The following is a 57,671-nucleotide window of genomic DNA, read 5'->3' as shown; positions in this document are numbered from 1 at the left end:
GCTTTCGCACAGATAGCGGATATTCGCTGCTGTGATGCCGGCCACGTTGATTCGGCCGGAGCGCACGGCGTAAATGGCGAATTCGTCTTTCAAGCGGTCAACCTGCTCGGGCGTGAGGCCGCTGAATGAAAACATGCCGTTTTGGTTGATGATAAAGCTGAAGTCTTGCTCGGCGCCGTATTCTTTCAGCAAATCCACAAATTGGCGGCGCATCTCTTTGATGCGGCTGCGCATTTCATCCAATTCGGCAACCCATTGCGCTTTGAGGGCTTCGTCTTGCAACACGATGGCCACGGCGCTGCCGCCATGCGAAGCGGGGTTGGAATAGAGGGTGCGGATAATGCTTTTTACTTGGCTGAATGCGCGCGCTGCGGTTTCTTCATCGGCGGCCACTAAGGTAAACGCGCCTACGCGCTCGTTGTAGAGGCCGAAGTTTTTAGAATAAGAGCTGGCCACCAGCATTTCCTGATGGTTGGCGGCGAAAGCGCGCAGGCCGGCGGCATCTTGCTCCAAGCCGTTGGCAAAGCCTTGATAGGCAAAGTCAAACAAGGGCAGCCAGCCTTTTTCAGCCGACATTTTAGCCAATGCCGCCCATTGTTCGGGCGTGGGGTCGATGCCGGTGGGATTGTGGCAGCAGCCGTGCAGCAACACCACATCGCCGGCTTGCGCTTGCTGCAAATCTTCAATCATGCCGTTCCAATCCAGGCTGTGGCTGGCTTTGTCGTAATAGCGGTAATCGCGGATATTGATGCCGACGGCATTGAAAATGGCGTTGTGGTTGGGCCAGGTCGGCGCGCTAATCCACACATTTTGGGCAGGCGTTTGGCGTTTGATAAATTCGGCGGCCACGCGCAATGCGCCGGTGCCGCCCAAGCTTTGCGCGGTTTTGGCGCGGCGGCTTTGCACGATTTCGCTCTCGGCGCCAAACAGCAGCTTTTGGGTTTCGGCGTTGAAGGCGGCCACGCCGTCGATGGTAAGGTAGTTTTTGGTGTTTTCTTTGTCGAGCAGGCGTTTTTCGGCTTCTTTGACGGCTTTTACAATCGGAGTTTGGCCGGCCGCATCTTTATACACGCCGATGCCGAGGTTGACTTTGCCCTCGCGCTGCTCTGCTTTAAATGCTTCGCCCAAACCTAAAATCGGGTCGGCTGGTGCTGCCTGGATTTTCTCAAACATGATAACGCCTCTCTGTGATGATGATCGGATAAAATAATATAAAGCAATAGTTAACAATATTACGCTTTTTCCCGGCAGATGAAAACCGCTGCCGCTGCGATATTTGGCCTGTGTCATAAAAAAATCATCAGGCCGTCTGAAAGCTTTTCAGACGGCCTGAATTTGAATGGATACTATTGATTCGGGTTAGAAGAAAAATTCCACTTGCGCACGCACCACATTCACATCTTGTTTGCTGTTGCCCGCGGTGGCGTTTACTTGCTTGCCGTGCAGGTAGAATGCATTGAATTTGATGTTTTTGTAGGGCACAAAATCAAAGCCCAGCTGCGCGCCCTGCACGTTTTTGGAATAATCGTTTACCGATGAAATGCCCGACATGGCACCCACACGGCGATAGTTGGCAAACACATCGTAGCTGTTGCGGGTTTTGATGTCGGCCAGCTTGTATTTCACTTCGGTAAACACGCCATCAGGCGACACTTTTTTGCCGGCGCTGTCGCGCACATCATCAATATTGGAGCGGCTATAGGCCGCCATCCAGCGCCAATCGTCGTTGAATTTCACATCCATGCCCACCTCGCCGAACACAGCGTTTTGCGTGCGGTTGTCGGGCTTTTTCAAATCGTTGAGGTAAACCAGTGTGGCGCCGACATTCACTTTATCGTTTACCGGCACCACGGTTTGCGCCGAGGCGATAAATTCGCGGCGCACTTCCACGCCCCACGGGTTGTCGTTCAAATGCTTGGTCATGCGCGCGGCGGCGATTTTGGTGGGGTATTTGTAGTCGAAAAAGAGCTCGGCACCGGTTATTTCATTATCGAGCACGCGGCCGTATGAAGAGAATGCGCCGAATTTACCCAAACGGGTTTTCACTTTGTCGTAAACCTTGCCTTCTGCATAAAGTTTGTTCATCGGCACATCATGGTCGCCGTTGAATTTGCCGTTTTCCAGGTTGATCTGCGGCTCCAGCTGGGTGGTAACACGCCAGTTTTCGGTCAGCTTGGCTGAAAGCCACAACTCCAAGTTGGCATGGCTTTGGCTGTCGGGGCGCTGGTTTTCATTGCCGGCATAAGAGGATTGGGTGTCGCCGCCGTCTATGCGGAAACGCAGCGTGCCGGCTGCGGTAAAGCGGTCTTCGAAAAAGCCTTTTTTCTCGTGTGCGCGATCATCAATGGCGTTGATATAATCATCGCCGGTAGCCAATGCGGCGGCTGTGTTTTCAGCCCATGCCGGCATTGTGCACAAGGTGGCGGCCAGCAAGGTTAAGGTGCGTTGAGCGTTCATGCGTAAATCTCCCATGTAGGAAAATGATGTTGAGGGCTGTGCCGCTTGCCAGCGGCGTAATTACAATACAAATATTGACATACTTTATTTTCCAACAAACGGAATACTCATTAAGCCGAAATAATATCTTATTGATATTCAATAATTTTAATTTTAAACCGGCTCATTTTTTTGCGTATGCAATTTATAATTTTTGTATATGTATGTAATCATATTTAATCTGTAATATTTGTGCAATAAATGCTGCTGTCAAACCCAGCTTATCTTGCTGCTGGTTTGATATTGGTCAACATGGCAACAGGCCGTCTGAAAGAATGTTTCAGACGGCCTGTGTTATCTTATTAAATTTAAATATAAAATCAATTGCCGGCAGGTGTTGCCGGTTTCAGCCCTTTTTGGCGCAGTGTTGCAATTGTACCATCAATGCCTTGCTGGCGGATTAAATCGTTAAACTGGTTGCGGTAAATCGTGACCATGCTGGCGCCGTCAACGCGGATATCGTAGATTTTGTAGGTTTGCCCCACTTGATACAAGCGGTAACTCACTTCATATTTATTGCCGGTGCCGCTGCGCACTTCAGTAAACACTTCCACGCGGTTGTTATTGCTCTCGATTATTTTCGGCAGCAAAGTCACTTTTGCATCTGCTGCGCCCATCAAGGCGGCGCGCGAATACATGGTAATCATCATGCTTTTAAAGGCGGCGATAAAATCGCTTTTTTGCTGCGCGTTGAATTGCCGCCACGGCAAGCCCACGGCCAGTGCCGAAATGCGTTGATAGTCTAAATATTGGTCGGCATAGCGGTCGATGCGCTGCACTTTTTGCGCTTCGCTCAATTGCGGGTTGCGCGCGACAGCGAGCACGGCATCCATATTTTGCTGGAATTGCACCTGCGCCGGATGTTGGGCGGCCGTGGCGGCTGCGGCATAAGGGGCAACAATGGCCACCGGTGCGGCCATTAAAACGGCCATTAATTTATTCATTGTTTGTCTCCTTTGTGTTGCTTGCGTTTTATAAAAGGCAATGCCCGCGTTTTCAGTGAAGGGGGTTTATCTTGCCCACGATAGTATAATTTTTCGGCTTTATCCAGCCTATTCGGATAAAACGCCCGTAAATCATGTAAATAATACCAAACTTAAAAAATAACCCAACGGCGTTGGCTCGCCTTGCCGCGTGCGGTGTACTGTCTTTGGCTTGCCGCCTTATAAGCTTACTTTTTTGAATGGGTATTATTTTTTAGGTCGGGTATAAATCACGAAAGGCCGTCTGAAACCTTTCAGACGGCCTTTCGATGATGCAACTGCTTTGATGATGCAACTGCTTTATTGGTTTTCAAACAAATCGCTGTCAAACAAATCCCGCTCTTGTACACGGACGCGGCAGTCGATTTCTATCGGCCCGCTCACGCGGCAGCAGCAAGGCAGCACTTCATTGGGGCCGACAAAAGCCAGCGGCAGCTCGTCGTAATCCACCTTGCCTGCGCGCAATTTCACGCGGCAGGCGCCGCAATAGCCGCTGCGGCATTGGTATTCCACTTCGTGGCCGGTGCGCTCCAAACCGTCGAGCAGGGTTTCGCCCGCTTGCAGCTCGAAGATTTTATCGTTGGTGGTGATTAAGGTCATGCTCGGGTTCAATCGTTGCAGCATTGCCTGCCACAGACGGTTGGGCAATACGGCGGCACGGGGATGGAAATGAATCTGCACGGTTTTTCCTTATGGTTTCAGACGGCCTGAGTTGAGGCCGTCTGAACAGCATAGAAAAAAACCGTGACCGTTTAATGAATGCCGGATTCATCAATATGAAAGACGGCCTGTTGTAATAGCCCTGGCTAGGGTCTGTTCACAATTCATCTCGTGGCAATCTTTTGGCTCAAAAACGCGCCTGCTGCGTTGAAAATGCTCGCAAGGTGTTCAACCTTGCTGTGCTTTTCGCCTTGCAGCCACGCTTTTGCGCTCAAAATCTTACTCGCGGATGAATTGTGAACAGACCCTAGGGTCTATTCACAAGCGCTATTACAACTCGAAATCGCCCAAATCTTCAGCCTTCACTTCCGCATCGATTTGGCCGATCAAATAAGAGCTGATTTCCACTTCTTGCGGGGCAACCTGCACATTATCGGATGAGAGCCAGGCATTAATCCACGGAATCGGGTTTTGCGTGGCGCTTTCAAAAGCCGGTTGCAGGCCGACGGCAGCCATGCGCAGATTGGTGATGTATTCCACATATTGGCCGAGGATTTCTTTATTCAGGCCGATCATGGAGCCGTCTTTAAACAAATATTCGGCCCATTCTTTTTCCTGCAAAGCAGCGGTTTTAAACAAATCAAAACATTGCTGCTCCAATTCGGCGGCGATTTCGGCCATTTCAGGATCGTCCACACCGCTGCGCATCAGGTTAAGCATGTGCTGGGTGCCGGTGAGGTGCAGCGCTTCGTCGCGGGCAATCAGCTTGATGATTTTGGCATTGCCTTCCATCAATTCGCGCTCGGCAAAGGCAAACGAGCAGGCAAACGACACATAAAAGCGGATGGCTTCGAGCACGTTGACACACATCAGGCAAAGATAAAGCTTTTGCTTCAGCTCGCGCAAATGGATGTGCACGATTTTGCCGTTTACTTCGTGCCGCCCTTCACCCAAAAGGTTGTAATACTGGGTGTATTCAATCAAATCATCGTAATAGCAGGCGATGTCTTCAGCGCGGGCAATGATGTAATCGTTGCTGACAATATCGTCAAACACGAGCGAAGGATCGTTCACGATATTGCGGATGATGTGGGTGTAGGAGCGCGAGTGGATGGTTTCGGAAAACGACCAGGTTTCCACCCAGGTTTCTAGCTCGGGAATCGACACCAAAGGCAGCAGGCCTACATTGGGGCTGCGGCCCTGAATCGAATCGAGCAGGGTTTGGTATTTCAAGTTGCTGATGAAAATGTGTTTTTCATGGTCGGGCAGATTTTGGTAATCGATGCGGTCGCGCGACACGTCGATTTCTTCCGGCCGCCAGAAAAACGACAATTGCTTTTCAATCAGCTTTTCGAAAATTTCGTATTTCTGTTGGTCGTAACGCGCCACATTCACCGGCTGACCGAAAAACATCGGCTCCAAAAGGGCGTTGTTTTTGGCTTTGCTGAAGGTGCTGTAAGACATCACTAAATGTTCGCAAGACATAATCGGGCTTTCGGATAATATATTCAGACGGCCTCACGCGGCCGCATAAGGCACAACAGGCGGAAGCTGTGTTCCGCCCTGCTCTGCTCGTTAACGCATCAAATTTTGCATGCACCGCCGGCGCAGCCGTCGTCTTGCAAATCGGCCTGGGTGTCGTCGGCACCATCGCGGGTGTTGTGGTAGTAAAGGGTTTTCAGGCCGAATTTATAGGCGGTGAGCAAGTCTTTTAAAAGCTGCTTCATCGGCACGCGGCCGCCTTCAAAACGCTGCGGGTCGTAACTTGTATTCGAAGAAATGGCCTGGTCGACAAATTTCTGCATCACGCCCACGAGCTTCAAATAGCCGTCGTTGTTCGGCATCTGCCACAGCAATTCGTATTGGTTTTTCAAGCGCTCGAATTCGGGCACTACTTGCTTCAAAATGCCGTCTTTCGAGGCTTTCACCGACACCAAGCCGCGCGGCGGCTCGATGCCGTTGGTGGCATTGGCGATTTGCGAGCTGGTTTCAGACGGCATCAGCGCGGTGAGGGTGGAATTGCGCAAACCGTGTTGCACGATTTCGGCGCGCAGGCCTTCCCAATCCAGATGCAGCGGCTCTTGGCAAACGGCATCCAAATCTCTTTTATAGGTGTCGATGGGCAGCTTGCCCTGCGCATAAGTGGTTTCGTGAAACAGCGGGCAGGCGCCGTATTCTTTGGCCAAATTCACCGAGGCTTTGAGCAGGTGATACTGAATCGCTTCAAAGGTGCGGTGGGTGAGGCCGAGCGCGGAATCATCGCTGTAGCGTACGCCGTTTTTAGCTAGGTAATAAGCATAGTTGATCACGCCTATACCCAGCGTGCGCCGGTTCATGGTGGCGATTTGGGCGGCTTTAATCGGGTAATCCTGATAATCGAGCAAGGCATCGAGCGCGCGCACGGCCAAATCGGCCAAGCCTTCCAACTCATCCAGGCTTTCGAGCGCGCCCAGATTGAATGCCGACAAAGTGCACAACGCGATTTCGCCGTTTTCATCATTGATGTCGTTTAAAGGCTTGGTCGGCAGCGCGATTTCCAAACACAAATTGGATTGGCGCACCGGTGCCACGCTCGGATCGAACGGGCTGTGGGTGTTGCAGTGATCGACGTTTTGGATATAGATGCGGCCGGTGCCGGCGCGCTCCTGCATCAGAATGGAAAACAATTCGGTGGCCGGCACAATGCGTTTGCGGATGGCAGGGTCTTGCTCGTATTGGGTGTAGAGACGCTCGAATTCGTCTTGATCGGCGAAAAATGCATCATATAAGCCCGGCACTTCGTGCGGGGAAAACAGCGCAATATCGCCACCTTTAATCAGGCGGGTGTAGAGCAGGCGGTTGATTTGCACGCCGTAATCGAGCTGGCGAACGCGGTTGTCTTCCACGCCGCGGTTGTTTTTCAGCACCAGCAGGCTTTCCACTTCGATATGCCAAAGCGGGTAAAACAAGGTGGCCGCGCCGCCGCGCACGCCGCCTTGCGAGCAGGATTTGACTGCTGCCTGAAACATTTTGAAAAACGGAATGCAGCCGGTGTGCTGCGCTTCGCCGCCGCGGATTTCGCTGCCCAAGCCGCGGATGCGGCCGGCGTTGATGCCGATGCCGGCCCGCTGCGACACATATTTCACAATCGCGCTGGTGGTGGCGTTGATGCTGTCGAGGCTGTCGTCGCACTCAATCAGCACGCAGCTGGAAAATTGGCGCGTGGGCGTACGCACGCCGCTCATAATCGGCGTGGGCAATGAAATTTTAAAAGTGGATACGGCATCGTAAAACTTTTTCACATAAGCCAAGCGCGTGGCTTGCGGATATTTGGCAAACAAACACATCGCCACCAGCATATACAGAAACTGCGGCGTTTCGTAGATTTGCCGGCTCACGCGGTTTTGCACCAGATATTTGCCCTCGAGCTGCTTGACGGCACCGTAAGAGAAGGTCATGTCGCGCTCGTGGTCGAGATAATCGTTGAGCTCGTCGAATTCGGCGCGGCTGTAGTCGGCCAAAAGATGGCGGTCGTATTTGCCCGCTTCGGTGAGTTTGCCCACATGGTCAAACAAATGCGGCGGCTCGAATTGGCCATAAGCAATTTTGCGCAAATGGAAAATCGCCAAACGCGCAGCCAGATATTGGTAATCGGGCGTTTCTTGAGAAATCAGGTCGGCCGCAGCTTTGATAATGGTTTCGTGAATATCGTCGGTGCGGATGCCGTTGTAAAACTGGATATGCGATTTGAGCTCAACCTGCGACACCGAAACATTGTCCAAACCGGCTGCTGCCCAGTTGATTACGCGGTGGATTTTATCCAGATTGATCGGCTCCAGCCGGCCGTCGCGTTTGGTTACTTTCAGATTGCTTGCTGCGTTCATCGCCAAATCCCATCCAGTTGAAAAACACAAGATACGGTAGTATCTTGCTGAGGAAACCACAATATAATGTATTTTCAGACGGCCTGCCAGTCTTGACAAACTGCCTGTTCGGGAGGCGCAAACGGCGCTGCGCCCACCCTGTCGGCATAGCGCCTTGAGTATTCAGCCATTGCTGAATTTCTTCATGCGGCCGCTGCCTAAAAATGATGCAAATAATTATTGTGTAATTTTGTACGCGCCATGCAACAGGGCTTGTCGGCCCTCTTAAAATAGCGCATAGAAAAATGCCTTACCGCAAAAAAACGGTAAGGCATTTGAGCAAAACTTATTCGGCGGAGTGGGTTTCCACTTGCACGGGCGCTGCGGCTTGCTGCTTCTCGTGCTGCAGGCTCACGGCGCGCGCCGGCACGATGGTGGAAATCGCATGTTTGTAAACCATTTGCGTTACCGATGTGTTGCGCAGCAACACCACATACTGGTCAAACGATTCTACCTGGCCTTGCAGCTTGATGCCGTTGACCAGATAAATTGAAACCGGCACATGCTCTTTACGCAAGGCATTCAAGAAAGGATCTTGTAACATTTGTCCTCTAGCGGTCATATTTTAAACTCCGTTATTATGGTTTTAAGGTTTCGGGAAAGTACGCGCCGATTGTAGCCCTGAATGCGGCACTTTTCCAATACTTTCTCAGTAAGAATGTGCAAACATAAAGAAGCGCTAAAGCCGGCGCACCGCGTTTAGATGGGCGGGCAGCCCGAAAGTTTCCGGTTTTTTCAGACGGCCTGATCACTATATCTGCACATGGCTTCTTTGCTGGGCTCAGGTATAAAAAGAGGCCGTCTGAAAGCAAAAAGCGTTCAGACGGCCTTGTTTGTTTTAATGTTATTTATTGTGCTGTTTTTTGACGCTTACTTTGGCTTTCTTTTTGAAGCGGCTTTTTTCTTCCTTGCGCCCTTCCCGCTTTTCAATGCGGTTGCTCAAAGCGGCGCGGCGCAGCGGCTTTTTCTTGGGCTTGTCGTCTGCTTCACTATAAGGGTTTTCCGACACATTGTATTGAATGCGCAGCGGTGTGCCTTGCAGGTTGAAAGCTTTGCGGAAGGTTTGGGTGAGGTAGCGGGTGTAGGCATCGGGAATATGCTGCAACGAATTGCCGTGTATCACAATCACCGGCGGATTCATGCCGCCTTGGTGGGCATAGCGCATTTTCGGGCGCACCAAGCCTGCGCGAGGCGGCTGCTGGCGCTCGATGGCGCTTTGCAGCACGCGGGTGATTTTCGGGGTAGGCATTTTAATCATTGCTGCATCATAGGCCGCTTGAATGGAATCGAACAAGCCGTCGATACCGCGCTCTTTCAATGCCGAAATATAATGGAATTTGGCAAATTCCAAAAAATACAGCTTGCGGGCGATGTCGCGCTTCACCTGCTCGCGCCGCTCCTCGCTGATGCCGTCCCATTTATTCACCGCCACCACCAAAGCCCTGCCTGCTTCCAGCGCAAAGCCGGCGATGGTGGCATCTTGGTCGGCAATGTCTTGCTGTGCATCAAGCACCAACACCGCCACATTGGCCGCCTCAATCGCCTGCATGGCTTTAATCACCGAAAATTTTTCCACCGCTTCATCCACTTTGCCGCGGCGGCGCACGCCGGCGGTGTCGATAATGGTGAAGGGCTTGCCTTCACGCTCGAAATCGATGTGGATGCTGTCGCGGGTGGTGCCGGCCATGTCGAAAGCAATCACACGCTCTTCGCCGAGAATGGCGTTTACCAAGGTGGATTTGCCCACGTTGGGGCGGCCGATAATGGCAAACACGGGGTGTTTGGGCGTTTCGGCTTCTTCTTCCGCTTCGGGAAAGTGTGCCAACACCTCTTCCATCAGGTGGTAAACGCCATCACCGTGAGCGCCGGAAATCACGGTGGGCTCACCCAGCGCCAGCTCGTAAAACTCTGCCGCCAGCACGGCACGGTTGCCGCCCTCGCCTTTGTTCACCGCCAAAAACACCGGCCGCGTGCTTTGTCGCAGGCGGTCGGCAATGATTTTATCTTGCGGGGTAACGCCGTTTCGGGCATCCACAAGAAACACCACCGCATCGGCTTCATCAATGGCTTGCAGGGTGTGTTTGGCCATTTCATGCAAAATGCCGCTGTCCACCACCGGTTCGAAACCGCCGGTGTCGATTACCAGATAAGGTTTACTGCCGATTTTGCCGTGGCCGTAATGGCGGTCGCGCGTGAGGCCGGGCATATCGGCCACCAAGGCATCTTTGCTGCGGGTGAGGCGGTTGAATAAGGTGGATTTGCCGACATTGGGGCGGCCGACCAGCGCGATGGTGGGTTTCATAGTTATTTTCTCGGTTGTTTTCAGACGGCCTCTGCGGCCGAATCATTTAAATAAATACGGTATGGCTCAAGCTTCATATTGTATTGCTGCGCCTGACAGTATTGCAGTATGGGCAGATATGGAAAATCGCTGCTTCACGGTCATATTCAAATGTTTCGGTTATCCATAAAAGCGTTTGAATAAAAAGCGCAAGGGCTTGCAAAAGAAAGGGTTTCTTTTGCAAGCCGCAGCGGGCAAGGAGTTGCCCCTGTGTGGTCGCTTTCAGACGGCCTGTGTTATTTCAGCTGGTCTGCTTTCAATTGCAGCAATTGGCGGTTGCCCGCCTCTTTGGGCAACTTGTTTAATGCCTGCTCGTAAGCAGCCACGGCCTCGCTATTTTTGCCCTCGGCCGCATACACATCGCCTTTGGTTTCCAGCAGCAGCGGCTCAAAATCGGCTTCTACCGGCGTGGCCAGAGTGGCCAGCGCTTCGGTGTATTTTTTCTGCTGCAATTGCACCACAGCCAAGCGTTGCGCTGCCAAAGCCTGCACCAGCGGCGCTTTTTGGTTTTTCAACACCCATGTCAGGTGGCCGGCGGCGGTATCGTATTGCCCTTGGTCAAACTCGGTGGCAGCCACCATCATGGTGGCTTGCGCTGCGGCCATGGTGCTCGGGTGGTTTTGCTGCAATTTCAGCAAATCGGCATTAATGGCTTTTGCATCGCCTTGATTTTGCGCTTTTTCCACCAATCCGGCCAGCACGCCGGCTGCTTCTTGGTCTTTACCGGCCTGATAATTTTGATACAGCACATAGCCCAAATAGGCCAATGCGGCAATCAGCAGCGCGGTAAACAGCCAGCGCCCCCAGCTTTTCCAAAAATATTTGAAATTTTCCAGCTCTTCTTGATCTTGAATATGTGAAGCCATTTATGCCTGTTTCCATTGTTGCAAAGTGGTTGATAAATCGGCAGCAGCCACCGTTTGCTGGCCTTGGCCGCCCTGCATGTCTTTCAAAGTGGCGCTGCCGGCAGCCAGCTCGTCCTGCGCCACAATCAGCGCAAAACGTGCGCCGCTGGCATCGGCTTTTTTCATTTGCGCTTTAAGACTCTGCTGCCCTGAATGCTGCAACACATCAAAGCCGGCTTCGCGCAAATTCTGTGCATATTGCATCACTTTCAGCGCCGCGCCCTCGCCCTGATGCATGGCATACACATCGGGGGCGGCGGGCACATTGAGCTTACCGTATTCGTGCACCAGCAACAGCAGGCGCTCAATGCCCATGGCAAAACCGATAGAGGCAGCAGGTTTGCCGCCCAGCTCTTCAATCAAACCGTCGTAGCGGCCGCCGCCGCACACCGTGGCTTGCGCGCCGAGTTTGTCGGTGGTCCACTCGAATACGGTTTGGTTGTAGTAATCCAGGCCGCGCACCAGCCGAGGGTTTTCCACATAGGCGATGCCCAGCCCGTCGAGCATGGTTTTAAACTGCGCATAATGCGCTTGCGAGGCTTCGCCGAGATATTCGGTCAAGCGCGGTGCAGCATTGCAAATGGCCTGCAAATCGGGATTTTTGCTGTCGAGCACGCGCAAAGGATTGGTGTGCAGGCGGCGGCGGCTGTCCTCATCCAGTTGAGCCTCGTAGCCACTCAGATAAGCCACTAAAGCTGCACGATGCGCGGCACGTTCTTCGCGGTTGCCCAAGCTGTTGATTTCCAAAACAAGTTGCTCGCTGATGCCTAATTCGCGCCATAAATCGGCCGACATGGCCACGATTTCCGCATCAATATCGGGTCCTTCAAAACCCAAGGCTTCCACGCCCACTTGATGGAACTGGCGGTAACGCCCTTTTTGCGGCCGCTCCCGGCGAAACATCGGCCCCATATACCAAAGCTTTTGCGGGCTGTTGTAGAGCAAGTTGTGCTCCACCACGGCCCGCAGGCAAGAAGCGGTGCCTTCGGGGCGCAGGCTCAGGCTCAGCGCATCGTTGGAATCGGAAAAAGTATACATTTCCTTGCCAACCACATCGGTTTCTTCACCGATAGAGCGCACAAACAAACCGGTTTGCTCCACAATCGGCGTGCGGATTTGCTGATAGCCGAAGCGGCGCGTCCAGCGCACCACAGCTTCTTCAAAAGCCTGCCAAAAGGCCGAAGTCAATTTGAAATCTTTTTGCTCGATTGGCAATAAATCGTTCATGCCTTTAACGGCCTGGATTTTTTTTCCCATGGATGTTTTATCTGCAATATCAATAAAGGCCGTCTGAAAAATACCTGCCTTTTCAGACGGCCTGATTCATCTTATGACAATTTAATTGGAATCACCCGGCTTTGGCTGCGCTTGATACCGCCTTCGCCATAGTTGGTTTCCACATATTCCTGCACAATGGCCAAAAATTCTGCGGCCATATTGTCGCCTTTGAGGGTGATTTTGCGCTCACCGTCCACATACACCGGTGCCACCGGCGTTTCGCCGGTGCCGGGCAGGCTGATGCCGATGTCGGCCAGCTTGCTCTCACCCGGGCCGTTGACCACACAGCCCATCACCGCCACATTCAGGCTTTCCACGCCCGGATATTGCAAACGCCACACCGGCATTTGTTCGCGCAGATAATGCTGGATATCGCGCGCCAATTCCTGAAACACGGTGCTGGTGGTGCGGCCGCAGCCCGGACAGGCAGTTACCAGCGGGGTGAACGAGCGCAAGCCCATGGTTTGCAGAATTTCCTGCCCCACCACCACTTCTTGCGTGCGCGAGGCACCCGGCTCGGGCGTGAGCGAAATGCGGATGGTGTCGCCGATGCCCTCTTGCAAGAGCACCGAGAGCGCTGCGGTTGAAGCCACAATGCCTTTGCTGCCCATGCCGGCTTCGGTCAGCCCCAAATGCAGCGGATAGCGGCAACGTGCACCTAAATCGCGGTAAACCTGAATCAAATCCTGCACCGCGCTGACTTTGCACGACAAAATAATTTTGTTTTCCGGCAAGCCCAAATCCACGGCTTTTTGCGCCGATTCGAGCGCCGACACAATCAGCGCTTCTTTCATCACTTCATCAGGGCTTTTGGGATCGGCCGAGGCCAGATTGGCATCCATCATGCGCTTGGCCAGGCTTTGATCAAGGCTGCCCCAGTTCACGCCGATGCGCACAGCTTTGCCGTATTCGGCGGCGGTGCGTATCATATAGGCAAATTTTTCATCGCCTTTTGCACCCTTGCCGACATTGCCCGGATTGATGCGGTATTTCGACAAAGCTTGCGCACAATCGGGAAACTCGGCCAACAGGCGCTCGCCGTTGAAATGAAAATCACCAATCAGCGGCGTGTTGCAACCCATGTCGTCCAGCCGTTGGCGGATTTCGGCCACTTTGGCCGCCGCTTCCGGGCTGTTGACAGTGATGCGCACCATTTCCGAGCCGGCATCGCTCAATTCTTTCACTTGCTGCGCGGTGCCGGCCGCATCGGCGGTGTCGGTGTTGGTCATCGACTGCACCACCACAGGCGCTTCTGCGCCCACTTGCACATGGTCAATCTGCACCAGATGGGTGTGGCGTCGTGTGATTGCTTGTGTGCTCATTATTGGCCCACTTTGAATGATGCGGTTTTTTTGCCTTTGAGGATATTTTGCGCTACTGCCACTTCTTGGCCGCCGTAATTGGCGCTTGCGCCGCTGGCATAGCCAATCCATACATCATATGGCGCACCGCCACTAAAGCGGTGTTCGCTTCCGGCCGGCACAATGCGGTTGATCACGAATTGGCCGCTTTTGTCTTTAATCACCAAATTGGAGCGGTAACGCACTTTCACCACCAGCTCGTCTGCAGCCACTGCAGCAGAAGTTTCGCTGGCCGCAACCGCTGCCGGAGCAGAGGCGGCAGTCGGCGTTGCTTCTGAAGCGGCCGTGGTGCTTGCAGCCACAGCCGGTGAGGCCGGCACATCGCTGGCCATGGCCACCACGGCAATATTGCTGGCGCTTAAATTGGGCGCAGCCACATTGCCCAAGCCGATATGAGTTTCATTGTTATCCGTCTGCCGCTCATTGTCCGCTTGAGATTTGCTCTGCCAGGCATAAACGCCGCCGGCGATTGCCGCCACAGCCAACAAGCCGAAAATCCATTTCGGAAACGGTTTTTTCACCTCGGTTTGCTGATAGCTCAGGCTGGAAGATTTTTCTTCGCGTTGCACGGCATACACATTATTGCGCGCCTGCGGCATGATGCGGTCGAGGTAGGCGGCCACTTCATTTTCGTCCAAGTCTAAGAAGCGGCCATATGTGCGCAAAAAGCCGCGCACAAACACCAATTCGGGCATGTTTTCATAATTACCGCTTTCCAGCCCCTCGATTTGGCGGGCCGGCAGCTTCAATCGCTCAGCCACTTCCCCGATAGAAAAACCGCGTTTTTCGCGCGCTTCACGCAGTTTCGCCCCCAGCTCTGCAGCAGCTGAAACGGCGGTGTTGTCATTTTGTGGTGATTGTTCACTCATTACAAACGTCCTGTTGTAATCATTTGGAGTTCTTCGGAATAAGGATAATTTGCCCTTAATTGTGCTTCATATTCATAAGCCGCCTGCGTTTGGCCGAGCGAGCGCGACAAGCGCCAGCCCAACAATAAATCATCAGGTGAAAGCATGTCTATTTGGCTTTGATATTGGCGGAAATAATAATCTGCATCCTTCAAATTGCCGGCCAGCATTTTGGTGCGCGCCAGCTCTTTGAGCGCCGGAAAAAATTGCGGCGATACCGCCAATGCGCGTTCCAAATAAGCTTCCGACAAGCCGAATTGGCCGCTGCGAGCGCTGCAAATGCCTTTATTCAGATAAGCCACCTGCGGATTCGGATAAGTCGGGTCGGAAAGGGCTTTGTCGAAATAAGCAATAGCTTCGGCGGGCTTATTTTGTGTATTGCACAAAAACCAGCCGTAGTTATTGTTGATTTCCGCACTGTTGGGTGAAATTGCCAATGCTTTCAAAAAGCTTTCTTGTGCTTTATCCGGTACTTTCAGATATTGGTAAATCTGCGCCCGCACCAACCAGGCATTTTCATTTTTGCTGTTGGAGGTCAGCGCTTCATCGATGCTGTTCACCGCTTGGCGGTAATCTTGTGCGCGCATATATTCAACAGCCAATTGGGCTTTGATGTTCGATACTTGAATAGCGCGCTCGCGTGCGCTCGGCTGCGATGAACCGCCGCCGGCGCAAGCGCTCAGCGCCAATGCCAGCAAAACAGCCGGCCAAATTTTCCGCATTGCTTTCATCCGCTATCCTTGTTGTTCCACCATAATCTGCTGCCATTTTTGCTGGCGGCGGGTTTTATCCTGCACCTGCCCGGCGAGCTGGCCGCAGGCGGCATCGATATCGTCTCCGCGCGTTTTGCGCACCGTTACCACAAAGCCGGCCTGCTGCAAAATATCGCGGAACACGCGGATATTTTCATTGCTGGAGCGCTCATAACCCGAATTGGGAAACGGATTGAACGGAATCAGATTGAATTTGCACGGCACATCTCGCACCAACTCAATCAATTCACGCGCGTGTTGTGCTTTATCGTTGATGCCATCAAGCATCACATATTCAAAAGTGATGAAATCGCGCGGTGCTTTCACCAAATAGCGTTGGCAGGCGGCCATCAATGATTTGAGCGGGTATTTTTTATTGAGCGGCACAATTTCATCGCGCACGGCATCATTGGAGGCATGCAGCGACACCGCCAAGGCCACCGGCATCACGTCTTTCAAGCGATCCATTTGCGGCACCATACCCGATGTAGACACGGTCACGCGGCGGCGCGACAGGCCGTAGCCGTGATCATCGAGCATAATACTCAGCGCGGCGACCACATTATCGAAATTGGCCAGCGGCTCGCCCATGCCCATCATCACCACATTGGAAATCACCCGTTCGTTTTTCGGGGTAACGCCCATGGCTTTATTGGCCCACCACAGCTGGCCAATGATTTCGGATGTGCTCAGATTGCGGTTGAAGCCCTGGCGGCCGGTGGAGCAGAATGTGCACTCAAGCGCGCAACCCACTTGCGAAGAAATGCACAAAGTGCCGCGCTCCGCTTCGGGGATAAACACGGTTTCCACACCGTTGCCGGTGCCGACATCCAGCAGCCATTTGCGGGTGCCGTCGAGCGATTGTTGCGACACCATTAAATCGGGCACGCCGATGCGGGCCTGCTCATTGAGCTTGGCCCGCAATGATTTTGCCAAATCGGTCATGTCATCAAAACTGGATGCGCCGGATTGGTGCATCCAGCGCATCACCTGTTTGGCACGGAAAGGTTTCTCGCCCATTTCGGCAAAATGCTGCGTCAGCGCGGCGAGATCGAAATTCAATAAATTGGTTTTCATGTGTTCTGTTACAAGCGTGAAAGACGCTTAAATGAAAGCTTTGGGTATTGTACTGAAATTATGCGGCCAACACCACGCCCAGCCCAAAATAACTTTAATTTAAAAGCCCTTAAAATAAATACCCAGGCCGTCTGAAAGCTTTCAGACGGCCTGGGCAGGATTTGCATCAGCGTGCGCAGATTTCGCTTTGGCTGAAAAAGTAAGCAATTTCAATGGCGGCATTTTCCAGGCTGTCGGAGCCGTGCACGGCATTGTTTTCAATCGAATCGGCAAAATCGGCACGGATGGTGCCTGCAGCCGCTTCTTTCGGATTGGTGGCGCCCATCAGCTCGCGGTTTTTGGCCACGGCATTTTCACCTTCCAACACCTGAATCATCACTGGGCCGCTGGTCATAAAAGCCACCAAATCGCCGAAAAAGGGGCGGGCTTTGTGCACCGCGTAAAAATCTTGTGCTTCTTTGGTGCTCAGATGTTTCATTTTGGCTGCAATAATGCGCAGGCCGTTGTTTTCAAAACGGCTGTAAATTTGGCCGACAACGTCTTTGGCTACGGCATCGGGTTTGATAATCGAAATGGTGCGTTCAATCGCCATTATGGGTTTCCTTAGAATAAATATTTTAGTATCGGTTAAAATCCGCGGCGTATTCTATCAAGTTTCCGCCAGATTGGGCGATTTGTTTGCAGCTTTTTTAGCAGGCTTGGTTAAAACCAGATGCGGCAGTGCCAAGTATTCTTCCGATTGCATTTCCACCATTCGGCTCACGGTGCGCACGAATTCATTGGCAAAATCGCCTTCTACATAAATTTCTGCAGCCGCCACTTGGCTGGTGGCGCAAAATTTCACCCGAAAATCATACAGCACATCGATCAACCAAGTGAGGCGGCGGGCTTCTGCACGCTGCGACTCATCCATTTTCTCGATGCCGGACACAAACACCATTTCATAATGCTCGGCTAAATAAAGATAATCGGCTTGCGAGCGCGGCCCGAAACACAGTGCGCGAAAGTCAAACCAAATGGCTTTATCGGCCCGCGCGTTACATTGCAGCTCGCGCCCGTGAATGGTGATGGCGTGCGGATTTTTTTGCGTGCCGTGTGTCATTTGCGCAAATAAAGCGGCCAGCTTGTTTTCATTCTCTTTGCTATCGGGCACATAAAACACTTCGGCAGGCTTTAAAGTGCGCAAGCGGTAATCTTCGCCGCCATCCACATTCAGCACGGTAAGTTTTTGCTCCAGCAAAGCAATGGTGGATAAAAAGCTGCTGCGGTTTTGCCCTTGGGGATAAAGCTCGGCCGGTGCATAGTTTGATGTGGCCACCAGCACCACACCGTCTTCAAACAGGTTTTCCAGCAAACGCCCCAAAATCATCGCATCGGCAATATCGCTGACGTGGAATTCGTCAAAGCACAACACGCGGGTTTCTTTGGCGATTTCGGCTGCCACCGCTTTAAGCGGATCGGGCTCGCCTCGGAGCGCTCTCATTCGTTTGTGCACTTCAGCCATAAAGGCATGAAAGTGCACACGGCGCTTGCGCTTATAAGGCAGGCAGCCGTAAAACACATCCATCAGAAAGCTTTTGCCGCGGCCGACACCGCCGTAAAAATACAAGCCTTTGGGCAGCTGCGGCGAGCGCAGACTGCGCCCCAGAAAGCGGTTGCGCTTGCGCTTGAACATCATCAGCTCGGTCCAGAGCTTGTCAAGATATTCTATCGCTTTGGCCTGGGCGGCATCCCGGATAAAAGCCGGCTGCTCTGAAGCAGCCTGATACCAGGTGAGCGGGCTGTGGTTGGTAAAAGCAGGGGCAACAAAACGGTTTTCGTTATTCTTCATAGCAACCATTATTTTGTACAAAATAGGCGAACAGGCATTATAAAGGATTTCAGACGGCCTGAAAGGATTATCGCGGGCAGAATGCTTTTTACGGGATTTTCACAATTAAGTGCCACATTGTTTGGCAAATTCAGCTAAAAACACACTGGAAAATCGAATGTTTGCACCTTAAAACAAAGCATACCGGTTCAACAAATCAAACCTACGCGCATACAAAAGCGCCGCATTGCTGCGGCGCTTCTTTGCTTCCGGATTACTTGTCGTTTGCTGACATGGCCTGATCCACGCGTTCGCGCAATTCTTTACCCGGCTTGAAATGCGGTACATGCTTTTCAGGCACATCCACTTTTTCACCGGTTTTCGGATTGCGGCCGATGCGGGCCGGGCGATGGTTCAAGTCGAAGCTGCCGAAACCGCGGATCTCAATACGTTGGCCTTTGGCCAGCGAGCGGGTCATGGTATCTACCAAAACCTTTACGCTGTATTCAATATCTTTGGCCACCAATTGATTACCGTTTTTCTCGGCAAACACTTCTGCCAAGCGAACCATTAACTCTGACTTGGTCATGTTGACGCCTTATTCCTGGTCGCCGGACAATTTTGCTTTCAGCAAGTCGCCCAAGCTGGTGGTGCCGGCGCTGGCTGTAGCAGTAGAATTTACCGAATTGAGCGCATCGCGGCTCTCTTTGGCGTCTTTGGCTTTTACAGACAGGCGGATGCTGCGGTTTTTGCGGTCAACGGTGGCCACAACGGCTTCCACTTCATCGCCTTCTTTGAGCACATTGCGCAAGTCTTCCACGCGCTCGCTCGACCATTCGGCAGCCGGCAGGTAAGCTTCCACTTCGTCAGACAAAGCAATCACCGCGCCTTTGGCGTCGATAGATTTCACTGAGCCTTTTACCAGCGAACCTTTGTCGTTTACGCTGATGAAGTTGCCGAAGGGGTCGCCTTCGAGCTGTTTGATGCCCAAAGAAATGCGCTCTTTGTCTACATCGATGGCCAACACAACGGCTTCAACTTCTTCGCCTTTTTTGTATTTGCGCACGGCTTCTTCGCCGGATTCGGTCCAAGAAAGGTCAGACAAATGCACCAAGCCGTCGATACCGCCCGGCAGGCCTACAAACACGCCGAAGTCGGTGATGGATTTCACGGCACCTGAGAGTTTGTCGCCTTTGTTGTGGTTGGCTTCAAAATCTTCCCACGGATTGGCTTGGCATTGTTTCATGCCCAAGCTGATGCGGCGGCGGTCTTCGTCGATTTCGAGGATCATTACTTCAACTTCGTCGCCCAGCTGCACCACTTTGCTCGGGTGTACGTTTTTGTTGGTCCAATCCATTTCGGATACGTGCACCAAGCCTTCGATGCCTTGCTCGATTTCCACAAATGCGCCGTAGTCGGTCAGGTTGGATACTTTACCGAACAGACGGGTGTTTTGCGGGTAGCGACGAGCCAGGCCGTGCCACGGATCTTCGCCCAATTGTTTCATGCCCAAAGACACGCGTTGTTTTTCTTGGTCGAATTTCAGCACTTTGGCTTCAACTTCTTGGCCTACTTCCAGCACTTCGCTCGGGTGTTTCACGCGGCGCCATGCCAAATCGGTGATGTGCAACAGGCCGTCGATGCCGCCCAAATCAACAAATGCACCGTAATCGGTGATGTTTTTCACGATGCCTTTAACCACGGCACCTTCTTGCAGGTTTTCCAGCAAGGCTTTGCGCTCTTCGCCCAAAGTGGCTTCCAGCACTGCACGGCGCGACACCACCACATTGTTGCGTTTTTTGTCGAGCTTGATCACTTTGAATTCGATTTCTTTGCCTTCAAAGTGTGAAGTGTCTTTCACCGGGCGCACGTCAACCAGCGAGCCGGGCAGGAAGGCGCGGATGCTGTTGATCATCACAGTGAGGCCGCCTTTAACTTTGCCGTTGATCACGCCGGAGAGGATGTCGCCGTTTTCCATGGCTTCTTCCAAGGTGATCCAGTCGGCAGCACGCTTGGCTTTTTCGCGTGACAGCTTGGTTTCGCCAAAGCCGTTTTCCACCGATTCGATGGTTACGGTAACGAAATCGCCTACTTTAACTTCAATCTCGCCCTGAGCGTTTTTGAATTCGTTTACATCAATCAGGGATTCAGATTTCAAACCGGCGTTTACGGTAACGAAGTTGTTGTCGATTGCCACAACTTCTGCGGTAATCACTTCACCGGGGTTCATCTCCTGAAGGGTAAAGCTCTCTTCCAATAACTGGGCAAAATTTTCCATGGTCATAATATCTCTTTTCGATACACCGCCAAGGGGTGCGGGTCTGGTTGGAATACGCTTGGCTGCCCTTGGCGCAACAAGCGGGTGCTGCAAAATATTTTTCAGACGGCCTTTTAGGTTAACAAGGCCGTCTGAAAGCTTAAACGTGGATTATACAGCAGATTTTATTTTTTGCGATACCAATCAAGCACTTTTTTTACGGTTTCTTCAATGCCCATGGCTGATGTGTCCAACAGCTCGGCATCGGGCAGCTGCACCAGCGGCGCAACGGCGCGGCGGCTGTCAACCTCATCGCGCGCTTCGATATCGGCAAGAATGCGCTCAAAGGCCACGCCTTCGCAAGGCAAGCCCAATTGTTTTGCACGCCGCTCGGCACGCACTTGCGCGCTGGCGGTGAGAAAGATTTTCAGCAGCGCATTCGGAAAAATCACCGAGCCCATATCGCGCCCGTCGCCCACCAAGCCTTTTTCGGTGAGGAAATCGCGTTGGCGTTGCAGCAAAGCCGCGCGCACGGCCGGCAATTGCGCCACGGTTGATGCGCCCATGCCGATGGCTTCGGTGCGGATGGCCTCGCTGACATCTTCGCCGGCCAAAAAAGTTTTTCCGCTCTCGAAAACCGCAGGCAAGGCTTGCGCCAGCGCGGCCACGCCGGCTTCATCGTCCCATTCCACGCCCTGCTTTTCCGCATAAAGCGCCGTGAGCCGGTAGAGTGCGCCCGAATCGAGATAATCAAAGCCCAATGCGGCGGCCACGCGTGAGGCAATGGTGCCTTTGCCGGATGCACTGGGGCCGTCGATGGCGATAACTTTTTGTGTTTGCTTGGATTCCATATTTTCTTTATCCGTGGGTGAGCGCCCGGTTTTTCTCGTGATGGCGGTTTGTAAACAATTTATCTATAATAACAAACCTGAGCTGTTTTCTCCACTTCTCCCATTCAACGAAACCTGCCGACATGACTGAATCTATCCGCCTGAGCGCCGCTGCCCTCAAACCTTCTGTTGTTGCCCTGCCCGGCTCGAAAAGCATCAGCAACCGCACGCTTTTGCTGGCGGCTTTATCTGACAATGCGTGCGAAATTCGCTCGCTGCTTTCATCTGACGACACCGCGCGCATGCTCGAAGCGCTTACTTCGCTGGGCGTGAAGCTGGAGCCCTTAGCGCCCGGCCGCATTAAAGTGCATGGCTGTGGCGGCCGTTTTCCCGAGCGCCGCGCCGATTTATTTCTCGGCAACGCCGGCACCGCTTTCCGCCCGCTCACAGCAGCGCTGGCGGTGCTCGGCGGCGATTACCGGCTGCACGGCGTGCCGCGCATGCACGAGCGCCCGATTGGCGACTTGGTGGATGCGCTGCACATTGCAGGCGCCGATGTGCAATATTTGGGCAAAGAAGGCTATCCGCCGCTGCAAATCAACGGGCGCAGCGATAAGGGTGCGCGCGTGATTCCGATTAAAGGCAATGTGTCGAGCCAGTTTCTCACCGCTTTGCTGATGGCCTTGCCGCTCACTGGTGAAGCTTTTGAAATCCGCATGGTGGGTGAATTGATTTCCAAGCCTTATATCGACATCACTTTGAAATTGATGGCGCAATTCGGTGTGCAGGTGGAAAACGAAAATTATCAAATATTCAGGCTGCCGGCCGGTGCGCACTACCATGCCCCCGAAGTGCTGCATGTGGAAGGCGATGCTTCGAGCGCCTCTTATTTTCTTGCCGCCGGCCTGCTCTCGGGTGCGCCCATCCGCGTAACCGGCATCGGCCGCCACAGTATTCAGGGTGATGTGGCCTTTGCACACGAATTGGAAAAAATCGGCGCGAACGTGATGTGGGGCGATGATTTTATCGAAGTGTCGCGTGAGGCGGGGCAAGCGGTGCGCCCGTTTGACCTAGACGCCAACCACATTCCCGATGCGGCAATGACGCTGGCGGTGGTGGCGCTGGCCACAGGCGCGCCCTGCTCTTTGCGCAATATCGGCTCTTGGCGCGTGAAAGAAACCGACCGCATTGCCGCGATGGCGGCAGAATTGCGCAAAGTGGGCGCTACGGTGGTGGAAGCGCCGGAAGCCATCCACATCACACCACCTGCCGTGCTCACGCCCGATGCGGTAATCGACACTTACGACGACCACCGCATGGCCATGTGTTTCTCGCTGGTTTCACTCTTGGGTGTGCCGGTGATCATCAACGACCCCAAATGCACACACAAAACCTTCCCCACTTATTTTGACGTGTTTGCCGACTTGCGCGCTTGAATGGGTTGCGCGGGCCATTGAGTGACCAATATACGAGAGGCCGTCTGAAAACGTTCAGACGGCCTTTGATTCATGTTTTTAATTCAATATTAAGCGCCTTTACCATGCCTTTGTATTACTTCGTGTCGAGCGGCAAGTGAGTTAAGCAGGCCGTCTGAAGCATGCGCTCAAGCATTTCACACAAACTTGGCTTGGAGCGTTATAATCCGCACCGTTTATTAAAATTTCTTAACGGTTATTCACATGCAACAACTCAAATTAGCCATTTCCGGCGCACAAATTCTGTTTGTCGCCTTTGGCGCGATGGTGCTGGTGCCGCTGCTCACCGGCCTGAATCCGGCCATGGCGCTTTTGGGCGCGGGCATCGGCACTTTGCTTTTCCAATTGGTAACCAAGCGCAAAGTGCCGATTTTTTTGGGCTCTTCGTTTGCCTTTATCGCACCGATTATTTATTCGATTGCCGAATGGGGGCTGCCCTCGACCATGTTCGGCCTTTTTGCGGCCGGTTTTATGTATTTTGTGTTTGCGCTGCTGATCAAATGGCGCGGGCTGGCGGCGGTAAACCGGCTGCTGCCGCCGGTGGTGATAGGCCCCGTGATTATGGTGATCGGCTTGTCGGTGGCGATGGTGGCCAGCCAGATGGCCATGGGCCAGGCCGGCGGCGTGCAAGTGGTGGACTATAGCCAGGCGCTGCTGCTTTCGGGCTTTACTTTTATCGTTACCGTGATGGTGGCGGTGTTTGGCAGCAAGATGATGCGGCTGGTACCGATTTTAATCGGCGTGGCGGCGGGCTACACGGCGGCTTTGTTTATGGGCTTGGTCGACATCACGCCGATTCTGAATGCGCCGTGGTTTGCGGTGCCGCATTTTGAAATCCCGCAAGTCAACTGGCATGCGGCGCTCTTTATGCTGCCGGTGGCGATTGCGCCGGCCATCGAGCACATCGGCGGCGTGATGGCCATCGGCAAGGTGACCGGCAAAGATTATGCCAAAGACCCTGGGCTCGATAAAACGCTCGCCGGCGACGGCATCGGCGTGTGCGTGGCCGGCCTCATCGGCGGCCCGCCCGTAACCACTTACGGCGAAGTGACCGGCGCAGTGATGCTGACCAAAAACAGCAACCCGAAAATCATGACATGGGCGGCCGTTTTCGCGATTTGCATGGCTTTTTTCGGCAAATTCAATGCTTTTTTGGCTTCGATTCCGCTGCCGGTGATGGGCGGCGTGATGATTCTGCTTTTCGGCACCATCGCTTCGCTGGGCTTGAAAACCGTGATTGATGCCAAAGTGGATTTGATGCAGCCGAAAAACCTGGTGATTGTGAGCGCCGTGCTCACCACCGGCGTGGGCGGCATGGTAATCAAATTCGGCAGCATGAGCTTTGCCGGCGTGGGCTTGTGCGCGATTTTGGCGATTGTGCTCAATATGGTGCTGCCCAAAGAAGCGCCCAATAAAATATTGAATGAAGAAGTGTGATATCGAAATCAAACAGGCCGTCTGAAAACATATTGTTTCAGACGGCCTGTTTGATTTATCTGTTTGTTTATCGGCGCTTTTTCAGCAACACGCCGCTTTCGATATGGTGGGTAAACGGAAATTGGTCAAACAAAGCCGTGCGCACGATGTCGTGGCTTTGCACCAAGATATCCAGATTGGCGCGCAAGGTTTCGGGGTTGCACGAAATATAGATCACATGCTCAAACTGCGCCACCAATTTTAAAGTTGCCTCATCAATGCCGGCGCGCGGCGGGTCGACAAAAATGGTGGAAAAATCATAATCCGCCAGCGCAATGCCCTGCTCCTGCAAGCGACGGAATTCGCGCCCGCCCAGATAAGCTTCGGTGAATTCTTCGGCAGACAAACGCGCGATTTGCACATTATGGCTTTGATTGGCTTCAATATTCCACAAAGCCGCGTTCACGGAAGTTTTCGACACTTCCGTGGCCAACACGCGCCGGAATTTGCGCGCCAGCGGCAAGGTGAAATTGCCGTTGCCGCAATAAAGCTCGAGCATGTCGCCGCCCAAACCTTCGGCGCAGGCGCAGGCCCAGGCCAGCATTTTTTCGCACACTTCGGCATTGGGCTGGGTGAAGCTGCCCTCGATTTGGCGGTAGCAAAAAGTTTCGCCGCCCACATTGAGCTTTTCGGTAACGAAATCTTGCGCCAACACCACTTTCTGGCCGCGGCTGCGCCCGATAATCCACACGCCCAATTGCGCCTGCAATGCTTCGGCGGCGGCGCGCCATTCGTCATCCAACTTTTTGTGGTAAATCATCGTCACCAACATCTCGCCGCTTAAAGTGGCCAGAAATTCCACCGCATACCAGCGGGTTTTCAGCACCGGCGCTTTATCGGCCGCAGCCAGCATGCGCGGCATCAAATCATTGATGGCCGCGCAAGCCGGGGCAAACTGATCGCAGCGGATTAGCGAGCCGCCGCCGGCTTTTTGCCCGCGTGTAAACATAGCGTAAAACATTTCCTCGCCCTCGTGCCACACGCGAAATTCAGCCCGCATGCGGTAGTGTTGCTCGGGCGATTCGAAAAGCGCCCATTCGGGCGTGGCAAGGCCGGCAAATAAAGTTTTAATATATTGCTTTTTTTCAATAAGTTGCTGTGTGTAAGCGGTGGCGGGCATTGTGTTTTCCGTATGTTTTACCGGCCGTAATTATACGCCAATATCGGCAGGCCGTCTGAAACGCATTCAGACGGCCTGCCGAGATGGCGGTTTTATTTAAATCAGGTTAAATATTTGACTTAAATCGGCTAGCGAATATCATATTCTTACAACAATAAATCAACCGAACACACAAATCGGCGTTTTCCTGTGTAGGCAGGCCTGCTTGCCGGCACAATTTTCTCAGCCTTGACCTTAATGAAGGAGTCATCATGCAAACCAACGTTGTTTTATTGTCTTTTGAAGAAAGCAGCAAAGCCTATCAAGCCTTGAGCGAACTGAAACAAGCTGCCGTGCAAGGCAAAATCGGCCTCAACACCGCCGCTGTGGTAGAGCGCAATCTTGATGGCTCACTGAAATTCGGCGACGGTGCCAGCGATGGCGCGGCCGGCGATGCGGCACTGGCCGGCACCGCCATCGGCGCATTGGTGGGCGTGTTGGGCGGCCCCTTGGGTGTGCTGATGCTGGGCGCTACCGGCGGCTTTTTGGGCTCGCTCTGTCGATCGACACCGTAGAAACCCGCACCAGCCTGCTGGAGCAAATGTCGCACGCCATTCCGCTAGGCGCGGTTGCTGTGTTGGCCGAAGTGGAAGAAAGCGATAACGCTGCCGTGGATGCTATTGTGCAAGGCTTGGGCAACGGCCTGCTGCTGCGCCGCCCGGTTGAGGCGTTGCTGGTTGAAATCGCTGCTGCGGAAGAAGCGCAAGAAGCCGCCGCCAAAGAAGCCCGCAAAGTATTGCGTGAAAAACAAAAAGCCGAATGGAAAGATAAGTTCGACAATTGGAAAGAAGAAGTGGGCGATAAGGTCACCAATCTGAAAAACGATATCAAAGCGCGTTTTGAAAAGAAATAAGCGGTTGATATAATCTCAAACAGGCCGTCTGAAAGTTTTCAGACGGCCTGTTGGTTTATTTGGGTTTATTTGGGTTTATTTGGGTTTATTTGGGTTTATTTGGGTTGATTGATTATTCTTTCAGCAAACGGCGCTCATGCACGGCTTGCGCCAGTGTGCCCGCATCCACATATTCCAGCTCACCGCCCAAAGGCATGCCGCGCGCCAAGCGGCTGATTTTATACGGCAGATTTTTCAATAATTCCGACAACACATAAGCAGTGGCATCGCCCTCGGCGGTGAAATTGGTGGCGATAATGATTTCTTCTACCTCGCTGCCTTGCAGGCGCGCCACCAATTGCTCGAGCGCAATGTGGCTCAAATCCATGCCTTGCGCCGGGCTCACCTGCCCCATCAGCACAAAATAAAGGCCGTCGTGGCAATGCGCCGCTTCTATACCGGCCACATCGGCGGGCATATGCACAATCATCAGCCGGCTGCCGTCGCGATCGGCATCGGCACAAATTTCACACAGGCTGTTTTCGCAAAAAGTGTTGCAGCGGCTGCAATGATGCACCTGGCTCAAGGCTTGTTGCAGCGCGGCCACGAGCTCGGCCGCGCCCTCGCGGTTGTGTTGCAGCAATTGATAAGCCATGCGCTGCGCCGATTTGGGGCCGACATTGGGCAGCACTTTCAAAGCATTGATCAGGCGGGTAAACGCATCGGTTTTTTTAGGCATGGGTTTCAGACGGCCTGTGGGCAAAAGCTTGATTATACGCTTTATGTCCATTCAAAAAAATAAGCTTGCAAGAGGCTGTTCATCATTCATCTCGTGGCAATCTTTTGGCTCAAAATCTTGTCACGAGATGAATGGTGAACAGACCCTAGGCAATGCCGTCTGTATGCCGTCTGAAAAAGAGGTTTCAGGGTTTCAGACGGCATCTGTGTGTCATGCGTAAGATGATGCTTCGTTTTAACAAAGCCAATCGCAGCTGCGCTTGCTGATCAAGCGGCCATTATCCGCCACTTGCCGCCCGTTTTCTGCACCGGTTTTATTTTCAGCGGCTTTTCGGTTATATTGGAGCGCTCAACCGATCTGGAGAACATCATGCCCGCCCCCACGCTTATCAGCCGCCATAAAATGTTTAACGGCCATCAAGAACGCTACACCCACCACTCGGAAAGCTGTGCCTGCGAAATGACGTTTGCCGTGTATTTGCCGCCGCAGGCGCTGCAAGGCTATCGCGTGCCGGCGCTTTATTGGCTCTCGGGCCTAACCTGCACCGATGAAAATTTCACCACCAAAGCCGGTGCGCAGCGTTTTGCGGCGCAATGGGGTGTGGCGTTGATCATGCCCGACACTTCTCCGCGCGGCGATGATGTGGCCGATGCGCCGCAATACGATTTAGGCCGGGGTGCGGGCTTTTATGTGAATGCCACGCAAGCGCCGTGGGCGGCACATTATCAGATGTATGACTATATTGTGCACGAATTGCCGGCCTTGATTGAGGCGCATTTTCCGGTGGATGAGCGCCGCAGCATTTTCGGCCACAGCATGGGCGGCCACGGCGCTTTGCAGATTGCGCTGAAAAACCCGGGCCGTTATGCGGCGGTGTCGGCGTTTGCACCCATCGTCAACCCGGCCGACACACCTTGGGGGCAGCAAGCTTTTGCTGCTTATTTGGGCAGCGACAAACAGGCCTGGCTGCCCTACGACAGCACCGCCCTGCTCGCCAATGCCGCAAAGCAGCCGGCCTTGCCGATTTTAATAGACCAAGGCGATGCAGACACTTTTTACCCCGCGCAATTACAACCCGAAAAATTTGTGGCCGCCGCCAAGCAACACGGTTTGAATGTTCAATTCAATATGCGCCCGGGCTACGACCACAGCTATTATTTTATCGCCAGCTTTATCGACAGCCATATTGAGTTTCATGCCGATGCCTTGGGCTTGTGAAAACGGCCGCGCGAAAGCACCATATCGGCGGGCTTGAGCTATTTGCAAAACGCCCGTTCTGTCGCTCCTGCGCAGGCAGGAGCCTAGTCTGAAGCACAGCCTCAGTTGCGGGATAGGCAATCATCACCAGATCTTGAATAAGTAAATATTTGATTGTATTAAATATTATATGGAGAATGGATTATTTTCAGAAATATGCGAGGCAGGCAAAGCGTTGCTTTGCACTGGGCACCTGCCATCGCAGATGCGACAGATATTCGGTTTTGCAAAGATTTCAGGCCGTCTGAAAGCAAGTTTCAGACGGCCTTTTTATTGATGGCGCTACCGATATCAATAAATGATGTTTTTGCCGTAGCCTTCCAAAATTTCTTTGATGTGCAACACGGTTTCTTTCGGCGGCGGGCGCACGCCGGTGAGCTTGTATGCATCGCCGCACAATTCCCATTTGTGTGCGCCTAATTCGTGATACGGCAAAAGCTCGACCGTGTCGATGTTTTCCATATCGCCGATGAATTCGCCGAGCAAATGGGCGGAGCGATCGTCATCGGTGTAGCCCGGCACAATCACATAGCGCACGCGCGCGGCCTGATTGCGCTCGGCCAGATAGCGGGCGAATTTGAGGGTTTTGGTGTTGGGGATGCCCACCAGCGCTTTGTGGATTTCGGGATCAACCTGCTTCAAATCAAGCATCACCAAATCGGTGTGATCGAGCAAATCATCGAGAATGTGATCATAGTGCAGCGCATAGCCGTTGGTGTCGAGGCAGGTGTGGATATCGTTGGCTTTGCAGGCTGTAAACCAATCGCGGATAAATTCGTATTGCAGCAAAGGCTCGCCGCCGGTAGCGGTTACGCCGCCGCCGGTGGCGCGCAGATAATGGCGGTAGGAAATCACCTGCTTCATCACTTCGTCAACACTCAATTCTTGCGCTTTGTCGGTGCGCATGTCCCAAGTGTCGCGGTTATGGCAATAAAGGCAGCGCATCAGGCAGCCTTGCATAAACAGCACAAAGCGCAGGCCGGGGCCGTCGACCGTGCCGCAGCTCTCGATGGAGTGCACAATGCCTTTGCCGTGGTAATGACGGTGGCCGTCTGAAGAAGCGGCCGGATGTATGGTGTGTGTTTGCATGGTGTGCGCAACTTGGATAATGGTGTTCAGACGGCCTTTATTATACACCTGATGTATCTTGGTATATGCCGTCTGAAAAAGTTAATCGGATGCTTTTTGCCAAACGCTAAAACGCGCCGGAATCGCTTCCGGCGCGTTGGCTTGTGCCGCTTTGGCTGCCGGATTACATGCTGGCAGTGAAGGTGCGGGTAATCACGTCTTGCTGCTGCTCTTTGGTGAGCGAGTTAAAGCGCACTGCATAGCCGGACACGCGGATGGTCAGCTGCGGGTAAAGCTCGGGATCGTTCATCGCTTCAATCAGCATTTCGCGGTTGAGCACGTTTACGTTCAGATGTTGGCCGCCTTCCACGCCGCTTTCGTGGTGGAAATAACCATCCATCAAGCCGGCGAGGTTTTTCTCGCGTGAGCCTTCATCTTTGCCCAAAGCGCCCGGCACGATGGAGAAGGTGTAGGAGATGCCGTCTTTGGCAAACTCAAACGGCAGTTTGGCCACAGAGCTCAAAGAGGCTACAGCACCGTTTACATCGCGGCCGTGCATCGGGTTGGCACCCGGGCCGAATGGTGCGCCTGCGCGGCGGCCGTCGGGCGTGTTGCCGGTTTTTTTGCCGTAAACCACGTTAGAGGTGATGGTGAGTACCGATTGTGTCGGGATGGCATCACGATACATTTTGTGCGAAGCCACTTTTTTCATAAAGCGCTCTACCAAATCGCAGGCAATGCTGTCTACACGGTCATCGTTGTTGCCGAATTGCGGGTAGTCGCCTTCGATTTCGAAATCTACGGCAATGTTGTTTTCATCGCGCACCGGGCGCACTTTGGCGTATTTGATGGCGGACAGTGAGTCGGCAGCCACCGACAAGCCGGCAATACCGCAAGCCATGGTGCGTTTGATGTCGCGGTCGTGCAAGGCCATCAGCGCGGCTTCGTATGAATATTTATCGTGCATGTAATGAATCACATTAAGCGCGGTCACATATTGGGTGGCCAGCCAATCCATGAAGTTATCCATGCGATCCAACACGGTGTCGTAATCGAGCACTTCGTCCAGAATTTTCTCGGTTTTCGGGCCTACCTGCTCTTTGGTTTTTTCATCAATACCGCCGTTGATGGCGTAGAGCATGGTTTTGGCCAAGTTGGCGCGGGCGCCGAAAAACTGCATTTGTTTGCCAACCACCATCGGGCTCACGCAGCAGGCAATGGCATAATCATCGCTGTTGAAATCCGGGCGCATCAAATCGTCGTTTTCATACTGGATAGATGAAGTGTCGATGGATACTTTGGCGCAGAAGTGTTTGAAACCTTCCGGCAGTTGCTCAGACCACAACACAGTGATGTTCGGCTCGGGAGACGGACCCATGTTGTAAAGCGTGTGCAGGAAGCGGAAGCTGTTTTTAGTTACCAGCGTGCGGCCGTCCAAGCCCATGCCGCCGATAGATTCGGTGGCCCAAATCGGGTCGCCGGAAAAGAGTTCATCATATTCCGGTGTGCGCAGGAAGCGCACCATGCGCAGTTTCATCACCAAATGGTCGATCAGCTCTTGCGCTTCGCTCTCGGTAATCAGGCCGGCTTTGAGGTCGCGCTCGATGAAAATATCGAGGAAAGTCGCCACACGGCCAAACGACATGGCGGCACCGTTTTGCGATTTCACCGCTGCCAAATAAGCGAAATAAGTCCATTGCACCGCTTCGCGGGCATTGGTGGCCGGGCGGGAAATGTCAAAACCATAGCGGGCAGCCATTTCTTTCATTTGACCCAGCGCTTTGTGTTGGTCGTTGATTTCTTCGCGGCGGCGGATGGTTTCTTCCAAATCTTTGCCGTTTTCCAAATCAGCTTGCAATGAATTGAATTGCGCCACTTTGTCGGCCATCAACGCATCAATACCGTAAAGTGCTACGCGGCGGTAGTCGCCGATGATGCGGCCGCGGCCATAAGCATCGGGCAGGCCGGTGAGCACGCCGGACTTGCGACAGCGGCGGATATCGGGGGTGTAAACGTCAAACACGCCTTGGTTATGGGTTTTGCGGTATTCGGTGAAGGCTTTTTGCACTTCGGGATTCAGCGGGCTTTCGTAGATTTTGCAGGAATCCATCACCATTTTCAGGCCGCCGTAAGGCATAATGGCGCGTTTGAGCGGCTCATCGGTTTGCAGGCCGACGATGGTTTCCAAATCTTTATCGATATAGCCGGCGGCGTGGGTGTTGATGCCGGCCACGATTTGCGAGTCGATTTTGTAGGGCGCGTGGGTGCGGTTTTCCACTTTGATGCCTTCCATCACATCGTCCCACAATTTAACGGTGGCTTCAGTGGCCGGTGCCAAAAAGTCGGCAGCGCCTTCATAAGGCGTGTAGTTTTTTTGGATGAAATCACGAACATTGATATTGTTCTCCCAATCGCCTGATTGGAAGCCTGCCCATGCTGCGGGGCGCTCTTGTGCGGTGGTTGCCATGATAAACTCCTGTTTTGGTTAGCTTAAAACAAATATACGAGAAAATTTATACGAATAGGATAGCACTAATTGCGACTGCCCTGTAGGCGTTTACAAGAAATAAAATTACTAATTTGACTTAAGTCATGAAACAAAATGTAGTCTGAAAATACGCTGGAAAATTCAGCCCAACGGAGTAAAATAGATATAAGTATGTGCCTCAAAAATAAGGCCGTCTGAAATATTTTTCAGACGGCCTTATTTTATGCCCTGCTTTTTTCTAGGGTCTGTTCACATTTCATCCGTGCGTAAGATTTTGAGCGCAAAAGCGCGCTTGCAAGGCGAAAAGCGCAGCAAGGTTGGACACCTTGCGAGCATTTTCAACGCGGCAGGCGCGTTTTTGAGCCAAAAGATTGCCACGAGATGAATTGTGAACAGGCCCTAGGGCAATAATTTATTTGCATTCAAGAGATTGCCCGGATCCAGCTCTGCTTTAATGGCCCGCATTAAGGCGATTTCCACCTCGCTGCGCACCCGCGGCAACCATTGGTTTTTCACTTGGCCGATGCCGTGCTCGGCAGCAATCGTGCCCGCACAAGCCAGCACGTTTTCATACACAATCGTGTTCACCGCATCTTCATATTGATACACCTCGTTGCCCAACACACCAGGTAGAAAAGTGTTGTAATGCAGGCTGCCGTCACCCAAATGGCCGAACACCACAATCTGAATGCCGGCAAACGCCGTCTGCAAAGCCGGCGCGCAACGTTCAACAAACTCGGCCACCCGCTCGATCGGCACGGCAATATCATGTTTGATGCTGGCGCCCAGATTGCGTTGCGAGGCAGAGATATTTTCACGCAAGGTCCATAAATTCTGCCGCTCCGATTCCGATTGTGCCAACACCGCATTGTCAAAACCGTGTGCCACCAAAAATTCGGCCAGCAAATCACCCAAATCATCACGCGCCACCGAATCGGTGAGCTCTAGCAACACATGCCACGGCGCATCCACCGGGCCGGCGATTTTGCTGAAATCGGCCGACAAATCCAGCGCAAAACGGCTCACCAGCTCAAAGCTGCACAAACGCTCGGCAAACTCGGCCTGCATCAGCGTGAGCAATGCCACGGCCTGGCTGATTGTCGCCACGCCCACCCACGCGGTTTCTGTGGTTTGCGGCTGCGCAAACAGCTTTAATGACGCACCGGTGATGATGCCCAGCGTGCCTTCGCTGCCGATAAACAAATGGCGCAAATCATAGCCGGTGGTGTTTTTATGCAAGGGCGGCAAATGCGAAATCAACTCGCCATTGGGCAATACCACTTCCAGCCCCAACACCAAATCACGCATGGTGCCATAGCGCAACACATTCAGGCCGCCGGCATTGCAGGCGATATTGCCGCCGATTTGGCACGAACCTTCACTGGCCAAGCTCAAGGGAAACAAGCGCCCTGCTTCGGCCGCCGCCTGCTGCACATTTTGCAGCACCGCACCGGCATCCACCGTGATGGCATTGTCGGCCAAGCTGATGCTGCGGATGCGGTTGAGCCGGCTCAAGCTGAGCAGCAAGCCGCCATCCGGCACCGCAGCGCCGCACAGGCCGGTGTTACCGCCCTGCGGTGTAACCGCAATGCCGTGTTCAAAGCAAAACCGCATCACATGCTGCACATTTTCTACGCTGGCCGGCTGCACCACCCAATCCGCACGGCCGCGATAACGGCGGCGCTGATCCAGCAAAAAAGCATCGTCCGCCTCAATAATTTCTGCACCCGATAAAAAAGCCTGCAATTGCCGTTTGATTTCCTGCGCCTGCATAAATGTGTCCCTGTTTCAATCTGACATTTTGAAATGATGTATCAAAGCCATTTGCTTATCGCACAATAGCGCTCAGACGGCCTGTTTGCAATAGGCCGTCTGAACGCTGCACAACAAAACAAAAGCAGGATACATTTAAGTATCCTGCTTTTGCACTATATTCGAAAGAATATAATTATTTTGCAGCTGAAGCAGCTTCAGAAGCGGCAGCTTCAACAGCAGAGGCAGCGGCTTCAGTAGCAGAAGCGGCAGCTTCAGTAGCAGAAGCAGCGGCTTCAGTAGCAGTGGTTGCAGCTTCAGAAGCAGCAGAAGCGGCTTCGGTAACAGCTTCAGAGGCAGCAGAGGCTGCAGAAGCAGCAGCTTCGGTAGTTTTTTCAGCTTGGCCGCAAGCAGCCAGGAACAAAGACATCAAAGCAGCAGCAAACAGTGATTTTTTCATTTCAATACCTTCTTTATATTTGATCAATTTCAAGAAAACTAAAATAGCCGACCATTATGGCACAGCCTTATTGCAAATTCATTACTGAATTTTTAGCAATTATGCCCCACGCCTTATGCTAACGCAACGAAACAAAACATACGATTCAGTAAGAATGTATCCGTTAGTATGACAAAAGCGGTAAGAAGTTCACCTCAAAAAGATGATTTATTTCATATTTTGCAGATAGATTGGCATTTATCTATATATTTCAAAAATTTAAGAAACAAAGCAACAACAAAAACATTTATTGCAAGCAGCTTTGCGGTGCGTTTTGCTTTTTTGAAAAAGTTGCAAAAATACTACAATTTCATTCGGCAGACGGAAAACACAATGCATTTTCCTACACCCAAGAATCGCTGTGGCGGCAGACGCTCTGTGCTACAATAGCCCGTCACCAACCCAACCTACAGCAAAAGGACTCCCAAAATGGGTATTGCAAAAAACTCTGTTGTCACCTTGAATTACGAAATGTTTGATGCCAACGACCAGCTGATCGACAAAACCGAGCAGCCGATTGCTTATCTGCACGGCGGCTACGACGGCATCTTCCCGCTGGTGGAAGAAGCGCTGCACGGCAAAGAGGTGGGCGACACCGTGGATGTGGTGCTCTCTCCCGATGATGCCTTCGGCGAGCAAGATCCGGAATTGGTGCGCATCGAAGATGTGGGCGTGTTTCCAGTAGAAGTGGAAGCCGGCATGATGTTTGAAGCCGACGACCCCGAAACCGGCGATGTGCTGGTTTACCGCGTAACCGACGTGGCCGACGGCAAAGCCGTGGTGGACGGCAACCACCCGCTGGCAGGCATGAAAATCCGCTTTAAAGCCACGGTGGATGGCGTGCGCGAAGCCAGCGCTGAAGAAATCGCCCACGGCCATGCCCACGGCGAACACGGCCATCATCATTAAGTAATACCAATCCAAAAAAATAACCTAACTTCGTTGTCTCGCCTTGCCGTACTATAGTGGAATGAATGAAAAACTTATACAACCTAGCAAGTCACAGCGGTGTAGGTTGGGTTGCAAACCCAACGTTTCTTGCGGTTTGCAGGTTTTGTTGGGTTTGCAACCCAACCTACCCGTTGTGGCACTTTTTTAAGCATTTCACGATAGTTGTACTGTCTGCGGCTCGCCGCCTTGTTATCTTATTTTTTAGGTTTGGTATAAGTTGTTGTTGCCGATAAAATAAACAGGCCGTCTGAAAAACTTTCAGACGGCCTGTTTTATGTTCAACACGGCAGGCGCACTTTATACATAAAAGACACTGCCGTGATGAAATGCAAGCAGGTTTAATCTGCCTTGATGCTATCGCGGGTTTCCAGCACTTGGTCGATCAAGCCGTAAACGCGTGCTTCTTCAGCCGACATATAATTGTCGCGGTCGGTGTCGCGCTCCAAATCGGCCAAATCGCGGCCGCAATGCTGGGCCAGCAGGCGGTTGAGCTTGTCTTTCAATTTCAGCAGCTCCCGAGCATGGATTTCGATGTCGGAAGCCTGGCCGCCCAAACCGCCGCTAATCAAGGGCTGGTGAATCATCACACGGCTATTGGGCAGCGCAAAGCGCTTGCCTTTGGCGCCGGCCGAGAGCAAAAACGCGCCCATGCTGGCGGCTTGGCCGAGGCACAATGTCGACACATCGGGCTTGATAAAATTCATGGTGTCGTAAATCGACATGCCTGCGGTTACCGAGCCGCCGGGCGAGTTGATATACAGGAAAATATCTTTATCGGGGTTTTCGCTTTCCAAAAACAATAATTGCGCCACCACCAGATTGGCGGTTTGGTCGTTTACCGGCCCCACCATAAAGATGATGCGCTCTTTAAGCAGGCGCGAATAAATATCAAATGCGCGCTCGCCGCGGCCGCTTTGCTCGATAACGGTCGGCACCAAATAGCTGTTTTCGATTTCGGGAATCATATGCGCTCCTGTCCGGCAATAATGAAATAAATAATCAAAAATACAATGAAACCATACAACAAAGTCAAACAACCGGCACGGCAATCCATCAAACAGCAAGATTGCGTTTTCCGGCTCAGGCTTTGCTTGTGGTGCTAAAAAAGCACCCAAGCGCAGCCTGAGTGCTTTTGTGCGTTCAGACGGCCTTTGCCATCATCAGGCTTGTGCGCCCATCACTTCATCAAATGACAAAGCTTTTTCGTTTACTTTGGCCTTGCCCAACACAAAATCCACCACATTGGCTTCAATAGCCAGAGAAGTCGGGCCTTGCAGACGCTGTTGGTCGGCGAAATACCAATCGATTACTTCTTGCGGATCTTCATAGCTGTCGGCAAATTCGCTCACCACACCTTTGATTTGCTCTTCGGTGGGCTCGAGTTTGTTTTCTTCTACGAGCTTGGCCAAAATCAAGCCCAATGCCACGCGGCGTTCGGCTTGCTCGTTAAATATATCGGCTGGCAGATCCAAGTTGGCAGCATCGGCCATGCCTTGGTTAACGAAATTTTGCTTCATTTCGGCAGCCAGGCGGGCGGCTTCTTCGGCCACCAAGGATTTGGGCAGCTGGATTTCAGTGGCTTTGAGCAGGGCTTCCATTGCCGCTTCTTTGGTTTGCTCTGCAGTGCGGCGCGCAACTTCGCGCGACACGTTTTTCTTTACTTCTTCGCGCATTTTGGCCACATCGCCATCGGCAATGCCCAAGGCTTTGGCAAATTGCTCATCCACTTCCGGCAGCGCGGCTTCGGAAACATTGCTCAAGGTGATGGTGAACACGGCGGTTTTGCCGGCCACATCTTTGCCGTGATAATCTTCAGGGAAATTCACTTCCACATCTTTGCTTTCGCCTGCTTTCAAGCCCAATACGCCGGCTTCGAATTCGGGCAGCATTTGGCCGTTGCCCAGCACAAACGGGTAATTTTGCGAAGCGCCGCCCTCAAACGGGGTGCCGTCGATTTTGCCTTCGAAATCGATAATCACACGGTCGCCGTTTTGGGCTTCGCGCTCAACGTGGTTGAAGCGGGTGCGTTGTTGACGCAGGATTTCGATGGTTTTGTCGATTTCGGCATCGCCCACTTCGGCGGTAACTTTTTCCACTTCTTGTGCGCTCAAGTCGCCCACGGTCACTTCGGGAAACACTTCGAAAATGGCAGCCACTTTAAAGGCTTCTTTGTCGTCTTGCTCGTCCACACCTTCAAAACGGGGCATGCCGGCCACGCGCAAATCTTCGCTCACGGCAATATCGTAGAATGCTTTTTGAGCCCGCTCGTTCATCACATCGTTTTGCACACCGGCGCCATACATGGATTCCACCATTTTCATCGGCGCTTTGCCCGGGCGGAAGCCGTCGATTTTCACGCGGCGTTGGGTTTGCTGCAAACGTTTGTCGGTTTCGGCGTTAATCTCGCTCCACGGCAAAGACAAAACAACTTTGCGCTCGAGGTTTTCTAAAGTTTCTACGGTTACGCTCATTATAAGCCCTTAATTCTGTTGGTGTTAATCAATGCAAGCAGGCGTTTTGCCTGCTTTGGTTGTTTGCAGCCCCGATAATTGGGGCTTTAAAAGTAAATTGCAAGTGTATCACAATGTGAAAATAAAATATATTTCTGCATGGTTTCAGACGGCCTCAGAGCCGATGGCCTTCATCAGGCGTGCGGTTTCATGCCAATAGCCGTCGGGGCGCTTTTGCAGCAAAGCCACTTGCCCGAAGTGGATTTGCGCCAATGCGCCGATTTCTTCGGCATACGCTGGCGGCACGCGGGCGGGCGACAAGATGTGCATCGGCGGCAGCAGATAACAGCGTGTTTGCAGGCCGTCTGAATGCGGATATTGTGCCCAATCGCCGATATATAGGCCGTGCCAGCCGCAAGCATTCAAAGGTGCAATCGAAGCGGCTTGGCCGGCAGCGGAAAAGCCAATGCCGCGCACCAATGAGGCTGCATGCATTTTATCGGCGGCAATGCCGGCCTGCTGCAAAGCGGCTACGCCTGCCGCATGGCGGCTCCACGCCAGCTGTTGCGTGAGTTTGCCGGCTTTATCAATCAAGCGGTCGTGCGGATTGAGGCCGGCCATTTCAGACGGCCTGCCGCTGGTTGCGCCGTAATATTTGCAGGTTAATTCGAGATGGTAGATTTTGCCGTTTAGCGCGCAAACGAAATCCAACGCGCCGAGTGTTTGGCCGTTTTGTTCGTTTTTCACCGGCAGGTTGCGCGCAAACAATTGCGCATGCGGCGCGTGTTGCAGCCAAAATGCCAGCAGGCTTTCGGCATAAAAGCCCAAGCGGTGGGCAAACGGCGCTTCTGCGGCCAGATGCTGCTGCAAAGGCGCGGGTTGGCTGTCGAGCGCCAATAAATAGCGAAAGCCTGTTTCACCCAGCAATTCGCGCAGCGGCAATTCGCAGCCGCTGTGCCACAAAGGCGGCGCGGTGAGGATGGCGGCTAGGTCGCGCACATTGGGGTCGGTCAGGCGCCACCACAGCGCATCGAGGGCATAATTCATTTCAGACGGCCTATTTCAGATTGCGTTTTACTGTGTTGAGGAAGCCGCGCAAGATATCGATGTCTTCGGTTTCGGTGTTGGCGCGGGCAAACAGGTTTTGCATGCGCCGCATCAGGCGCTCGCTGTTGCGGCGGTTGAAGAAACCGACATCGTTCATCACGCTTTCCAAATGCGCCACCATGCCGGCGATTTGCGCTTGGGTGGCGGGGTTGGTTTCCCGCTCGAGGTGCGTCATCGGCGCGCCCACTTGGCTGAACAATTCATAGCACACCACCTGCACTGCTTGCGAGAGGTTCAGCGAAAAATAATCGGGGTTGCCGTTGATGGTCATCAGCCGGTTGCAGCTTTGCACTTCTTCGATATTGAGGCCGAAGGTTTCATTGCCAAACACCAAAGCCACTTGCTGCCCGGCTTGCGCTGCCTGCAATAATTCGGGCACCAATTCGCGCGGCGTTTGCAGCGGCGAGGTGAGCTCGCGCCTGCGGCTGGTGAGTGCGCAGCTCAAGGTGGTGTCGGCCAGCGCTTCTGCCAGCGTGGCGGCGATTTGCGCGTTTTCCAACACATCGGCCGCACCCGAAGCCAGCACAAAGCTCTCTTGCGGCAGCTTGAATGCCTGCGGGCAGGCGGCATCGAAAAGCGGCGGTTCGGGCGTCATCGGGGTGGCGATTAATTGCGGCGCCACCAAGGTGAGCCGGCTCAAGCCCATGGTTTTCATGGCGCGCGCGGCGGCGCCGATATTGGCCGGATGGCTGGTGCGCGAGAGCACGATGCGGATATGGTTCAAATAAGCGGGGATGCCGGTTTTTGGGTTTGTCATGCTTGATTTATTTTCGGAAAGATTGACGGAAAGCGCGTATAATGCGCGAAAAATATTCAGACGGCCTGCTTCGCTGATGCAGGTGCAGGTGCAGGCCGTCTGAAACCTGATCTTTAACATTGGAAGCCGCCCCCGAGGGCTTGCGGTTTCTGCCTGTTTCACGTTTTGCTGCACCGCTTTTCGGCGGTTTGGCGCATTGTACCCGATAGAAAGAGCACCATGAACCCGATTTTAAACACCGCATTCAAAGCCGCGCGCAAAGCCGGCGATATGATGATTCGCGCTTCGGCCAATCTCGATGCCGTTAAAGTAGACAGCAAAGCGTTTAACGATTTTGTTTCCGATATCGACCGCCAATCCGAATCGATTCTGCTCGACACCCTCTTTTACAGCTATCCCACCCATCTCGTGCGCAGCGAAGAAGGCGGCTATTTTCGCGCCAGCAAAACCCGCGAAGGTGTGACCATCGAGCAGGTGGATGCCGCCGATGTGCCGGCCGTGCCTGAATACGAATGGATTATCGATCCACTCGACGGCACCACCAATTACCTGCACGGCCACCCTCAATATGCCATTTCAATGGCTTTGCTGCACAAAGGCAAGTTGCAGGAAGCGCTGGTTTACGCGCCCGAGCGCAACGATTGCTATATGGCGTCGCGCGGCCAAGGCGCGCTGCGCAACGACCGCCGCATCCGCGTATCCAATCGCATCGAGCTCAACCGCTGCCTGATCGGCACCGGCTTTCCCGTGGTTGACCAAAGCATGATGGACACTTATCTGGCCATTTTGAAAGACTTCCTCGCCAAAACCGCCGGCGGCCGCCGCGAAGGCGCAGCCGCGCTTGATTTGTGCGCCCTGGCCTGCGGCCGCCTCGATGGCTTTTTCGAATTCAACCTCAAGCCGTGGGACATCGCCGCCGGTGCACTGATTGTGCAGGAAGCCGGCGGCATCGTTACCGATATGCAGGGCAACGAGAGCTGGCTGGAAAGCGGCGATGTGGTGGCGGCCAACCCGAAAGTGTTGGCACAAATGCTGCAAATCATCGCGCCGCACATCAAATAAATGATATGAAGTAAACAATTTGCACAAAGGCCGTCTGAAAAATATTTCAGACGGCCTTTATTTCGCCCTATCCGAACTGCCTACCCAGCAGCAGTCGAATCCTTTACAATGCTTCTCTCTCCTTCCTCACGAAAGCAGCGCCCATGATAGCGATTATCGGCGGCAGCGGCCTCACCCGCCTGCCCGAAATGAACATTACCCACCGCCGCATCGTGCGCACGCCCTACGGCCTGCCGAGCAGCCCGTTGATGATGGGCAAACTGGGCAGCCATGAAATCATGTTTATCGCCCGCCACGGCCTCAACCACACGCTCTCACCGCATGAAATCAATTACCGCGCCAATATTTGGGCGCTGCATTCGGCCAAAGCAGACCACATTATTTCCGTGGCCACGGTGGCCGGCCTCAACGAAGCGCACGAGCCCGGCTCGCTGATTGTGCCCGACAACATCATCGACTACACCTCCGGCCGCGCCTGCACCTTTTTTGAAGGCCGCTCGCAAGAAGTGGTGCACATCGATTTCACCCACCCTTATGATCACGAATTGCGCCTCAATATTCTGCAACACGCCGAGCAACAAGGCACCGCCGTGGTGAGCCGGGGTGTGTATGGCTGCATTCAGGGCCCGCGCCTGCCCACCTTGGCCGAATTGAAAAAATACCGTCGCGACGGTGTTGACGTAATCGGCATGACCGGCATGCCCGAAGCCGTGCTCGCGCGCGAAGTGGGCCTGCCTTATGCCCATTTGTGCGGCGTGATCGGCATTGCCGGCGTCAACGGCCAGGCCGATAATTCGCCCGATTTCCGCAGCCGCCAAACCCATCAGGCCATCGAAACCATCCGCCGTTTGCTGGTGGATTTATAGGCCGTCTGAAAGGATAAATCTATGCAAACCATCACCTTCGGCCTGATTGCCACCAGCGACAGAGCCAGCAGCGGCGTGTATGCCGATGAGGGCATACCGGCATTGAAAAACTGGCTCGGCAGCACGGTGAAAAACCCCATCCGCTTTGTGGAAGCGCTGATTCCCGATGAGCAGGCCGAAATCGAAGCCGTCTTGCGCCGCATGGCCGATGACGAAGGCTGCGATGCGGTGTTTACCACCGGCGGCACCGGCCCCGCCCTGCGCGACATCACCCCCGAAGCCACGCTGGCAGTAATCGATAAAGAAATGCCGGGCTTTGGCGAGCAAATGCGCCAAATCAGCCTTTATTATGTGCCCACCGCCATTTTATCGCGCCAAACCGCCGGCATACGCGGCCGCTGTTTGATTGTAAACCTGCCCGGCCGCCCCAAAGCCATCGCCGAAACCCTCGGCGGCGTGCGCGATGCAGCGGGCAATATCCAGGTGCACGGCCTTTTCAGTGCCATTCCGTATTGCATCGACTTAATCGGCGGCGCATTTATCGAAACCGATGAAGCCGTTTGCCAAGCATTTCGCCCCAAACAGAAATAATACCAATTCAAAAAAGTAAGCTAACAAGGCGGAAGCCTGCGACAGTACAGATAGTACGGCAAGGCGAGACAACGAAGTTAGGTTATTTTTTTGGATTGGTATAACGCCGGCAAACCGCACCAACTATCAACCTGTAAATAAAAACAAAAAGGCCGTCTGAAAGAAAATTTCAGACGGCCTTTTTATGCTTCCGCCAAAATATAGCCATACAATAAAAGGCGGGCAGACCCTAATCCACAGCCAAATGCAGCTTCGCCGCCTGCTGCACTCGCTGCCGCAAACGCTGCCATTTGGGCGGCTGCACCTGCCAGCAATGCCAGAAAAGCGGCACATCGATATGCTTCCCGGGGCACAAATCGCGCAGATGCCGCCCTTGCGGCTGCACACTTTGCAGCTGCTGGTCAAACAACATGCCGTAGCCCAACCCCAAGCACACTGCCTGAAAAAACGCATAAGAAGAAGGAATATAGTGCGTGGGGCACATCGCCGCATCGGCCTGCAAATGCGTGCGCAAAAAATCGGCCTGAAGATTGTCTTTGCGGTTAAACACCAATAAAGGCGCGCGCCGCAAGGCGGCCGGGCTGAGGCCGTCTGAAAAATAGCGCTCGGCAAAAGCGGGCGCGGCCATTAGGCGGTAGCGCAGGCTGCCCAGCGGGTAAGCTTCGCAGCCGTGTATCGGCACCGCCTCGCTGCTCACCGCCGCCATCACGCGCCCTTCGGCCATCAGCGCGCGGGTGTGCTCCTGATCTTCCGTCTGGATATCGAGCAGCAATTGCTCCTCGGCCGCCGCTTCTGCCAAGAGCGGCAGCAGCCAGGTGTCGAGCGAATCGTGATTGGCCGCCAGCGCCAGCTGCGAAGATTGCTGTTGCAGCTCATTATCCAGCTCTTGCTGCAAACTCATCACCTGGCGCCAATAACGCAACAGCCGCCGGCCGTGCTCGGTCGGGCGGCAGGGGCGCGAGCGGCTGAGCAAAAGCGCGCCGGCGGCCTCTTCCAGCGCGCGAATGCGCTGCGACACAGCCGATGGCGTGATGCGCAATTGCGCCGCGGCCTGCTCGAAGCTGCCGCTGTCGGCAGCGGCGGCCAGCGCCGCCATTTGTTTGCCGTCCCATTGCATAAAGGTTTCCCTTGATTGTTTACTGCGTCGATTGTAAACGTTAATGCCTATCGCTGCCATCTGCGCTTTCAGACGGCCTCAAAAAGTGATAACAGATTGATGAAGTGTTTTTCAGGCCGTCTGAAAAATATTTAACTTGCTGGCAAGGCGCTGCTGCGCTGCCGATAATGGCGCATCTCTTCATTTTTTTGCGATATTGCCATGACTGCTTTTTTCTCCGGATTAATGATCACCGCCGGCCTGATTGTTGCCATCGGCGCACAAAATGCTTTTGTGCTGAAACAAGGCCTGATTAAACACAACATCACCGCCATTGTGCTCACTTGCTGGCTGTGCGATGTGTTGCTGATTTCTGCCGGCGTGTTCGGCATCGGCGCCCTGCTCTCCGGCCGCCCCGTGGCCGCGGCGCTGCTCTCGCTGGCCGGCGGCCTTTTTCTGCTGGCCTATGCCGCCTTAAGCGCCAGGCGCGCTTGGAAAGGCGGCGGCCAAATGCAGGCGGCCGGCGGCAACGAAGCGGGCATGGGCACGCTCAAAGCCATCGGCATCACGCTGGCGCTCACGCTGCTCAACCCGCATGTGTATGTGGATGCGGTGATGCTGATCGGCGGCAGCGCGGCAAGCTTGCCGGTGCCGCAGAAAATGTGGTTCACCGCCGGCGCGGTGCTCGCCTCGGCGCTGTGGTTTGCCCTGATCGGCTTCGGCACGCGCCTGCTGCTGCCGCTGTTTCGGCGCGAGCGGGTGTGGCAGCTGCTCGATGGTGGCATTGCGCTGATGATGCTTTATCTGGCCGCAGGCTTGCTCAGGCAGGCTCAGCAAGTATTGTTGGTATAAGGTGTGTTTCGGGATTACAATATCCGTTATCTTTTCAGACGGCCTGATTTTAAACATCAAGGCCGTCTGAAAACTTGGCACACTTTCGGTTAAATCCGGCTAAATGCCTTGTTTTCCGCAAAATATATGCTTATCTTGCCCTTATCTGCACAATACAGCCCACTATGAAAAACATCGTTATCCTGATTTCCGGCCGCGGCAGCAATATGCAGGCCATTGTAGAAGCCGCTATTCCCAATGCCCGCATTGCGGCGGTGCTGAGCAACCGCGCCGATGCCGCCGGGCTGGCTTGGGCGGCCGAACGCGGCATCGCCACCGACAGCCTCGAGCACAAAGCATTCGGCAGCCGCCTCGAATTCGATCAGGCCATGATGCAGAAAATCGATGCTTATCAGCCCGACTTGGTGGTGCTGGCCGGCTTTATGCGCATTCTCACGCCTGAATTCTGCACGCATTATTCCGGCCGCCTGATCAATATCCACCCTTCGCTGCTGCCCGCTTTCACCGGTTTGCACACCCACGAGCGTGCGCTGGAAGCGGGCTGCCGCATTGCCGGCTGCACCATCCATTTCGTTACCCCCGAGCTCGATTGCGGCCCGATTATCGCCCAAGGCGTGGTGCCGGTGCACGACAACGACAGCGCCGACAACATCGCCGCGCGCGTGTTGGCCGTGGAGCATCAATTGTTTCCCCGCGCGGTGGCCGATTTTGTGGCAGGCCGCTTAAAAATCGACGGCAACCGCGTGCGCAACATCCACCATCAGGCAAGCGCCGATGCGCTTTTGGCCTAAAAGCCAGTAACAAGCATAGAGAGGAAAATATGAACAAAACCATTTTACACACCGCCGCTTTCGCCGCCGCAGCCGCCTTGGCCGCGCCCGCTTTTGCCGCCGAGCTGCCGCAATCGGCCGAATTGCGCTATTCGGGCAGCTACGGCATTCCCGCCGTGATGACCTTCACCCGCAACGGCAACAATTATAAAATCGTGTCCAACATCAAAGTGCCGCTTTACAGCATCCGCTTCGAATCGGGCGGCACCATTTCAGGCAACACCTTGCGCCCCACTTATTATAAAGACGTCCGCAGCGGCAAAACCTATGCCGAAGCCCGTTTCAGCGGCGGCAAAGTCACCTATGGAAAAGCCGGCGAACAAAAAACCGAATCGGTGGCCGGCCCCACCATGGATTTATTCACGCTTGCCTGGCAATTGGCCGCCAACGATGCCAAGCTTCCCGCCGGCCTGAAAATCACCAACGGCAAAAAGCTTTATAACGTAGGCGGCTTGAGCCCGGCAGGCAGCAGCCAGTTCAGCATTGCCGGCGGCCGCACCACGGTAAACAAATACCGCGTGCAGCGCGGCGACAGCACCGTGAATTACGCCTTTGCCCCGGCCTTTAACAATATTCCCGCCCAAATCAGCTACAGCGACGACGGCAAAACTTATGATTTAAAGCTCACCAGCGTCAAAATCAACGGCCAAACCGTGAAGCCTTAAATCCAACCATAAAAGTTTCAGACGGCCTGTGGAGGCCGTCTGAAACTTTTTATGGTCGATATCGCGTATAATCGCCCATCCACCTTTATCAAGATCCACCATGACCCCCAATCAACTCAGCCACACCGCCGCCGTATTGGCCGACATGCTCACTTTCAAGCAGCCTGCCGATGCCGTGCTCTCGGCCTATTTCCGCGCCCACAGCAAGCTTGGCCGCGGCGACCGCCATGAAATCGCCGAAACCGCATTCGCCGCCTTGCGCCATTATCAAAAAATCAGCGCCGCCCTGCGCCGCCCGCACGCGCAACCTGAAAAAGCCGCGCTGGCCGCGCTGGTGCTTGGGCGCAGCATCAACCTGAGCCAAATCGAACCTTTGCTGGATGAAGAACGCACCGAATTTCTAAGCAAGCTCAAAGCGCGCAAAGCCGAATTTGCCAGCCAGCCCAACACCGCCGCCGAGCTGCCGCAATGGCTGATCGACACGCTCGCCGAGCATCTGGGCGAAACCGATATTCTCGCTTTCGGCCGCAGCGTCAACCAAAGCGCGCCGCTCGATGTGCGGGTGAACACGCTCAAAGGCCGGCGCGATAAAGTGCTGGCGGCGCTCGAAACCGAAGGGCTCGCCGCTGCCGCCACGCCTTATTCGCCTTGGGGCATCCGCTTTCAGGAAAAAATCGCACTCAACAAACACCCGCTGTTTCTCGACGGCACGCTTGAAGTGCAAGATGAAGGCAGCCAGCTTTTGGCCTTACTGGTGGGCGCCAAGCGCGGCGAAATCGTGGTGGATTTCTGCGCCGGCGCCGGCGGCAAAACGCTGGCCATCGCCGCCATGATGGCCAACAAAGGCCGCATTTATGCTTTCGATATCGCCGAAAAACGCCTCGCCAACCTCAAACCGCGCATGACCCGCGCCGGCGTAACCACCATCCACCCGCAGCGTATCGACAATGAACACGATGCCCGCATCGCGCGCCTGGCCGGCAAAGCCGACCGCGTGCTGGTGGATGCGCCCTGCTCCGGACTCGGCACTTTGCGCCGCAACCCCGATTTGAAATACCGCCAATCGCCCGAAACCCTGGCCAAGCTGCAACAGCAGCAGGCGAGCATTTTGGCCGAAGCGGCCAAGCTCGTGAAAGACGGCGGCCGCCTGGTGCATGCCACCTGCAGCGTGCTGCCGCAGGAAAACGAGCAGCAAGTGGCGCGCTTTTTAGCAAACCATCCCGGCTGGGTGCAGCTCGATTGCGCCCAATTGCTGGCCGCCGCCAAAATCAACCTCGACACCGGCCGCTGCCTGAAAATGAATGTGGCCGAACACCACACCGACGGCTTTTTCGCCGCTGTGTTTGAAAAGCCCGCGCTAAGCTGAACGGACTATTGCGCATTGCGCCAAACGCCCTTATATTATCCCTCGGCCGAAAACCGATTTATTCATCAAGGATCAAAAAATGAGCATTCAAGAGCAAATCAAAGAAGTGGTGAACACACACCGCGTGGTATTGTTTATGAAAGGCACCAAGCAGTTTCCGCAATGCGGCTTCTCATCGCGTGCCGTGCAGCTGCTGCAAGCTTCGGGCTGCGAAGATTTCGTCACCGTTAATGTGTTGGAAAACGAAGCCGTGCGCCAAGGCATCAAAGAATACAGCAATTGGCCCACCATTCCCCAGTTATATGTTAACGGCGAATTTCTCGGCGGCTCCGACATCATGATGGAAATGTATGAAGCCGGCGAATTGCAAGATGCGCTCAAAGCGTGATGATATTGCGCCGAAACCCTGCTTGAAGCAGGGTTTTTTTGTGGCTGCGCCGCCCAAGCCATTCACAAGCAGGCCGCAAAGCTTATATAATAGCGCCGGTATTTTATTTCACAGGCCGTCTGAACGCGCCCACCGAAAGATTGATTATGAACATCACCATCATCGACCACCCGCTGGTCAAACACAAGCTCACCCTGATGCGCGAAGCCGAATCGAGCACCTACAAATTCCGCGCTCTGGCCAAAGAGCTGGCGCGCCTGATGGCTTATGAAGCCAGCCGCGATTTCGAAACCGAAAACTATATTCTCGACGGCTGGTGCGGCGACATCGAAGGCCAGCGCATCAAAGGCAAAACCCTCACCGTGGTGCCGATTCTGCGCGCCGGTTTGGGCATGCTCGACGGCGTGCTCGATTTGATTCCCACCGCCAAAATCAGCGTGGTCGGCCTGCAACGTGATGAAGAAACCCTGCAACCGGTGTCGTATTTTGAAAAGCTGGTCGACAGCATGAACGAGCGCCCGGCGCTGATTCTCGACCCCATGCTCGCCACCGGCGGCTCGGTGAACGCCACCATCAATCTGCTCAAAAGCAAAGGCTGCCGCAACATCAAAGTGCTGGTGCTCGTGGCCGCGCCCGAAGGCGTGAAAGCGGTAAACGAAGCGCATCCCGATGTCACCATCTACAGCGCCGCGCTCGACAGCCATTTGGATGAACACGGCTATATCATTCCCGGCCTCGGCGATGCCGGCGACAAAATCTTCGGCACCCGCTGATTGCGCCGAATAAAACAAAGGCCGTCTGAAAACCATTGCGCCAATAGTTTCAGACGGCCTTATACCAATTCGAAAAAATAACCTAACTGCGTTGTCTCGCCTTGCCGTACTAGGGTCTGTTCACATTTCATCCGTGCGTAAGATTTTGAGCGCAAAAGCGCGCTTGCAAGGCGAAAAGCGCAGCAAGGTTGAACACCTTGCGAGCATTTTCAACGCGGCAGGCGCGTTTTTGAGCCAAAAGATTGCCACGAGATGAATTGTGAACAGACCCTAAAGCCCCGCACCACACACAAGCGCCGCCAAACCCTTGCCGTTTAAGCAGCGCTTCCTTATGATAAGGCCGTCTGATACCCATTCAAAAAAGTAAGCTAACAAGGCGGAAGCCTGCGACAGTACAGATAGTACGGCAAGGCGAGACAACGAAGTTAGGTTATTTTTTTGGATTGATATGAAACCTGATCGGCCAAATACCATGCCCTATCCCCTGCTCGGCGGCTGCCTGTGCGGCCGCATCCGCTACCGCGTGTTGCACGCACCCATCGATGCCGGCTATTGCCATTGCCGCCTGTGCCAGCATTCCGCCGGCGCGCCTGTGCAAGCCTGGGCCACCGTGGCGCGCGGCAGCTTTGAATACAGCCAAGGCAAACCCGCCCATTTTGCATCGGGGGCACACAGCCGGCGCGAATTCTGCCGCCATTGCGGCACGCAGCTACTTTTTTGCAGCGAAGCCGAGCCTACCACGCTCGATTTCACCCTCGCCAGCCTCGACCACCCCGACCGCATCGCGCCCGCCTATCATATTTGGACCGGCAGCAAAATCCGCTGGCTGCACATCAACGACGATTTGCCGCAATATGCCCAAAACCAGCCATAATCCATCTTCAGACGGCCTGCCAATCCAATGCCTTCAGCGCCTGCATTTAGCACGCCCAAACAGCGCAAAAACCAAACAGGCCGTCTGAAACAGGTATAAGAAACAGGTATAATCAGCATCATCACACCAACAATACCAAACCTAACAAACAAGCTAACAAAACGGCTCTCCGCAGGCAGCACAGAGAGCACGGCAAGGCGAACAACGCATTAGATTGTTTTTCAGATTGGGTATAAGGCCAATATTATGATTTACGACACCCTGATTATCGGCGGCGGCCTCGTGGGCGCGGCGATGGCGGTGGCGCTCAAGCAGCAGCAACGCCGCGTTGCCTTGCTCGAAATCCGCCCGCCCACCACAGATGCCGAGCGCCTCGAAAAAGGCTGGGATGCGCGCATTTATGCCATCAGCCCCGTCAACCGCCAATTTTTGCAATCGCTGCACGCTTGGCCGTCTGAAAGCCGCATTCAGCCCGTGGCGCGCATGGACGTGCGCGGCGATGGCGGCGGGCGCATCGAATTTGCCGCTGCCGACATCCAAGCCGACAGACTTACCAGCATTGCCGAAAACCGCTGGCTGCTCGCGGCTTTGTGGCGGCAGATTGAAGTGCTGGAAATTCCCGTATTCACCGAAGCCGCCGCCATCCACACCGATGTCGAAGCGGCCACGCTCACGCTGGCCAATGGCGAAACGCTCAAAACGCGGCTGATTATCGGTGCCGACGGTGCCAACTCGTGGGTGCGCGCGCAAGCAGGCATTACCGTGCAGGAAAACGCCTACGGCCATCACGGCGTGGTGGCCAATTTCCACACCGAAAAAAGCCACCACGGCACCGCTTATCAATGGTTTAAACACGGCGAAGTGCTGGCCTATCTGCCGCTGCCGGACCATAAAATTTCCATCGTGTGGAGCACCGCCGCGCCGGAAAAACTCACCGCGCTCGCGCCCGATGATCTGGCCGCCGCCGTTACCGCGCAAGGCGAAGGCATGCTCGGCCGCCTCTCGCCGCTCTCGCCCGCTTTTGCCTTTGAGCTGATTTTGCGCCGCCCCGCTACCACCGTGGCGCAACGCATCATGCTGATCGGCGATGCCGCCCACACCATCCATCCGCTGGCTGGCCAGGGCGTGAACCTGGGTTTTGGCGATGCAATCGAATTTGCCCGCCTCAGCCAAAACGCCGCCGATTTGGGCGCACACCAGCTTTTAAAACGCTATGCGCAAAACCGCCTCGAGCCCGTGCGCACCATGCAGCTTGGCTGCGACGGCCTGTTTCACCTGTTTGGCGAAAACCACCTGCCCGCGCTGCCGTGGCTGCGCAACAACGGCCTCAACTGGGTGAATGCCGCCGCGCCGCTGAAACAGCGCCTGATTAAACACGCCATGGGCTTGTGAGGCTTATCGGCATCAATCACCACAAAACAGGCCGTCTGAAACCCATTCGAAAAATAAGTTTACAAAATAAAAGCAGTTCGACAACAACACCCGCGTAGGTCGGATTTTTGAATCCGATGTTTGGCCATTGGCCAAAGTGATGTGAACACCTTGTTCTGCGAACAAGTGTCGGATTCAAGAATCCGACCTACGGGCTTATTGGAATCAAGAGTAAAAGGCCGTCTGAACCCCGTTCAGACGGCCTGCTACACATCTTAACAACTGATTCTGCTAAAATAACGCCCCACACACCGTTCAACTGCCACCAAACAAAAAGGCAGTCTGAACGCCTTAATCTCAAAAAGAGCATCGCCATGAGCCAGCCCAAAGCCGAAACCACCCCCATCGACCGCCCCACCCTCACCCCGCCCGACGGCCACAAAAAAGTGTTGCTGCATTCCTGCTGCGCCCCCTGCTCGGGCGAAGTGATGGAAGCCATGCTCGCTTCGGGCATCGATTTCACCATTTATTTCTACAACCCCAATATCCACCCCAAAAAAGAATACGAAATCCGCAAAAACGAAAACATCGCCTTTGCCGAAAAACACAACATCCCCTTTATCGACGCCGATTACGATGTGGACAATTGGTTTGAGCGCGCACGCGGCATGGAGATGGACCCTGAACGCGGCCGCCGCTGCACCATGTGTTTCGACATGCGTTTCGAGCGCACCGCGCTTTATGCCCACGAGCACGGCTTTCCCGTGATCACCAGCAGCCTGGGCATTTCGCGCTGGAAAAACATGAACCAAATCAACGATTGCGGCGTGCGCGCGGCTGAAAAATACCCCGAGCTGCAATATTGGCAATACAACTGGCGCAAAGGCGGCGGCAGCGCGCGCATGATAGAAATCAGCAAACGCGAGCATTTTTATCAGCAAGAATATTGCGGCTGCGCCTATTCGCTGCGCGATTCCAACCACCACCGCAAATCGCAAGGTCGCGCCCCGATTAAAATCGGCGTGAAATATTACGGCGACGAAGAAGAATAAGCCGTGAAGCGGCGCAATCTTGTGCAAAATCAAACAAGAAACCGCGCCCGGCAGTAGGATGTGTGGCGCAACCACGCACACGGTTTGACTGGCTTGGGTTAGCTGTATTGGCGCTAAAAAACAAGGCCGTCTGAAACATTAATCGTTCAGACGGCCTTGTTTTCGAATGGGTATTATACATTTTTACCTTTCCTGAGAAGAAAACCAGCTTTACGCAAAGAGGCTGCCCGCCTCTACAATGCGGCATTGTTTGCTTTGACAACAAACCTGCATTTTTTCATTCACACGATACGCGCAATCTGTTGCTGTTTTTTAATGTATCGGCTGCTTTTGTACATTAAAATCGGCATCTGATGCACGCAGCCGGCTCTGCAAACATTCGTTTTCTCCTTTCCGAAACCAAGGTTGTTTATGTCCCGATTTTTTATCCACCACCCCGTGTTTGCCTGGGTGCTCGCCATTCTCATCACCTTTGCCGGTGCGTTATCCTTATTGCGCCTGCCGCTGGAGCAATATCCCGATGTGGCGCCGCCGCAGGTGTCGGTGTCGGCGCGTTATAACGGTGCTTCTGCCGACACGGTAAACGATTCGGTGACGCAAATCATCGAGCAGCAGATGAAGGGGCTCGACGGGCTGATGTATATGAGCTCCAGTGCCGATTCTTCGGGGCAGTCGCGCACCACGCTCACGTTTGAGCCGGGCACCGACACCGATGTGGCGCAGGTGCAGGTGCAAAATGCTTTGCAGCAGGCGATGAGCCGCCTGCCTGATGAAGTGCAGCAGCGCGGGGTGAACGTAACCAAGGGCGGCCAGGAAAATTTGGTGACGTGGATGTTTGTGCCGCAAGAGGCCGATGTGCCGCGCGTGGCCATCACCGATTATCTGGCCAGCAATCTGGTGGATGTGCTCGGCCGCATCGACGGCGTGGCCGAAGTGGTGTTATACGGCAGCCCTTATGCGATGCGCATTTGGCTCGATCCTTACAAATTAGAACAATACCAGCTGATGCCCGCCGATGTGCGCAGCGCCATCGAGCGGCAAAATGTGCAGGTGTCTGCCGGCCAGCTCGGCCAGCTGCCTTCGGTGGCCGGGCAGATGCTCAATGTGCCGATACAGGCGCGCGGCAAGCTGCAAACGGCGGCGCAGTTTGAAAACATTATTCTGAAAAGCAGCGGTAGCGGCGCCACGGTGCGGATTAAAGACGTGGCGCGGGTGGAATTGGCGGCCGAAAGCGCCGATGTGCAAAACAAGCTCAACGGACGCAATGCCGGCGCGCTGGCGATTGTGCTGGCCGATGGCGCCAATGCGCTGGAAGTGGCCGCGGCGGTGGAAGCGCGCATCCGCGATATGGAGCCGGATTTTCCCTATGGCATCAAGGCGCAAACCAGCCAAGACAGCGTGCCGTTTGTGAAAGCTTCGGTGAAAGAAGTGGTGAACACGCTGCTGGAAGCGATTGTGTTGGTGGTGGTGGTGATTTATGTGTTTTTGCAAAGCTGGCGCGCCACGCTGATTCCGGCGGTGGCGGTGCCGGTGGTGTTGATGGGCACATTCGGCGTGCTCGCCTTGTTTGGCTATTCCATCAATATGCTCACCATGTTTGCGCTGGTGCTGGCCATCGGCTTATTGGTAGACGATGCGATTGTGGTGGTGGAAAACGTAGAGCGGGTGATGCACGAGCAGGGGCTGGATGCCAAAGCCGCCACCGAGCAATCGATGCGGGAAATCGCGCCGGCACTGGTGGGCATCGGCGTGGTGCTCTCGGCGGTGTTTGTGCCGATGGCGTTTTTTCCCGGCTCCACCGGCGTGATTTACCGCCAATTTGCCGTCACCATTATTGCGGCGATGGCGTTTTCGGTGTGGGTGGCGCTCACGCTCTCGCCGGCGATGTGTGCGCAGTTTCTCAAGCCCAAAGCGCATGCAAAGCCGCGCCAAAGCCTGTTTGCACGCTTGTTTGCCGCATTTAACCGCGGCTTTGAGCGCCTGACCAAACAATATGGCCGCACCGAAGCCAAATTATTGCGCCGCAGCAAAATCATGTTGGCGGCGTTTGTTTCGCTGCTGGCGGTGTGCGCCGTGCTGTTTGCCTGGCTGCCCACTTCGTTTCTGCCCGAAGAAGACCAAGGCTTTCTCACGGTGAGTGTAACCATGCCGCCCGGCGCCACCGATGAGCGCCTGCAAGCCACCATCGGCGAATTGAGCGATTATTTTGCCCAACAGCCGGAAGTGACCACTGTGTCGGCGATTACCGGCATCGGCGGCAACCAGGGCTTCGGGCGGCTCACCGTGCGGCTCAAGCCTTGGGATGAGCGGCCGAGTGCCGAACAAAGCGCAGCCGCCTTGGAAGCGCGCGCCAGCCGCCTCTTCCGCAGCCGCACCGATGCGCGCATTTTCGTGAGCCTGCCGCCGGTGGTGCGCAGCCTCGGTTCCGCCAGCGGCGTGAGCTTTGTGATTAAAGACATGAACGGCGCGGGCTATGAGGCGCTGGTGGCCGCTAAAGACCACTTTATATCGCTCTCGCAAAACAACGCTTATCTGCGCAATGTGCGCACCAACAACCAAGATGCGCGCACGCAATTGGTGGTGGACATCGACAACGATCAAGCCGTGGCCCACCAAATCGAGCCTGATGTGGTCAACCGCCTGCTCAGCGATGCGCTCGGCGGCACTTATGTGAACGATTTTATCCACAACGGCCGCGTGAAGCGCGTGTATATCCAGGGCGACGCGCCCTTTCGCATGCAGCCGCAGCATGTGGGCGAATGGCGGGTGCGCAATAATGCGGGCGAGATGATTCCGCTTTCCATGTTCAGCAGCGTGCGCTGGGCGGTGGCGCCGCCGCAATTGCTGCGCTTTAACGGCAGCCCGGCGATGGATATGCAGGCTTCGGTGCAAAACGGCGTGAGCTCGGGCGACGCCATGCGGGCGGTGCAGGCCATTATGGCTGAATTGCCGCGCGGCTTCGATTACGAATGGACCGGCGCATCACTGCAAGAGCAGCGTGCCGGGGCGCAAGCGCCGCTGCTTTATGTGCTCTCAATGGTGTTTGTGTTTTTGTGTCTGGCGGCGCTGTATGAAAGCTGGAGCGTGCCGCTGGCGGTTATTTTGGCCGCGGCCTTGGGCTTGTTTGGCGCGCTGGCGGCCACTTCGCTGCGCGGGCTGAACAACGATGTGTTTTTCCAAGTGGGCTTGCTCACCACCGTGGGCTTGGCTTCGAAAAACGCCATTTTGATTGTGGAATTCGCGGTGCAGCTGCAACAAAAAGGCCGCAGCCTCACCCAAGCGGCCATCGAAGCCGCGCGCCTGCGCCTGCGCCCGATTATCATGACTTCGCTCGCCTTCGGCTTCGGCGTGCTGCCCTTGGCGCTGGGCAGCGGCGCGGGCGCGGCCGGACGCATCGCCATCGGCACCGCCGTGCTCGGCGGCACCATCATCTCCACCCTTTTGGGCTTGCTGTTTGTGCCGCTGTTTTTCGTGTGGGTGCGCAGCCGGGTGGCGCGCAGAAAAGCGGTTTAGGGTGAAAGGCCGTCTGAATGCTTTGAACAGCCAAGAGAAAAAAGAAAAGTCGTTATTCAGTGCGTAGCGTCGGATTCTTGAATCCGACGCTTGTTCAAAGAACAAGCATCAACGCGGTGGTAAATATCGGCTACCCGTATCCGACCTACAACTTATTTTGGGGAGTGAAAATAATAAAGGCTACCTGAAACGGTTTCAGGTAGCCTTTGGCTGATAGGCTGAACGCCATGCAAACGAATGCTTAGGGCTTATCCGGCACACGGGTATAAATCGATTCCTCCCGATGCGCTTCATCATAAAGGCGCAGCTTGCCCTTTCGCAGGCCAAGTATTTTTAAACGCACCTGCGGATATTCTCCCAATCGTGAGGTGACCACCAATCGGCAGTTTTCTACCTTCCACGAGGCAGCGGAAAGCTCGGGCACTTGATGAAGCCATGAGTGGAATGTGCGCGTGCCGTTTTCCGTATCGAGTAAAAATTCTTCGAATTCACCGGTATGGCTGCTGCGACTCCAAGCACCGGCCAGCGCCTGCTCGGTAACCGGGCAAACTTCCGCGGCCATGGCCGCGTTTGATGCAGCGATGAAGAGGGATAAGGCAAGGATTTTTTTCATAAACTTAAACGCCTGAGTGAAGCCGAGCCGAAGCAAGGCCGGTTTGGATGAATGGCTGGGCTGCATCGATTTTCAAATGCTGCCTTCATGTTCTACAACCAGAATTCTGGCCTCCCCAATTGGGTGCGCAACGTGCTCAGTGCCAATGGATGCAAAGAAAATATCCCCTGCATTGAGGATTGAAGATTTTTCCGCGCCATCTTCTTTGTAAAACATTTCCACAGAGCCATTGAGCACCGCAAAAATTTCCTCACCGTCATTAATGTGTCATTTGTCACCCCATTCATGTTTGCAATATTTATTGCGCCCCAAGGGCACTCTGCTTTGAACTCAGCGCTACGGATGATTTTCATAAATGCCTTTGAAGAGGTGAAATGGTTTGCTGTGCAGGCTAACTTTTTTGAGGCTGATTCGGTTTTGCCACGACCGCTTGCCTGAAAGATTGGCCTGGCCGCAATTTTACTTTCAGGCGGCCTTTGCAGACAATAAAAATCAATCGGTTTTATCTTAATCCAATCAATTTGTTTGGCACAATCCACGGCATCATATTGTGTTGTGAAGCACCTTAGATCAGGCAATAACTAGATCAGGCAATAACTCGGTCGGAATTTATACCCATTCGAAAAGATAACCTAACTGCGACAGCGCTGGTTTGCAAAACCCATTTTCCAGGGCTGCGGCCAATATCGAATATCCGTACCCGAGCCAAAATTTATTTTGGTAAGCGGGAATAGGCAAGGCCGTCTGAACGGGTTTCAGACGGCCTTTTATAGCGCGCCAAACCCATGCAAGTGCATGATTTTATTATTATGCCGACAGGCCGTCTGAAAAGCGCGTATAATCATTGCCACATTATTTATTTTTGCAGCCGCCTTCGGGCGGCTTGCCTTTTGAGAAGCAAATATGACTCAAGCTCCGCAAACTTTAAGCGATAAGCAGATGGCCGCTCTGCTGGCCATGCTGGTGGCGATTATGCCTTTTTCCGTTGATGCCTATCTGCCGGCGATTCCTGCCATGGCCGATTCTCTGGGTGCGGATATCCACCGCATCGAGCAGAGTTTGAGCACATTTATGTTCGGCGTGGCGGCGGGGCAGCTCGTGGGCGGCTCGATAGCCGACATCAAAGGGCGGCGCGTGGTGGCGCTCACGGGCTTGGTGGTGTATATCGCCAGCGTAATCGGGCTGGTGTTTATCCGTTCGGCAGATGAATTGCTGCTCTTGCGCATGGTGCAGGCTTTCGGCGCGGGCATGACGGTGGTGGTGGTGGGCGCCATCGTGCGCGACAATTATGAGGGCAATAAGGCGGCGCAGATGTTTGCGCTGATCGGCATCATTATGATGGGCGCGCCTTTGGTGGCGCCGATGCTGGGCGCGGCTTTGAAGGCTTTGGGCGGCTGGCGGCTGATTTTCGGCTTTTTGGCGCTTTATGCGGCCATTGTGTGGGGCTTGCTTTATCGCTTTTTGGCCAAACCGGTGCACACCGATGCCATCAACCGCAGCATTTTCCGCACGGTGGCGGCGCGCTACCGCCATGTGCTGAGCACGCGGCCGGCGCTGGGCTTTTTGTTTTTTCAGGCGTTTAGTTTTTCATCGATGTTTGTTTTTCTCACCGAATCGTCGTTTGTGTATATGAATCTTTACGGCTTGTCGGCGCATGCTTATGCATGGGTTTTCGGCCTCAACATCATCACCATGGCCACGTTTAACCGCATCACCGCCTGGAAATTGAAAACCGGCAGCGATGCGAAAGATATTTTGAAATGGGGCATTCTCATTCAATTGGCCGCCAATGCGCTGATGGTGGCGGCGGTGATGCTCACCGGCATGCCGCCTTTGTGGTGGCTGGTGGGCTGCGTGATGGTGTCGGTGGGCACGCAAGGCTTGATTGTGGCCAACACGCAGGCTTGCTTTATGGGCTATTTCAAAGAAGAAGGCGGCAGCGCCAATGCGGTGCTGGGCGTGTGCCAATCGCTGATCGGCGCGGCGGTGGGCATGCTCACCACCTGGCTGCACAACGGCACGCCGCAGGTGATGGCGGGCATGATGCTCGCGGCCACGGTGTGCGGCATGGTGCTGCTGCTGGCGTTTTCGCGCGATGCCTGGCGTGAACGGCCGCAGCATGTGTAATCTGTGTCAGGCCGTCTGAAAGCGCATATTTTCAGACGGCCATTTTCTTTAATGCTAGAATA

The 57,671-nt window shown here is 54.1% G+C and carries 51 protein-coding genes and 1 pseudogene (1 of these 52 cut by a window edge); 20 read left to right on the top strand and 32 right to left on the bottom strand.

The genetic code is table 11. The annotated features are described in order from the left end of the window. The 19 genes from EV680_RS00715 to cmk form a co-directional block, all read right to left on the bottom strand. A protein-coding gene (locus EV680_RS00715) for an amino acid aminotransferase (RefSeq protein ID WP_132952162.1) crosses the window boundary here: on the bottom strand, window positions 1–1,173 show its 5' portion. The gene continues 18 nt to the left of window position 1, outside the view; the window shows 1,173 of its 1,191 coding nt (coding positions 1–1,173); it begins with the start codon at window positions 1,171–1,173; its stop codon lies beyond the left edge, outside the window. Between the two features lie 186 nt (window positions 1,174–1,359). Continuing rightward, window positions 1,360–2,457 carry a hypothetical protein gene (locus EV680_RS00710; protein ID WP_132952160.1) on the bottom strand — a complete coding sequence of 366 codons (1,098 nt, stop codon included), beginning with the start codon at window positions 2,455–2,457 and terminating at the stop codon, window positions 1,360–1,362. 359 nt (window positions 2,458–2,816) lie between these two features. After that, on the bottom strand, window positions 2,817–3,440 hold the full coding sequence (locus EV680_RS00705; protein ID WP_132952158.1) for an MlaC/ttg2D family ABC transporter substrate-binding protein: 624 nt from the start codon (window positions 3,438–3,440) through the stop codon (window positions 2,817–2,819). Between the two features lie 339 nt (window positions 3,441–3,779). Continuing rightward, window positions 3,780–4,079, bottom strand: coding sequence for a class I ribonucleotide reductase maintenance protein YfaE (gene yfaE, locus EV680_RS00700; protein ID WP_132952257.1), 300 nt, complete (start codon window positions 4,077–4,079; stop codon window positions 3,780–3,782). 390 nt (window positions 4,080–4,469) lie between these two features. After that, window positions 4,470–5,603 carry a class Ia ribonucleoside-diphosphate reductase subunit beta gene (nrdB, locus tag EV680_RS00695; RefSeq protein WP_132952255.1) on the bottom strand — a complete coding sequence of 378 codons (1,134 nt, stop codon included), beginning with the start codon at window positions 5,601–5,603 and terminating at the stop codon, window positions 4,470–4,472. 119 nt (window positions 5,604–5,722) lie between these two features. Further along, entirely contained in the window at window positions 5,723–8,002 is a 2,280-nt protein-coding gene (gene nrdA / locus EV680_RS00690) for a class 1a ribonucleoside-diphosphate reductase subunit alpha (protein WP_132952155.1), read from the bottom strand. A 325-nt stretch (window positions 8,003–8,327) separates the two neighbouring features. Continuing rightward, window positions 8,328–8,603 carry an RNA chaperone Hfq gene (gene hfq / locus EV680_RS00685; RefSeq protein ID WP_132952153.1) on the bottom strand — a complete coding sequence of 92 codons (276 nt, stop codon included), beginning with the start codon at window positions 8,601–8,603 and terminating at the stop codon, window positions 8,328–8,330. Between the two features lie 282 nt (window positions 8,604–8,885). Continuing rightward, window positions 8,886–10,343, bottom strand: coding sequence for a ribosome biogenesis GTPase Der (gene der / locus EV680_RS00680; RefSeq protein ID WP_132952151.1), 1,458 nt, complete (start codon window positions 10,341–10,343; stop codon window positions 8,886–8,888). Between the two features lie 275 nt (window positions 10,344–10,618). Then, entirely contained in the window at window positions 10,619–11,248 is a 630-nt protein-coding gene (locus EV680_RS00675; protein ID WP_132952149.1) for a YfgM family protein, read from the bottom strand. Further along, on the bottom strand, window positions 11,249–12,544 hold the full coding sequence (hisS, locus tag EV680_RS00670; protein ID WP_132952147.1) for a histidine--tRNA ligase: 1,296 nt from the start codon (window positions 12,542–12,544) through the stop codon (window positions 11,249–11,251). A 71-nt stretch (window positions 12,545–12,615) separates the two neighbouring features. Next, window positions 12,616–13,887, bottom strand: coding sequence for a flavodoxin-dependent (E)-4-hydroxy-3-methylbut-2-enyl-diphosphate synthase (ispG, locus tag EV680_RS00665; protein WP_132952145.1), 1,272 nt, complete (start codon window positions 13,885–13,887; stop codon window positions 12,616–12,618). Next, window positions 13,887–14,795 (bottom strand): RodZ domain-containing protein, encoded by a 909-nt coding sequence (locus EV680_RS00660; RefSeq protein ID WP_132952143.1) that lies wholly within the window; start codon window positions 14,793–14,795, stop codon window positions 13,887–13,889. Before EV680_RS00660 ends, ispG begins: the two co-directional genes overlap by 1 nt. Further along, the gene (gene pilW, locus EV680_RS00655; RefSeq protein ID WP_424580101.1) at window positions 14,795–15,556 is read right to left on the bottom strand and encodes a type IV pilus biogenesis/stability protein PilW; all 762 of its coding nucleotides are present in this window, start codon (window positions 15,554–15,556) and stop codon (window positions 14,795–14,797) included. Before pilW ends, EV680_RS00660 begins: the two co-directional genes overlap by 1 nt. Window positions 15,557–15,568: 12 nt before the next feature. After that, a complete protein-coding gene (gene rlmN / locus EV680_RS00650) occupies window positions 15,569–16,663 on the bottom strand; it encodes a dual-specificity RNA methyltransferase RlmN (RefSeq protein WP_132952141.1) in 1,095 nt (364 codons plus the stop codon). Between the two features lie 166 nt (window positions 16,664–16,829). After that, a complete protein-coding gene (gene ndk / locus EV680_RS00645) occupies window positions 16,830–17,255 on the bottom strand; it encodes a nucleoside-diphosphate kinase (RefSeq protein WP_132952139.1) in 426 nt (141 codons plus the stop codon). Between the two features lie 57 nt (window positions 17,256–17,312). Then, window positions 17,313–18,494 (bottom strand): cell division protein ZapE, encoded by a 1,182-nt coding sequence (zapE, locus tag EV680_RS00640; RefSeq protein WP_132952137.1) that lies wholly within the window; start codon window positions 18,492–18,494, stop codon window positions 17,313–17,315. A 253-nt stretch (window positions 18,495–18,747) separates the two neighbouring features. After that, window positions 18,748–19,062 carry an integration host factor subunit beta gene (locus tag EV680_RS00635; protein ID WP_132952135.1) on the bottom strand — a complete coding sequence of 105 codons (315 nt, stop codon included), beginning with the start codon at window positions 19,060–19,062 and terminating at the stop codon, window positions 18,748–18,750. A gap of 9 nt (window positions 19,063–19,071) precedes the next feature. After that, a complete protein-coding gene (gene rpsA / locus EV680_RS00630) occupies window positions 19,072–20,757 on the bottom strand; it encodes a 30S ribosomal protein S1 (RefSeq protein WP_132952133.1) in 1,686 nt (561 codons plus the stop codon). A 158-nt stretch (window positions 20,758–20,915) separates the two neighbouring features. Next, complete coding sequence (gene cmk / locus EV680_RS00625) at window positions 20,916–21,581, bottom strand: (d)CMP kinase (RefSeq protein WP_132952131.1); 666 nt, start codon at window positions 21,579–21,581, stop codon at window positions 20,916–20,918. Window positions 21,582–21,703: 122 nt separating this feature from the next. On the opposite strand from cmk, the gene aroA reads away from it, so the two are divergent. Together aroA and EV680_RS00615 are read left to right on the top strand one after the other, a co-directional pair. Further along, window positions 21,704–22,996: a 3-phosphoshikimate 1-carboxyvinyltransferase gene (aroA, locus tag EV680_RS00620; protein WP_132952129.1), complete on the top strand. Its 1,293-nt coding sequence runs from the start codon at window positions 21,704–21,706 to the stop codon at window positions 22,994–22,996. 243 nt (window positions 22,997–23,239) lie between these two features. Then, window positions 23,240–24,472 (top strand): uracil-xanthine permease family protein, encoded by a 1,233-nt coding sequence (locus tag EV680_RS00615; protein WP_132952127.1) that lies wholly within the window; start codon window positions 23,240–23,242, stop codon window positions 24,470–24,472. A 67-nt stretch (window positions 24,473–24,539) separates the two neighbouring features. On the opposite strand, the gene trmA is transcribed toward EV680_RS00615, so the two are convergent. Next, window positions 24,540–25,631 carry a tRNA (uridine(54)-C5)-methyltransferase TrmA gene (trmA, locus tag EV680_RS00610; protein WP_132952125.1) on the bottom strand — a complete coding sequence of 364 codons (1,092 nt, stop codon included), beginning with the start codon at window positions 25,629–25,631 and terminating at the stop codon, window positions 24,540–24,542. Window positions 25,632–25,882: 251 nt separating this feature from the next. Here trmA and EV680_RS00605 point away from each other — a divergent pair, with 251 nt between their 5' ends. Both EV680_RS00605 and EV680_RS00600 read left to right on the top strand, forming a co-directional pair. Continuing rightward, entirely contained in the window at window positions 25,883–26,185 is a 303-nt protein-coding gene (locus EV680_RS00605) for a hypothetical protein (RefSeq protein ID WP_132952123.1), read from the top strand. A 26-nt stretch (window positions 26,186–26,211) separates the two neighbouring features. Beyond that, window positions 26,212–26,523 (top strand): hypothetical protein, encoded by a 312-nt coding sequence (locus EV680_RS00600; protein WP_132952121.1) that lies wholly within the window; start codon window positions 26,212–26,214, stop codon window positions 26,521–26,523. 112 nt (window positions 26,524–26,635) lie between these two features. On the opposite strand, the gene recR is transcribed toward EV680_RS00600, so the two are convergent. Then, on the bottom strand, window positions 26,636–27,241 hold the full coding sequence (gene recR, locus EV680_RS00595; RefSeq protein WP_132952119.1) for a recombination mediator RecR: 606 nt from the start codon (window positions 27,239–27,241) through the stop codon (window positions 26,636–26,638). Between the two features lie 369 nt (window positions 27,242–27,610). Here recR and fghA point away from each other — a divergent pair, with 369 nt between their 5' ends. After that, a complete protein-coding gene (gene fghA / locus EV680_RS00590) occupies window positions 27,611–28,459 on the top strand; it encodes an S-formylglutathione hydrolase (protein WP_132952117.1) in 849 nt (282 codons plus the stop codon). 330 nt (window positions 28,460–28,789) lie between these two features. On the opposite strand, the gene pflA is transcribed toward fghA, so the two are convergent. The 4 genes from pflA to EV680_RS00570 form a co-directional block, all read right to left on the bottom strand. Continuing rightward, window positions 28,790–29,587 (bottom strand): pyruvate formate lyase 1-activating protein, encoded by a 798-nt coding sequence (gene pflA, locus EV680_RS00585; protein WP_132952251.1) that lies wholly within the window; start codon window positions 29,585–29,587, stop codon window positions 28,790–28,792. A gap of 163 nt (window positions 29,588–29,750) precedes the next feature. Continuing rightward, window positions 29,751–32,033 (bottom strand): formate C-acetyltransferase, encoded by a 2,283-nt coding sequence (pflB, locus tag EV680_RS00580; protein ID WP_132952115.1) that lies wholly within the window; start codon window positions 32,031–32,033, stop codon window positions 29,751–29,753. Window positions 32,034–32,453: 420 nt separating this feature from the next. Beyond that, window positions 32,454–33,827: an FAD-binding oxidoreductase gene (locus EV680_RS00575; RefSeq protein ID WP_132952113.1), complete on the bottom strand. Its 1,374-nt coding sequence runs from the start codon at window positions 33,825–33,827 to the stop codon at window positions 32,454–32,456. Between the two features lie 175 nt (window positions 33,828–34,002). After that, window positions 34,003–34,266, bottom strand: coding sequence for a hypothetical protein (locus EV680_RS00570; protein WP_132952249.1), 264 nt, complete (start codon window positions 34,264–34,266; stop codon window positions 34,003–34,005). Between the two features lie 468 nt (window positions 34,267–34,734). Here EV680_RS00570 and EV680_RS00560 point away from each other — a divergent pair, with 468 nt between their 5' ends. Then, window positions 34,735–35,214 carry an FKBP-type peptidyl-prolyl cis-trans isomerase gene (locus tag EV680_RS00560; RefSeq protein ID WP_132952108.1) on the top strand — a complete coding sequence of 160 codons (480 nt, stop codon included), beginning with the start codon at window positions 34,735–34,737 and terminating at the stop codon, window positions 35,212–35,214. A 380-nt stretch (window positions 35,215–35,594) separates the two neighbouring features. Here the strand turns inward: EV680_RS00560 and clpP are convergent, their stop codons facing one another. From clpP to EV680_RS00540, 4 genes are all read right to left on the bottom strand, one after another. Next, window positions 35,595–36,221, bottom strand: coding sequence for an ATP-dependent Clp endopeptidase proteolytic subunit ClpP (clpP, locus tag EV680_RS00555; protein ID WP_132952106.1), 627 nt, complete (start codon window positions 36,219–36,221; stop codon window positions 35,595–35,597). A gap of 195 nt (window positions 36,222–36,416) precedes the next feature. Beyond that, window positions 36,417–37,727: a trigger factor gene (tig, locus tag EV680_RS00550; protein ID WP_165870881.1), complete on the bottom strand. Its 1,311-nt coding sequence runs from the start codon at window positions 37,725–37,727 to the stop codon at window positions 36,417–36,419. Window positions 37,728–37,871: 144 nt separating this feature from the next. Further along, window positions 37,872–38,753: a DUF1853 family protein gene (locus EV680_RS00545; RefSeq protein WP_132952102.1), complete on the bottom strand. Its 882-nt coding sequence runs from the start codon at window positions 38,751–38,753 to the stop codon at window positions 37,872–37,874. Between the two features lie 10 nt (window positions 38,754–38,763). Beyond that, window positions 38,764–39,570 carry an RNA methyltransferase gene (locus EV680_RS00540; protein WP_132952247.1) on the bottom strand — a complete coding sequence of 269 codons (807 nt, stop codon included), beginning with the start codon at window positions 39,568–39,570 and terminating at the stop codon, window positions 38,764–38,766. A 219-nt stretch (window positions 39,571–39,789) separates the two neighbouring features. Here EV680_RS00540 and EV680_RS00535 point away from each other — a divergent pair, with 219 nt between their 5' ends. From EV680_RS00535 to mog, 3 genes are all read left to right on the top strand, one after another. Beyond that, window positions 39,790–40,632 carry an inositol monophosphatase family protein gene (locus EV680_RS00535; RefSeq protein WP_132952100.1) on the top strand — a complete coding sequence of 281 codons (843 nt, stop codon included), beginning with the start codon at window positions 39,790–39,792 and terminating at the stop codon, window positions 40,630–40,632. Between the two features lie 143 nt (window positions 40,633–40,775). After that, entirely contained in the window at window positions 40,776–41,498 is a 723-nt protein-coding gene (locus tag EV680_RS00530) for an S-methyl-5'-thioinosine phosphorylase (protein ID WP_132952098.1), read from the top strand. Between the two features lie 21 nt (window positions 41,499–41,519). Further along, window positions 41,520–42,089: a molybdopterin adenylyltransferase gene (gene mog / locus EV680_RS00525; RefSeq protein WP_132952096.1), complete on the top strand. Its 570-nt coding sequence runs from the start codon at window positions 41,520–41,522 to the stop codon at window positions 42,087–42,089. A gap of 229 nt (window positions 42,090–42,318) precedes the next feature. Here the strand turns inward: mog and EV680_RS00520 are convergent, their stop codons facing one another. After that, window positions 42,319–43,206, bottom strand: coding sequence for an ArgP/LysG family DNA-binding transcriptional regulator (locus EV680_RS00520; protein WP_165870880.1), 888 nt, complete (start codon window positions 43,204–43,206; stop codon window positions 42,319–42,321). 201 nt (window positions 43,207–43,407) lie between these two features. On the opposite strand from EV680_RS00520, the gene EV680_RS00515 reads away from it, so the two are divergent. The 10 genes from EV680_RS00515 (at window position 43,408) to EV680_RS00470 (ending at window position 54,869) form a co-directional block, all read left to right on the top strand. Further along, window positions 43,408–44,037, top strand: coding sequence for a LysE/ArgO family amino acid transporter (locus EV680_RS00515; protein ID WP_132952092.1), 630 nt, complete (start codon window positions 43,408–43,410; stop codon window positions 44,035–44,037). 164 nt (window positions 44,038–44,201) lie between these two features. Next, entirely contained in the window at window positions 44,202–44,828 is a 627-nt protein-coding gene (gene purN / locus EV680_RS00510) for a phosphoribosylglycinamide formyltransferase (protein ID WP_132952090.1), read from the top strand. Window positions 44,829–44,857: 29 nt separating this feature from the next. Further along, complete coding sequence (locus EV680_RS00505) at window positions 44,858–45,532, top strand: DUF3108 domain-containing protein (RefSeq protein WP_132952088.1); 675 nt, start codon at window positions 44,858–44,860, stop codon at window positions 45,530–45,532. Between the two features lie 100 nt (window positions 45,533–45,632). Continuing rightward, entirely contained in the window at window positions 45,633–46,898 is a 1,266-nt protein-coding gene (locus EV680_RS00500) for an RsmB/NOP family class I SAM-dependent RNA methyltransferase (protein ID WP_132952086.1), read from the top strand. A gap of 79 nt (window positions 46,899–46,977) precedes the next feature. Then, entirely contained in the window at window positions 46,978–47,286 is a 309-nt protein-coding gene (gene grxD, locus EV680_RS00495; RefSeq protein WP_132952084.1) for a Grx4 family monothiol glutaredoxin, read from the top strand. 146 nt (window positions 47,287–47,432) lie between these two features. After that, on the top strand, window positions 47,433–48,059 hold the full coding sequence (gene upp / locus EV680_RS00490) for a uracil phosphoribosyltransferase (RefSeq protein WP_132952082.1): 627 nt from the start codon (window positions 47,433–47,435) through the stop codon (window positions 48,057–48,059). Between the two features lie 472 nt (window positions 48,060–48,531). Next, window positions 48,532–48,933 (top strand): GFA family protein, encoded by a 402-nt coding sequence (locus EV680_RS00485; protein ID WP_132952080.1) that lies wholly within the window; start codon window positions 48,532–48,534, stop codon window positions 48,931–48,933. 246 nt (window positions 48,934–49,179) lie between these two features. After that, window positions 49,180–50,325, top strand: coding sequence for an FAD-dependent monooxygenase (locus tag EV680_RS00480; RefSeq protein WP_132952078.1), 1,146 nt, complete (start codon window positions 49,180–49,182; stop codon window positions 50,323–50,325). Between the two features lie 353 nt (window positions 50,326–50,678). Further along, entirely contained in the window at window positions 50,679–51,356 is a 678-nt protein-coding gene (locus tag EV680_RS00475) for an epoxyqueuosine reductase QueH (protein ID WP_132952076.1), read from the top strand. A 411-nt stretch (window positions 51,357–51,767) separates the two neighbouring features. Next, window positions 51,768–54,869: a multidrug efflux RND transporter permease subunit gene (locus tag EV680_RS00470; RefSeq protein ID WP_132952074.1), complete on the top strand. Its 3,102-nt coding sequence runs from the start codon at window positions 51,768–51,770 to the stop codon at window positions 54,867–54,869. Between the two features lie 241 nt (window positions 54,870–55,110). Here EV680_RS00470 and EV680_RS00465 read toward each other — a convergent pair whose 3' ends face one another. Beyond that, window positions 55,111–55,482 carry a hypothetical protein gene (locus EV680_RS00465; RefSeq protein WP_132952072.1) on the bottom strand — a complete coding sequence of 124 codons (372 nt, stop codon included), beginning with the start codon at window positions 55,480–55,482 and terminating at the stop codon, window positions 55,111–55,113. Between the two features lie 72 nt (window positions 55,483–55,554). Further along, window positions 55,555–55,835: pseudogene (locus tag EV680_RS00460) on the bottom strand (cupin). A gap of 550 nt (window positions 55,836–56,385) precedes the next feature. Between EV680_RS00460 and EV680_RS00455 the strand changes: the two are divergent. Continuing rightward, complete coding sequence (locus tag EV680_RS00455) at window positions 56,386–57,609, top strand: multidrug effflux MFS transporter (RefSeq protein WP_207894257.1); 1,224 nt, start codon at window positions 56,386–56,388, stop codon at window positions 57,607–57,609. Window positions 57,610–57,671: the final 62 nt, after the last annotated feature.

The sequence above is a fragment of the Uruburuella suis genome (genome assembly GCF_004341385.1).
In the GTDB taxonomy this organism is placed as follows: Bacteria; Pseudomonadota; Gammaproteobacteria; order Burkholderiales; family Neisseriaceae; genus Neisseria; species Neisseria suis.
The sequence above is the reverse complement of the archived record's forward strand: the minus strand, read 5'-3'. Positions and strand labels throughout refer to the sequence as shown.

Bases quoted from the DNA above. Each gene is read 5' to 3' on its own strand.
- EV680_RS00675 (WP_132952149.1), bottom strand. From the start codon at position 11,248: ATGGCTTCACATATTCAAGATCAAGAAGAGCTGGAAAATTTCAAATAT.
- rpsA (WP_132952133.1), bottom strand. From the start codon at position 20,757: ATGACCATGGAAAATTTTGCCCAGTTATTGGAAGAGAGCTTTACCCTT.
- hisS (WP_132952147.1), bottom strand. From the start codon at position 12,544: ATGGGAAAAAAAATCCAGGCCGTTAAAGGCATGAACGATTTATTGCCA.
- nrdB (WP_132952255.1), bottom strand. From the start codon at position 5,603: ATGTCTTACAGCACCTTCAGCAAAGCCAAAAACAACGCCCTTTTGGAG.
- ispG (WP_132952145.1), bottom strand. From the start codon at position 13,887: ATGAGCACACAAGCAATCACACGACGCCACACCCATCTGGTGCAGATT.
- EV680_RS00540 (WP_132952247.1), bottom strand. From the start codon at position 39,570: ATGACAAACCCAAAAACCGGCATCCCCGCTTATTTGAACCATATCCGC.
- mog (WP_132952096.1), top strand. From the start codon at position 41,520: ATGCAAACCATCACCTTCGGCCTGATTGCCACCAGCGACAGAGCCAGC.
- EV680_RS00480 (WP_132952078.1), top strand. From the start codon at position 49,180: ATGATTTACGACACCCTGATTATCGGCGGCGGCCTCGTGGGCGCGGCG.
- pflA (WP_132952251.1), bottom strand. From the start codon at position 29,587: ATGCAAACACACACCATACATCCGGCCGCTTCTTCAGACGGCCACCGT.
- ndk (WP_132952139.1), bottom strand. From the start codon at position 17,255: ATGGCGATTGAACGCACCATTTCGATTATCAAACCCGATGCCGTAGCC.
- EV680_RS00470 (WP_132952074.1), top strand. From the start codon at position 51,768: ATGTCCCGATTTTTTATCCACCACCCCGTGTTTGCCTGGGTGCTCGCC.
- EV680_RS00515 (WP_132952092.1), top strand. From the start codon at position 43,408: ATGACTGCTTTTTTCTCCGGATTAATGATCACCGCCGGCCTGATTGTT.
- purN (WP_132952090.1), top strand. From the start codon at position 44,202: ATGAAAAACATCGTTATCCTGATTTCCGGCCGCGGCAGCAATATGCAG.
- EV680_RS00605 (WP_132952123.1), top strand. From the start codon at position 25,883: ATGCAAACCAACGTTGTTTTATTGTCTTTTGAAGAAAGCAGCAAAGCC.
- cmk (WP_132952131.1), bottom strand. From the start codon at position 21,581: ATGGAATCCAAGCAAACACAAAAAGTTATCGCCATCGACGGCCCCAGT.
- pflB (WP_132952115.1), bottom strand. From the start codon at position 32,033: ATGGCAACCACCGCACAAGAGCGCCCCGCAGCATGGGCAGGCTTCCAA.
- upp (WP_132952082.1), top strand. From the start codon at position 47,433: ATGAACATCACCATCATCGACCACCCGCTGGTCAAACACAAGCTCACC.
- EV680_RS00560 (WP_132952108.1), top strand. From the start codon at position 34,735: ATGGGTATTGCAAAAAACTCTGTTGTCACCTTGAATTACGAAATGTTT.
- EV680_RS00530 (WP_132952098.1), top strand. From the start codon at position 40,776: ATGATAGCGATTATCGGCGGCAGCGGCCTCACCCGCCTGCCCGAAATG.
- EV680_RS00475 (WP_132952076.1), top strand. From the start codon at position 50,679: ATGAGCCAGCCCAAAGCCGAAACCACCCCCATCGACCGCCCCACCCTC.
- zapE (WP_132952137.1), bottom strand. From the start codon at position 18,494: ATGAAGAATAACGAAAACCGTTTTGTTGCCCCTGCTTTTACCAACCAC.
- EV680_RS00505 (WP_132952088.1), top strand. From the start codon at position 44,858: ATGAACAAAACCATTTTACACACCGCCGCTTTCGCCGCCGCAGCCGCC.
- EV680_RS00575 (WP_132952113.1), bottom strand. From the start codon at position 33,827: ATGCAGGCGCAGGAAATCAAACGGCAATTGCAGGCTTTTTTATCGGGT.
- rlmN (WP_132952141.1), bottom strand. From the start codon at position 16,663: ATGAAAACCAATTTATTGAATTTCGATCTCGCCGCGCTGACGCAGCAT.
- EV680_RS00710 (WP_132952160.1), bottom strand. From the start codon at position 2,457: ATGAACGCTCAACGCACCTTAACCTTGCTGGCCGCCACCTTGTGCACA.
- EV680_RS00615 (WP_132952127.1), top strand. From the start codon at position 23,240: ATGCAACAACTCAAATTAGCCATTTCCGGCGCACAAATTCTGTTTGTC.
- recR (WP_132952119.1), bottom strand. From the start codon at position 27,241: ATGCCTAAAAAAACCGATGCGTTTACCCGCCTGATCAATGCTTTGAAA.
- EV680_RS00635 (WP_132952135.1), bottom strand. From the start codon at position 19,062: ATGACCAAGTCAGAGTTAATGGTTCGCTTGGCAGAAGTGTTTGCCGAG.
- EV680_RS00600 (WP_132952121.1), top strand. From the start codon at position 26,212: ATGTCGCACGCCATTCCGCTAGGCGCGGTTGCTGTGTTGGCCGAAGTG.
- EV680_RS00705 (WP_132952158.1), bottom strand. From the start codon at position 3,440: ATGAATAAATTAATGGCCGTTTTAATGGCCGCACCGGTGGCCATTGTT.
- der (WP_132952151.1), bottom strand. From the start codon at position 10,343: ATGAAACCCACCATCGCGCTGGTCGGCCGCCCCAATGTCGGCAAATCC.
- EV680_RS00570 (WP_132952249.1), bottom strand. From the start codon at position 34,266: ATGAAAAAATCACTGTTTGCTGCTGCTTTGATGTCTTTGTTCCTGGCT.
- EV680_RS00520 (WP_165870880.1), bottom strand. From the start codon at position 43,206: ATGCAATGGGACGGCAAACAAATGGCGGCGCTGGCCGCCGCTGCCGAC.
- hfq (WP_132952153.1), bottom strand. From the start codon at position 8,603: ATGACCGCTAGAGGACAAATGTTACAAGATCCTTTCTTGAATGCCTTG.
- nrdA (WP_132952155.1), bottom strand. From the start codon at position 8,002: ATGAACGCAGCAAGCAATCTGAAAGTAACCAAACGCGACGGCCGGCTG.
- EV680_RS00535 (WP_132952100.1), top strand. From the start codon at position 39,790: ATGAACCCGATTTTAAACACCGCATTCAAAGCCGCGCGCAAAGCCGGC.
- EV680_RS00485 (WP_132952080.1), top strand. From the start codon at position 48,532: ATGCCCTATCCCCTGCTCGGCGGCTGCCTGTGCGGCCGCATCCGCTAC.
- tig (WP_165870881.1), bottom strand. From the start codon at position 37,727: ATGAGCGTAACCGTAGAAACTTTAGAAAACCTCGAGCGCAAAGTTGTT.
- yfaE (WP_132952257.1), bottom strand. From the start codon at position 4,079: ATGACCTTAATCACCACCAACGATAAAATCTTCGAGCTGCAAGCGGGC.
- EV680_RS00455 (WP_207894257.1), top strand. From the start codon at position 56,386: ATGACTCAAGCTCCGCAAACTTTAAGCGATAAGCAGATGGCCGCTCTG.
- pilW (WP_424580101.1), bottom strand. From the start codon at position 15,556: ATGCGGAAAATTTGGCCGGCTGTTTTGCTGGCATTGGCGCTGAGCGCT.
- clpP (WP_132952106.1), bottom strand. From the start codon at position 36,221: ATGATTCCCGAAATCGAAAACAGCTATTTGGTGCCGACCGTTATCGAG.
- fghA (WP_132952117.1), top strand. From the start codon at position 27,611: ATGCCCGCCCCCACGCTTATCAGCCGCCATAAAATGTTTAACGGCCAT.
- EV680_RS00660 (WP_132952143.1), bottom strand. From the start codon at position 14,795: ATGAGTGAACAATCACCACAAAATGACAACACCGCCGTTTCAGCTGCT.
- trmA (WP_132952125.1), bottom strand. From the start codon at position 25,631: ATGCCCGCCACCGCTTACACACAGCAACTTATTGAAAAAAAGCAATAT.
- EV680_RS00465 (WP_132952072.1), bottom strand. From the start codon at position 55,482: ATGAAAAAAATCCTTGCCTTATCCCTCTTCATCGCTGCATCAAACGCG.
- grxD (WP_132952084.1), top strand. From the start codon at position 46,978: ATGAGCATTCAAGAGCAAATCAAAGAAGTGGTGAACACACACCGCGTG.
- aroA (WP_132952129.1), top strand. From the start codon at position 21,704: ATGACTGAATCTATCCGCCTGAGCGCCGCTGCCCTCAAACCTTCTGTT.
- EV680_RS00500 (WP_132952086.1), top strand. From the start codon at position 45,633: ATGACCCCCAATCAACTCAGCCACACCGCCGCCGTATTGGCCGACATG.
- EV680_RS00545 (WP_132952102.1), bottom strand. From the start codon at position 38,753: ATGAATTATGCCCTCGATGCGCTGTGGTGGCGCCTGACCGACCCCAAT.